This is a genomic window from Idiomarina sp. T82-3 (genome assembly GCF_001577655.1).
In the GTDB taxonomy this organism is placed as follows: domain Bacteria; phylum Pseudomonadota; class Gammaproteobacteria; order Enterobacterales; family Alteromonadaceae; genus Idiomarina; species Idiomarina baltica.
The window spans coordinates 1-53899 of the sequence record NZ_LSBQ01000020.1 but is presented as its reverse complement, the minus strand read 5'-3'; the positions used below and the strand labels follow the sequence as shown (position 1 = coordinate 53899).

At 47.1% G+C, this 53899-nt stretch carries 46 protein-coding genes and 2 rRNA genes; 31 read left to right on the top strand and 17 right to left on the bottom strand.

The features are described 5' to 3' along the window. From AWU56_RS10945 to AWU56_RS10930, 4 genes are all read left to right on the top strand, one after another. Nucleotides 1–375, top strand: a 23S ribosomal RNA gene (locus tag AWU56_RS10945); the annotation flags it as partial. Nucleotides 376–478: 103 nt separating this feature from the next. Further along, a 5S ribosomal RNA gene (rrf, locus tag AWU56_RS10940) occupies nt 479–594 on the top strand. A gap of 488 nt (nt 595–1082) precedes the next feature. Continuing rightward, nucleotides 1083–1619, top strand: coding sequence for a cytochrome b (locus tag AWU56_RS10935; RefSeq protein WP_286682534.1), 537 nt, complete (start codon nt 1083–1085; stop codon nt 1617–1619). A gap of 14 nt (nt 1620–1633) precedes the next feature. Continuing rightward, nucleotides 1634–2215, top strand: coding sequence for a YceI family protein (locus tag AWU56_RS10930; RefSeq protein WP_006954690.1), 582 nt, complete (start codon nt 1634–1636; stop codon nt 2213–2215). Here the strand turns inward: AWU56_RS10930 and AWU56_RS10925 are convergent, their stop codons facing one another. From AWU56_RS10925 to hemC, 4 genes are read right to left on the bottom strand one after another with little or no spacing between them, the layout of a single operon-like run. Then, a complete protein-coding gene (locus AWU56_RS10925) occupies nt 2216–3391 on the bottom strand; it encodes a heme biosynthesis HemY N-terminal domain-containing protein (protein ID WP_006954687.1) in 1176 nt (391 codons plus the stop codon). Next, nucleotides 3388–4542 carry a uroporphyrinogen-III C-methyltransferase gene (locus AWU56_RS10920; protein WP_006954685.1) on the bottom strand — a complete coding sequence of 385 codons (1155 nt, stop codon included), beginning with the start codon at nt 4540–4542 and terminating at the stop codon, nt 3388–3390. The genes AWU56_RS10925 and AWU56_RS10920 overlap by 4 nt, the downstream gene beginning before the upstream one ends. Beyond that, a complete protein-coding gene (locus AWU56_RS10915; protein ID WP_286682533.1) occupies nt 4535–5260 on the bottom strand; it encodes a uroporphyrinogen-III synthase in 726 nt (241 codons plus the stop codon). The genes AWU56_RS10920 and AWU56_RS10915 overlap by 8 nt, the downstream gene beginning before the upstream one ends. Then, nucleotides 5244–6176, bottom strand: coding sequence for a hydroxymethylbilane synthase (gene hemC, locus AWU56_RS10910; RefSeq protein WP_286682532.1), 933 nt, complete (start codon nt 6174–6176; stop codon nt 5244–5246). The genes AWU56_RS10915 and hemC overlap by 17 nt, the downstream gene beginning before the upstream one ends. An 89-nt stretch (nt 6177–6265) precedes the next feature. On the opposite strand from hemC, the gene lptM reads away from it, so the two are divergent. The 8 genes from lptM (at nt 6266) to AWU56_RS10870 (ending at nt 13531) form a co-directional block, all read left to right on the top strand. Then, complete coding sequence (gene lptM, locus AWU56_RS10905) at nt 6266–6445, top strand: LPS translocon maturation chaperone LptM (protein WP_006954679.1); 180 nt, start codon at nt 6266–6268, stop codon at nt 6443–6445. Continuing rightward, nucleotides 6426–7679 carry a diaminopimelate decarboxylase gene (gene lysA / locus AWU56_RS10900; protein ID WP_286682531.1) on the top strand — a complete coding sequence of 418 codons (1254 nt, stop codon included), beginning with the start codon at nt 6426–6428 and terminating at the stop codon, nt 7677–7679. Before lptM ends, lysA begins: the two co-directional genes overlap by 20 nt. Nucleotides 7680–7683: 4 nt before the next feature. Continuing rightward, nucleotides 7684–8511 (top strand): diaminopimelate epimerase, encoded by an 828-nt coding sequence (gene dapF / locus AWU56_RS10895; protein WP_286682536.1) that lies wholly within the window; start codon nt 7684–7686, stop codon nt 8509–8511. Then, on the top strand, nt 8508–9203 hold the full coding sequence (locus AWU56_RS10890) for a DUF484 family protein (protein WP_006954675.1): 696 nt from the start codon (nt 8508–8510) through the stop codon (nt 9201–9203). The genes dapF and AWU56_RS10890 overlap by 4 nt, the downstream gene beginning before the upstream one ends. Continuing rightward, nucleotides 9190–10098, top strand: a complete 909-nt coding sequence (locus AWU56_RS10885) for a tyrosine recombinase XerC (RefSeq protein WP_006954674.1) — start codon at nt 9190–9192, stop codon at nt 10096–10098. Before AWU56_RS10890 ends, AWU56_RS10885 begins: the two co-directional genes overlap by 14 nt. Next, entirely contained in the window at nt 10095–10802 is a 708-nt protein-coding gene (locus AWU56_RS10880; protein WP_286682530.1) for an HAD-IA family hydrolase, read from the top strand. Before AWU56_RS10885 ends, AWU56_RS10880 begins: the two co-directional genes overlap by 4 nt. 69 nt (nt 10803–10871) lie before the next feature. Continuing rightward, a complete protein-coding gene (uvrD, locus tag AWU56_RS10875) occupies nt 10872–13046 on the top strand; it encodes a DNA helicase II (RefSeq protein ID WP_286682529.1) in 2175 nt (724 codons plus the stop codon). Nucleotides 13047–13108: 62 nt separating this feature from the next. After that, on the top strand, nt 13109–13531 hold the full coding sequence (locus tag AWU56_RS10870) for an OsmC family protein (protein ID WP_006954667.1): 423 nt from the start codon (nt 13109–13111) through the stop codon (nt 13529–13531). Here the strand turns inward: AWU56_RS10870 and rarD are convergent. Both rarD and AWU56_RS10860 read right to left on the bottom strand, forming a co-directional pair. After that, the gene (rarD, locus tag AWU56_RS10865) at nt 13524–14453 is read right to left on the bottom strand and encodes an EamA family transporter RarD (protein WP_006954666.1); all 930 of its coding nucleotides are present in this window, start codon (nt 14451–14453) and stop codon (nt 13524–13526) included. The genes AWU56_RS10870 and rarD overlap by 8 nt on opposite strands. Nucleotides 14454–14468: 15 nt before the next feature. Beyond that, the gene (locus AWU56_RS10860) at nt 14469–14924 is read right to left on the bottom strand and encodes a thioesterase family protein (protein WP_006954664.1); all 456 of its coding nucleotides are present in this window, start codon (nt 14922–14924) and stop codon (nt 14469–14471) included. An 84-nt stretch (nt 14925–15008) separates the two neighbouring features. Between AWU56_RS10860 and recQ the strand changes: the two genes are divergently transcribed. From recQ to AWU56_RS10845, 3 genes are read left to right on the top strand one after another with little or no spacing between them, the layout of a single operon-like run. Continuing rightward, the gene (gene recQ / locus AWU56_RS10855; RefSeq protein ID WP_286682528.1) at nt 15009–16850 is read left to right on the top strand and encodes a DNA helicase RecQ; all 1842 of its coding nucleotides are present in this window, start codon (nt 15009–15011) and stop codon (nt 16848–16850) included. Continuing rightward, nucleotides 16843–17100: a DUF3630 family protein gene (locus AWU56_RS10850; RefSeq protein ID WP_006954659.1), complete on the top strand. Its 258-nt coding sequence runs from the start codon at nt 16843–16845 to the stop codon at nt 17098–17100. Before recQ ends, AWU56_RS10850 begins: the two co-directional genes overlap by 8 nt. Before the next feature lie 4 nt (nt 17101–17104). Further along, nucleotides 17105–19939 (top strand): EAL domain-containing protein, encoded by a 2835-nt coding sequence (locus AWU56_RS10845; protein WP_286682527.1) that lies wholly within the window; start codon nt 17105–17107, stop codon nt 19937–19939. Between the two features lie 77 nt (nt 19940–20016). On the opposite strand, the gene AWU56_RS10840 is transcribed toward AWU56_RS10845, so the two are convergent. Further along, entirely contained in the window at nt 20017–20481 is a 465-nt protein-coding gene (locus AWU56_RS10840) for an Hsp20 family protein (protein ID WP_006954656.1), read from the bottom strand. A 210-nt stretch (nt 20482–20691) separates the two neighbouring features. Between AWU56_RS10840 and AWU56_RS10835 the strand changes: the two genes are divergently transcribed. The 3 genes from AWU56_RS10835 to AWU56_RS10825 all read left to right on the top strand — a co-directional run bounded on the left by AWU56_RS10835 (nt 20692) and on the right by AWU56_RS10825 (nt 23837). Next, the gene (locus AWU56_RS10835) at nt 20692–21693 is read left to right on the top strand and encodes a hypothetical protein (protein ID WP_006954654.1); all 1002 of its coding nucleotides are present in this window, start codon (nt 20692–20694) and stop codon (nt 21691–21693) included. A gap of 12 nt (nt 21694–21705) precedes the next feature. After that, the gene (locus tag AWU56_RS10830) at nt 21706–22509 is read left to right on the top strand and encodes a mechanosensitive ion channel family protein (RefSeq protein ID WP_272978248.1); all 804 of its coding nucleotides are present in this window, start codon (nt 21706–21708) and stop codon (nt 22507–22509) included. Nucleotides 22510–22607: 98 nt separating this feature from the next. After that, nucleotides 22608–23837: an EAL domain-containing response regulator gene (locus AWU56_RS10825; protein WP_286682526.1), complete on the top strand. Its 1230-nt coding sequence runs from the start codon at nt 22608–22610 to the stop codon at nt 23835–23837. On the opposite strand, the gene AWU56_RS10820 is transcribed toward AWU56_RS10825, so the two are convergent. Continuing rightward, on the bottom strand, nt 23767–25620 hold the full coding sequence (locus AWU56_RS10820) for an ABC transporter ATP-binding protein (protein WP_286682535.1): 1854 nt from the start codon (nt 25618–25620) through the stop codon (nt 23767–23769). The genes AWU56_RS10825 and AWU56_RS10820 overlap by 71 nt on opposite strands. Nucleotides 25621–25642: 22 nt before the next feature. After that, nucleotides 25643–26719, bottom strand: a complete 1077-nt coding sequence (locus tag AWU56_RS10815) for a transporter substrate-binding domain-containing protein (protein WP_286682525.1) — start codon at nt 26717–26719, stop codon at nt 25643–25645. 116 nt (nt 26720–26835) lie between these two features. On the opposite strand from AWU56_RS10815, the gene AWU56_RS10810 reads away from it, so the two are divergent. After that, the gene (locus AWU56_RS10810) at nt 26836–27219 is read left to right on the top strand and encodes a DUF6746 family protein (protein WP_286682524.1); all 384 of its coding nucleotides are present in this window, start codon (nt 26836–26838) and stop codon (nt 27217–27219) included. A gap of 3 nt (nt 27220–27222) precedes the next feature. On the opposite strand, the gene AWU56_RS10805 is transcribed toward AWU56_RS10810, so the two are convergent. From AWU56_RS10805 to AWU56_RS10790, 4 genes are all read right to left on the bottom strand, one after another. Further along, nucleotides 27223–28314, bottom strand: coding sequence for a threonine aldolase family protein (locus AWU56_RS10805; protein WP_286682523.1), 1092 nt, complete (start codon nt 28312–28314; stop codon nt 27223–27225). A gap of 3 nt (nt 28315–28317) precedes the next feature. After that, entirely contained in the window at nt 28318–28569 is a 252-nt protein-coding gene (locus AWU56_RS10800) for a hypothetical protein (protein ID WP_006954641.1), read from the bottom strand. A 69-nt stretch (nt 28570–28638) separates the two neighbouring features. After that, nucleotides 28639–29277 carry a response regulator transcription factor gene (locus AWU56_RS10795; protein WP_286682522.1) on the bottom strand — a complete coding sequence of 213 codons (639 nt, stop codon included), beginning with the start codon at nt 29275–29277 and terminating at the stop codon, nt 28639–28641. Further along, nucleotides 29274–30428 carry a sensor histidine kinase gene (locus tag AWU56_RS10790; RefSeq protein ID WP_286682521.1) on the bottom strand — a complete coding sequence of 385 codons (1155 nt, stop codon included), beginning with the start codon at nt 30426–30428 and terminating at the stop codon, nt 29274–29276. The genes AWU56_RS10795 and AWU56_RS10790 overlap by 4 nt, the downstream gene beginning before the upstream one ends. A gap of 132 nt (nt 30429–30560) precedes the next feature. Here AWU56_RS10790 and AWU56_RS10785 point away from each other — a divergent pair, with 132 nt between their 5' ends. Further along, nucleotides 30561–31316 carry a DUF2306 domain-containing protein gene (locus AWU56_RS10785; RefSeq protein WP_286682520.1) on the top strand — a complete coding sequence of 252 codons (756 nt, stop codon included), beginning with the start codon at nt 30561–30563 and terminating at the stop codon, nt 31314–31316. A gap of 1 nt (nt 31317) precedes the next feature. Then, complete coding sequence (locus AWU56_RS10780; protein WP_286682519.1) at nt 31318–32094, top strand: tetratricopeptide repeat protein; 777 nt, start codon at nt 31318–31320, stop codon at nt 32092–32094. On the opposite strand, the gene AWU56_RS10775 is transcribed toward AWU56_RS10780, so the two are convergent. Next, complete coding sequence (locus AWU56_RS10775) at nt 32091–33179, bottom strand: sensor domain-containing diguanylate cyclase (protein WP_286682518.1); 1089 nt, start codon at nt 33177–33179, stop codon at nt 32091–32093. The two genes, AWU56_RS10780 and AWU56_RS10775, sit on opposite strands and share 4 nt — an antisense overlap. A gap of 178 nt (nt 33180–33357) precedes the next feature. Here AWU56_RS10775 and recC point away from each other — a divergent pair, with 178 nt between their 5' ends. The 8 genes from recC to yjjG all read left to right on the top strand — a co-directional run bounded on the left by recC (nt 33358) and on the right by yjjG (nt 50226). Continuing rightward, a complete protein-coding gene (recC, locus tag AWU56_RS10770; protein ID WP_286682517.1) occupies nt 33358–36810 on the top strand; it encodes an exodeoxyribonuclease V subunit gamma in 3453 nt (1150 codons plus the stop codon). Beyond that, on the top strand, nt 36807–40499 hold the full coding sequence (gene recB, locus AWU56_RS10765; RefSeq protein ID WP_286682516.1) for an exodeoxyribonuclease V subunit beta: 3693 nt from the start codon (nt 36807–36809) through the stop codon (nt 40497–40499). The genes recC and recB overlap by 4 nt, the downstream gene beginning before the upstream one ends. Further along, on the top strand, nt 40486–42390 hold the full coding sequence (gene recD / locus AWU56_RS10760; RefSeq protein ID WP_286682515.1) for an exodeoxyribonuclease V subunit alpha: 1905 nt from the start codon (nt 40486–40488) through the stop codon (nt 42388–42390). The genes recB and recD overlap by 14 nt, the downstream gene beginning before the upstream one ends. A gap of 93 nt (nt 42391–42483) precedes the next feature. Next, complete coding sequence (locus AWU56_RS10755) at nt 42484–47382, top strand: diguanylate cyclase (protein ID WP_286682514.1); 4899 nt, start codon at nt 42484–42486, stop codon at nt 47380–47382. 195 nt (nt 47383–47577) lie between these two features. Continuing rightward, on the top strand, nt 47578–48360 hold the full coding sequence (locus AWU56_RS10750) for a ferredoxin--NADP reductase (RefSeq protein ID WP_006954623.1): 783 nt from the start codon (nt 47578–47580) through the stop codon (nt 48358–48360). Nucleotides 48361–48424: 64 nt separating this feature from the next. Next, a complete protein-coding gene (locus AWU56_RS10745; RefSeq protein WP_006954621.1) occupies nt 48425–49030 on the top strand; it encodes a uracil-DNA glycosylase family protein in 606 nt (201 codons plus the stop codon). Continuing rightward, nucleotides 49027–49539, top strand: coding sequence for a DUF2937 family protein (locus AWU56_RS10740; protein ID WP_286682513.1), 513 nt, complete (start codon nt 49027–49029; stop codon nt 49537–49539). Before AWU56_RS10745 ends, AWU56_RS10740 begins: the two co-directional genes overlap by 4 nt. 9 nt (nt 49540–49548) lie before the next feature. Next, a complete protein-coding gene (gene yjjG, locus AWU56_RS10735) occupies nt 49549–50226 on the top strand; it encodes a pyrimidine 5'-nucleotidase (RefSeq protein ID WP_006954619.1) in 678 nt (225 codons plus the stop codon). Here yjjG and AWU56_RS10730 read toward each other — a convergent pair whose 3' ends face one another. Beyond that, on the bottom strand, nt 50227–50685 hold the full coding sequence (locus tag AWU56_RS10730) for a methyltransferase family protein (RefSeq protein WP_272978329.1): 459 nt from the start codon (nt 50683–50685) through the stop codon (nt 50227–50229). An 18-nt stretch (nt 50686–50703) separates the two neighbouring features. Here AWU56_RS10730 and AWU56_RS10725 point away from each other — a divergent pair, with 18 nt between their 5' ends. Next, nucleotides 50704–51255, top strand: a complete 552-nt coding sequence (locus AWU56_RS10725) for a DUF1415 domain-containing protein (RefSeq protein WP_286682512.1) — start codon at nt 50704–50706, stop codon at nt 51253–51255. Here the strand turns inward: AWU56_RS10725 and AWU56_RS10720 are convergent. After that, nucleotides 51252–52280 carry a phospholipase A gene (locus tag AWU56_RS10720; protein WP_006954613.1) on the bottom strand — a complete coding sequence of 343 codons (1029 nt, stop codon included), beginning with the start codon at nt 52278–52280 and terminating at the stop codon, nt 51252–51254. The genes AWU56_RS10725 and AWU56_RS10720 overlap by 4 nt on opposite strands. 148 nt (nt 52281–52428) lie before the next feature. Here AWU56_RS10720 and AWU56_RS10715 point away from each other — a divergent pair, with 148 nt between their 5' ends. Beyond that, nucleotides 52429–53073, top strand: coding sequence for an SDR family oxidoreductase (locus AWU56_RS10715; RefSeq protein ID WP_286682511.1), 645 nt, complete (start codon nt 52429–52431; stop codon nt 53071–53073). Nucleotides 53074–53112: 39 nt separating this feature from the next. Here the strand turns inward: AWU56_RS10715 and AWU56_RS10710 are convergent, their stop codons facing one another. Beyond that, the gene (locus AWU56_RS10710) at nt 53113–53577 is read right to left on the bottom strand and encodes a hypothetical protein (RefSeq protein WP_286682510.1); all 465 of its coding nucleotides are present in this window, start codon (nt 53575–53577) and stop codon (nt 53113–53115) included. Between the last annotated feature and the right edge of the window lie 322 nt (nt 53578–53899).

The window sequence follows — 53899 nt, the reverse complement described above, 5'->3', positions numbered from 1 at the left end:
AAGTCGGTCCCAAGGGTATGGCTGTTCGCCATTTAAAGTGGTACGCGAGCTGGGTTTAGAACGTCGTGAGACAGTTCGGTCCCTATCTGCCGTGGGCGTTTGAGAGTTGAGAGGAGCTGCTCCTAGTACGAGAGGACCGGAGTGGACGAACCTCTGGTGTTCCGGTTGTCACGCCAGTGGCACTGCCGGGTAGCTAAGTTCGGAATCGATAACCGCTGAAAGCATCTAAGCGGGAAGCGAGCCTCGAGATAAGCTCTCACTAGCACATTAAGTGCTCTGAAGGGTCGTTGCAGACGACGACGTTGATAGGCGGGGTGTGGAAGCGTTGTAAGGCGTTGAGCTAACCCGTACTAATTGCCCGTGAGACTTAACCATACAACACCCAAGGTGTTTGCTTGTTGAGCACGTAAGACGCTTTATCGAATTGAATAAGAGAGTGGCGAAACAATCAGCCGAATCCATGTTGTGACAGTTTATGTCTGGCGGCCATAGCGGTATGGCACCACCTGGCTCCATTCCGAACCCAGAAGTGAAACATACCAGCGCCGATGGTAGTGTGGGGTCTCCCCATGTGAGAGTAGGACACCGCCAGACTTCAAATAGAATAACCCCAGCCGTTTGGCTGGGGTTTTTTTATGCCTGCTCGCCAGACGCACGTCGCCCTTGCACCGCGTACGTCGCGCATCTTGCGCGACAACCCACACCGCGCCGTGCGCCCAAGGCGCACGCTACGAACGCATGATGTTACCACCGCGTCACGTACGTCGCGCATTGTGCGCGACAACCCATATCGCCCCGTGCGCAGAATGCGCACGCTACGACCGCACCACGTACGTCGCGCATCCTGCGCGACAATCCACACCGCGCCGTGCGCAGAATGCGCACGCTACCACCGCATGATGTTACCACCGCGTCACGTACGTCGCGCATTGTGCGCGACAATCCACACCGAGCCGTGCGCCCAAGGCGCACGATACAAATAAATCGAACGTTATCTCCTAAAATGGCTGCTTTTATTTCTATATATCCATACTATTATTCAGGTGTCATGCAATAACATATCAGCGAAATAGCGAGGAAATATGAGAGAAGTAGGGGTAAAAGGTTATGATGCCCTCATGATCATCATTCACTGGAGCAGTGCTCTGCTTGTATTCGGGCTGTTTGTGCTGGGTTGGTGGATGGTCGATCTTACCTACTACTCTAATTGGTACACAACAGCGCCTTGGTGGCATAAGTCCCTAGGTTTGTTGGTACTCTTCATCACCCTTTTTAGAGTTGTTTGGCGGCTTGTAAAAGGCACCCCGACAATTGATGGTTCTGCATTCGAGAAAAAAGCTGCAAAACTCGGTCACGTACTACTCTATATCAGTCTACTCGCGGTTGTTTTTAGCGGTTATTTAATCTCAACGGGTGAAGGCAAACCTATTAGCTTTTTCGATTGGTTTGACGTCCCTGCGTTGCCTTTTCAGGTAGATCAACAAGCCACATTAGCAGGCGCCATCCACGAATATGCCGCTTATGTCTTAGTGATCCTAGCGCTAGGCCATGGCGTTATGGCATTAAAGCATCACTTTATTGATAAACGTTCAACACTTATTCGAATGATAAAACCTTAAGAGGAAACTAAGTTATGAAAACACAACTTTTAGCATTATCCGCCATCGTAGGTAGCGTATTAGCAGCTCCCGCGGTTGCAGACGATTACGTCATTGATACTGAAGGTCAACACGCCTTTATTCAGTTCAAGATTAAACACTTAGGTTATAGCTGGTTGCTAGGGCGCTTCAATGACTTTGAAGGCAAATTTAGTTACGACGAGGCGAATCCGGGCAATGCCTCAGTTGAAGTGACAATTGATACCGCGAGCGTTGATACCAACCATGCGGAACGCGATAAACATCTCCGTAGCGACGACTTTTTAAACACGGGAGAATACCCTGAGGCAAGCTTTGTCAGTACACGTTACGTCCCAGATAGTGATGATGAAAATGAGGGTACGCTGTACGGCAACTTTACTCTGAATGGTGTAACCAAAGAAATTGCTATCGAAGTAGAACAGGTCGGTGCAGGCGAAGATCCATGGGGTGGCTTCCGCCGTGGTTTTGAAGGTGAAGTCGACCTGACATTGGCCGACTACAACATTGATTACAACTTAGGCCCTGAGGCCAAAGAAGTTGAGCTATACCTTTCCATCGAAGGTGTCCGCCAGTAATTAGCGCGCTTTAGCGGTTAGTGCTTGCTTATAAGCATTAGCCGCTAAGCGGTTATCGCCCAGCGCAGCGTATGCGTCACCCATCCTAATATAATCGTCCTTATTGCACGCATTTAAATCGCTAAGTTTCTTTAACGCTCGCTGAGCCAACGAATAGTCTTTGTTCCCCAAAGCTAACACAGCAAGTGCGCGGATATACTGACTATCGTTAGGTTTGCGCTTCAAGTGAGATTGTACCCAATCAATGATGTTGGGGTCGGTACCGACTAACACGTGTTCATTAACACAATCATTCAAATTAAGCTCACCGCGCTCCAAGCCCTTTTTGACGACTTTAGTGCACGCAGCGTGTTGTCCGTAGTAGTTAAGTGCCTTTGCGTACGCGAGTCGAATAGACGGTGTGCTACGCTGTGTGCGGCTTAGACTCTTCCAGTCCTTAAATAGTGCTTTGGCATCGTTATGGGCGATACGAATAAAGTGCTGCAGGTAAACGGATAATACGAGTTGGTCATAATCCTGTTGGCTGAGCTTTGCTTGTTCTTGGATTTGATTCAAATGAGGTTGCAAGTCATCTAAGCGCTTTTCGGTTTTATATAACTCAATGGTCTGAGCCCATTGACTAGGAGGAAGCTCACCCCGATCGAGCTGACTCTCCACGTGGCGTATTGAAAGCTGCTGATGATCGCCATTATTCTGAGTTTCACTTTGCATAGAAATAAAACCCACCGCCGACTTGAAGTCTGAACCCGCAGTATCGAGCCAATATTTTGCTTTGCCAGGCTCCCCTGCTCTATCTGCGGTGAACGCTAATAGCGCAGCCAAATTCTCAGAACGTTGCTGTTTATAGAGAAGCTCGAAATCGACTAATGCGGACGTGTAGTCGTGCTTCAGCATAGCAAGTATAGCTCGCCTTTCTCGCTGTTTAAGTTTCTTAGCTTTTCGCCGCGAGAACCACTGACTTCCTGCACGCGTCTTACCTAATAAAGCTCTAATGGCAGCAATAACTATGCTGAACGCTAATATCGCGATTACTAGAAATACAACCAAGCCAATAACGGTGCTTTCTATCGTATAGCCCGCAAAATTAATTAACAGATAACCTGCGTTGCCAGCAGAGATCGGACCTAAAATAGCCCCCGCAATTAAAACAACTAGGACGTACACCCACCATTTCATTGTAAACGTCCTCCTAGCTGACTTGCTGCTACGGAAAGAGACGACACTTCGGGCAGCTCAGCGGCTTGTTTAATGCCATCCTCCAATTGCGCTAGCTTCTTCAGTACGCGTTGTTGTGCCGGACTATCCGCTTTTATCTCACTAATTAATGCACTCGCTTCTTTCAGTTTGGTTTTGGCTAGCTCAACTTGACCTTTTAATGCGGCATTTTCTGCAACGCTAAGCGTCAAATCGAGCTGTTGCTGTTTAAGGGTGATGGCTTCGTTTGATATAACGGGCTCTATAGAGTCAGTCGACTTTTGAATACGGAAAAAATTATCCATAAAGGCACGCCAATTATAAGCAAGATGTTCGCGCCAATTGGTCGGTTCTTTGGTTTGTCTATTTTCACTTGCGAAATCATGGGTCGGTGTTTTATTTGCTAGCGAGAGGGCTTGGCGTTTCGCTGCCGCAAGTTCAACGACCCATTGCGTTGCATCGCTCTGTTGGTACTCTAATAAGGCTTGCTTGTCCTCTTCGATTGCCTGGCGAATTTGCAAGGCTCCTGATGATTCAATACCTGCTAATTGCTGACTTGCAATATCAAGAAGTTGAAGTGCGGTTTGTGCGTCGGCATTAAAAATCGCTGAACGAGCCGCTGCCGCTAAGGTTTGCTTGACTTCAAACAAACGCCACTCACGTATACGCTCGGCCTGTTGTTGAGGTAGCTGATCAGCTAATTGTTGCAACGTTTGTTGTTGCCGGTTGAGTTCCTGTTCTATCTGGTTCAGGCGTCGATTGAGCTGAGTTTGTTCACGGTTGTCTGAGTTTTGTTCAATCTGACGCTTCGCCTGTTGCAGTTCGGTCTGCAGCTGTTCAAGTTGCTTCTGAGTGCGGGCGACGGTTGCCTGACGCGCATATTCTATGACGGGCTCTTTTACTTGAGTCTGTGTTTCAGATTCCGGCCAAAATGGTAATTGTTTGTATGGCTGCTTTAAATAAATCCAAACAGCCAGACCTATTACTGAAATAAGCAACAGCCAATAAATAGCACTTTTAAGTCGCGAGCGTGATCGTTTAGGCGACTTGTGTGGGTCTGATGAAGTGGCCTGATTAGACTCTGTTGCTAAATCGGCCGCCGTTTCTGGGGTTTCGTTCTTATCGTTATCCATGTTTTATTATCGCCTCAATCATCTTGCTCTCAGTTGCACTGCCAGTCACGGTGATAGTGTCTGCTGCAACAAAGGGAATTAGGTCTCTCAAGCGTTCACTCGGAACAATCCAATCGCAACGGGATAGCCATCCACCAGCTTCTCGAGGCAGGCTGGATAAAAAATAGCCTAACTGCTCTGCGCTTGTCACTACAATTAGATTAACTGTATTCATCCACTGCGTCACTTGCGTTTCGTCATTTAATGGCCGTTTTACTCGCCGATAGACATCAATGCTACTGACAGTAGCGCCTCGTGCTCGCAACGTATCGAATAGTAAATCCCGACCCTTCTCGCCTTTGATAATAAGCCATTTTTGATTATCGACATTAACTATTTCTGGCAGAGCTAGTAATGACTCACTATCATGTTTATATGTCGGACAGTATGCGGAAATGCCGAACGTATTGGCAGCCAGTCGAGCCGTTGTTGGTCCCACTGCAAACATTGACGTTTGGGGCAGAAAACGAAAGCCGGCGTCTGCCGCAAACTTGACAGCATTTTTGCTTATCCAAATCACACCATCGTAGTCCGGGTTTACAAGCGGCTTTACGCTAATAGGCTCGATATCAATAAAACTGTGTTGTGTGAATTGAATTGCTGACTCCGACAACGCACCGATAATACGCTGTCTAGAGTCATCGGGTTGTAATATCAGCGCCTTAGTCGTGCTGGTCATACACCGCCTTCAAAATTTCTCCTGCACCCCGTGCGAGTAGCTTCTCCGCGAGTTCGATACCCAGCGCCTCGGCTTGTTCGACAGGACCTTGGATTTCTTCTCGGATGACCTCGACACCGTCTGGATCGCCGACCAAGCCTCGTAAACTGAGGCGATCACCATCCACCACTGCAAACGCACCAATAGGTACTTGGCAGCCGCCTTGAAGTCGACGATTCATCGCACGCTCGGCTAATACGCGATAACGTGTCGTAGAGCACTGCAGTGGTTCGAGCAGCGCTTTTATCTCGTCATCATCGCTACGTACTTCAATACCTAATACGCCTTGGCCATTAGCTGGCAATGAATCTTCAACGGGGATAAATGATGTAATACGTTCACCGAGCTCTAATCGGATAAGACCTGAAGCAGCTAGAATAATCGCATCAAACTGACCTTCATCCAGTTTGCGTAAGCGCGTTTGAACATTGCCGCGTAGATCGTTGATTATTAAATGTGGAAAACGCTCTTTAACCTGGCAACGACGGCGCAGACTGCAGGTTCCAACAACAGCGCCTTCTGGCAATTCATTCAATGATTGGTAGTGGTTAGAGACAAAGGCATCGCGAGGGTCTTCGCTCTCGCAGATAGTGTGCAGCTCTAGTCCAGGAGGGAACTCAACTGGAAGATCTTTCATAGAATGTACCGCGAGGTCGGCTCTGCCTTCTAACATCGCTGCTTCAAGTTCCTTTACGAATAAGCCCTTACCGCCGATTTTAGCTAAAGGTGTATCAAGGATAATATCGCCGCGCGTCGACATGGGTACAAGCTCAATTGTGAGCTCTGGATAGAGCGACGCTAAACGAGCTTGTATATGTTCCGCCTGCCACATGGCGAGTTTACTTTTGCGCGTAGCAATTCTTACCGTCTTTGACATGTCTACCCCTTACTACTTAATGACATTTCGCTTTGGTGGTGCGATGATAGGCGCCACGAGCATATTCAATATAAAGATATAGTTTAGCGATGTTTAAGCGAAATGTAACCAAGCCATTGATTCAACTGTGTATCGTTTTCTCCAGTGTATGCGCCCTAGCCGCTTGTGGTCAAAAAGGACCTCTGCAACCAGCGCCAATGCCTGAAAAAAACCAACAGCAACCACAACCACAACAACCAAGTAACGCCGATGAGTCAGTTAAGTTATAAAGCGGGACAGCTTCATATAGAGTCTAACAACCTTTCAGCGTTAGCTGAGCAATTTGGTACGCCACTTTATGTTTACTCAAAAAGCCAAATTTTAGCGAATTGGCAAAAGTTTCGTGCGTTTTGGCCGAGTCAGCATAAGTTGTGCTATGCGGTTAAGGCGAACAGCAACTTGGCTATATTGCAACTACTTGCTCAACAGGGTGCATGGTTTGATATTGTTTCAGGAGGCGAGCTCAAGCGTGTGTTAGCAGCCGGTGGATCCGCTAATCAGGTGGTATTTTCGGGCGTCGCCAAGTCAGAAGCAGAGATTCGTTTCGCACTCGAAAAAGGCATTGCATGTTTTAACGTTGAGTCTGCAGCAGAGCTAGAGCGGATTGAGCAAGTTGCTCGGGCGCTAAAAACACGTGCTCCCGTGTCTCTGCGCGTCAATCCCGATGTTGACGCTAAAACACACCCTTATATCTCGACAGGTTTAAAAGCTAATAAGTTTGGGATAGCCATAAATGATGCTATGGCAGTTTTTCGCAGAGCTCATACGCTTAACCATATCGAGCTGTTAGGTGCAGACTGCCATATTGGTTCACAAATTATGTCTGATGCGCCTTTTTTAGATGCAGCAAAGCGTATGTTTAAGCTCTTAGAAAGACTGCAAGAAGAGGCAATTGAGCTTTCACACCTTGATTTAGGGGGAGGTTTCGGTGTCGATTATGAAGGCCACGCAACCCTCGATTTAGAAAATTATCTTCAAGGTGTTATTGATCTAGCTCACGACTATCCTAAGCTCACGTTAATGTTGGAACCAGGACGTGCAATCGTTGGGGACGCTGGCGTGTTGATTAGTAAAGTTGAATACATAAAGCGCTCAGCTGACAAACAGTTTGTGTTAGTCGATGCGGGAATGAACGACCTGATGCGTCCTTCGCTTTATCAAGCATGGCACGATATTGTGCCTGTACGTGAGTTGACCGGGGTTGCGGATGGCATCGTAGATGTTGTGGGTCCTGTTTGTGAAACAGGTTGCTTTTTGGGCCATGCGCGCCATCTCAATGTAAACGCCGATGACCTTATTGCTATAAAGCACGCGGGGGCTTATGGGTTTACTATGGCGTCAAATTACAATACGCGTGTACGACCTGCTGAAGTCTTGGTTGAAAACGACCGAGCATGGTTAATACGTGAGCGTGAAACATTCGATGATCTGATCCGCGGTGAGCGGCTTATCGCTGAGGAGTAGAATGATGTTACTGCAGTTCTCAAAAATGCACGGATTAGGTAATGACTTTGTTGTCATCGATAATGTCACACAGAACTTTTATGTGAATCCTGAGCAAATCAAGCAGTGGGCAGACAGGCACCGTGGTATCGGGTTCGATCAACTGCTATTGGTCGAGCCGCCATATGACCCTGATCTCGATTTTCACTATCGCATTTTTAATGCTGATGGAAGCGAGGTCGCACAATGCGGTAATGGGGCGCGATGCTTTGCTAAATTTGTTAAAGCGAAAGGTTTATCAAATAAAAATCACCTAAAAGTGAGTACCAAAGCCGGCACGATGGTTTTGCATATAGAAAAGGATGGCCAAGTAACGGTCGAAATGGGTGAGCCCATGTTTGAGCCAGCCAGTGTCCCTTTTAAAGCTCAGAAACCCGAGCATACCTATGTATTGAGAGTCGCCGATGAGACCGTGTTGTGTGGTGTAATGGGGCTTGGAAATCCACACTGCGTTATCGAAACTGACGATGTAAATACCGCTCCGGTCGCGTCATTAGGTGAAAAAATTGCTCAGCATGAGCGCTTCCCTGAAAGCGTCAATGTGGGCTTTATGCAGATTGTCTCGCGTCAGCAGATAAAGCTACGTGTGTTTGAACGTGGTGTCGGTGAGACTCAAGCTTGTGGTAGCGGAGCTTGTGCCGCCGCGGTCATTGGAATGCAGCAAGACAAACTGGAGCGCCAAGTTAAAGTTGCGCTGCCCGGTGGCGAGTTGACTATTCGTTGGCAGGCGGGTCAGTCGGTAAAAATGACAGGACCTGCAACACTTATTTTTGATGGACAAATGGTGATATGAACGATAACAAACAAGCGCTTGATACACCTGTCATTGATGACACCCTTATTCGAGCCTATTTGGAACAAAATCCCGACTTTTTCGAACGACATGATGATTTACTCAGTCGTCTGTCAGTTTCTCACGAACGTAAAGGCTCGGTATCGTTAGTCGAACGTCAACAACAGAAGCTACGTGAGCGCGTTAATCAGTTGGAAGAAGAAATAACCGAATTAATGATTAATGCAAGGCGAAACGAGGCCATTTTTAAAGCCTATAGTAAATTATATGTTCAATTACTAAATTGCCGAACTCTACAGCAGGCGCTCGATGCTTTAAGTGACACATTTGAAGATGATTTAGGTTTATCGGCCCTAACGTTGAAAGTATTCGATAGCCCCATCGAAGTCAGCGATCAATTAGTGTTTGCGGCAGATACTCACCGTCAGTTATTGAGTAAGCGCTTTGAGGAGAGTCCCATCTATCTTGGACGCTTAACTGAACAAGAACGCAAGCTGTTGTTTCAAGATGAAGCGGTTCATTCAGTCGCGCTGATGTCACTCGGTGATCAAGGTGAAGTCGGCATGTTTGCGGTCGGCAGTAGCCAAGCGGACCACTTTGAGCCAGCAATGGATCCTTTGTTAATTAATCAATTACAAGCCTTGTTAAGCGCCTTATTGCCTCGCTTGCTCGTTGATCATGAAGCTGCATGAGATTCAGCATCGTTGGTTGCAACAACTTGAAGGCGAGCGTGGGTTAGCTCAGCTGACGATTAAAAACTATCAACGCCTGACGGGGATCGATATTGAGCAGCTCGACCGACAAGGTGTCGAGCATGCCCATCAATTGACTCGCTCTATTTTTGAACGACTACTTGTGGGGTGGCGCCGAGATGGTCTCGGCGAACGTTCAATTGCGCTTAAACTATCTGCATGGCGAACCTTTGTGCAGTACATGCTTGACTATCAACATTTAAATGATGATCCCCTCAGTGGCCTAAAGGCACCTAAGATCCCTAAAAGGCTACCTAAAAACCTTGATGTCGATAGTATTTCACATTTATTGGAACTTCCCCTCGATGATGAATTAGCGATCCGAGATTCCGCGATGATGGAATTGCTTTACTCGAGCGGCTTACGTTTAGCTGAGTTAGTGAGCTTAGATATGGATAGTATCGACCTTCGCTATGGACAGCTGCGCGTTGTCGGTAAAGGAAGCAAAACACGAATTGTCCCTGTGGGTAAGATCGCTATAAAAGCGATACAGCGTTGGCTGAAAGTACGGGCCAATTGGTTGGCTATGCGTCCCGAGGTCGCGCTATTTATTAGTCAGCGTAACCAACGTATTAGTCAGCGAACCGTGCAGCAACGGCTCAATTTTTGGGGAAAACAGCAAGGCGTGGTGGGTAATTTACATCCACACAAATTGCGCCACTCTTTTGCTTCACACATGTTGGAATCCAGTGGCGACCTAAGAGCCGTACAAGAGTTACTCGGGCACGCGAACCTGTCGACTACGCAAGTCTATACTCACTTGGACTTTAAGCGATTGGCAGAAGTTTACGATTCGGCTCATCCTCGTGCAACTAAAGGTAAGAAGTCCTCATGATACGTTTCCATCGACGCTTTCATCCGCCTAAAGTCATTAGTTTTGATTTAGACGATACTTTATACGACAACGTTCCGATTATTAAACGGACTGAGGAGCGTACCCATTCGCTCATCACTGAACGTGTGCCTAAGACGCGAGAGTGGGATATTGAGCACTGGCGGCAGCGTCGGTTGGACTTAATGCGACGCGATGATGCCCTAGCAGACAATATGACTGCGCTGCGTCGTGCCACTTTGCTACAAGGCTTTCGTGAACTTGAGATCGATGATGCGGACACGGTAACCGATGAGATTATGGATGCATTCCTCGCCTTTCGCAGCGACTTTAGTGTCAGTGAACAAGTGCATGACTTGCTCGATCAATTAGCATCTCGGTATAGCTTAGTGGCTGTAAGTAATGGCAATGCCGATGTTAAGCGCGTGGGCATCGGGCATTACTTTAAACTTGCTTTACAACCGACCCATGACTTCCGTGGCAAACCCAATACTGACATGTTCGAGTACGTAAAGCAGGCAATGAATTGCGCACCCGAGGCTATTTTGCACGTTGGTGACTCGCCGCAGTCGGATGTTTTCGGTGCTCAACGTGCTGGAATGCAAAGTGTTTGGTTAACCAGTGGCTTAGGACGCTCACACCAGTTGCGCGTATTGCCAACGGTGACCATTGATGACTTACAGGAACTTAGCGCATTACTCCTTTAAGATAACTGGTTGCTTATACAGTATTGGATCATTACACTGAGCCTCATTCAGTTAGCCAAGGAGTCATGCATGAGCACGCACCCGTTAATTTCCGGTTTAAATGAGAAGCAAGCCACGGCGGTAAGCGCTGATGATCGGCCTATGCTGGTATTGGCTGGCGCCGGTAGTGGTAAAACTCGGGTATTAGTGCACCGAATTGCTTGGCTGATTCAAGAACGTCGTTATTCTCCTTACAGTATTTTAGCCGTGACCTTTACTAACAAGGCTGCCTCGGAAATGCGAGGTCGTGTTGAGCAACTCCTCGGTTCATCGGTCAGAAATATGTGGATAGGTACGTTCCATGGTCTCGCTCATCGTCTGTTGCGAGCGCACTATATGGATGTAGGCTTACCGCAAAATTTCCAAATATTGGATAGTGACGATCAACAACGTTTGGTTAAGCGCTTAATTAAGTCAATGAATTTGGATGAAAAGCGCTGGCCAGCAAAACAAGCCCAATGGTATATCAATGGTAAAAAAGACGAAGGTTTAAGAGCACAGCATATTGAAACCTTTGATCCTACCGAACAAACCTTAAAACAGATTTACGAGGCATACCAAGAGAGTTGTGACCGTGCCGGTCTAGTTGATTTTGCCGAGCTGCTTTTGCGTGCGCATGAGCTACTGCGTGATAACAAAACCGTGCGGGAACATTACCAAAAACGCTTCCGCCATATCCTCGTAGACGAGTTTCAGGATACTAACTCGATTCAGTATGCTTGGATTCGTTTGCTTTCTGGGCAAGATAATATCGTCACCATTGTCGGCGATGATGACCAGTCAATTTATGGTTGGCGCGGTGCTCGGGTTGAGAATATTCAGCAGTTTTTAGACGATTACCCTGCAGCGATGACTATTCGTCTTGAGCAAAATTATCGTTCGACCGGAAATATATTGCGTGCCGCGAACTCAGTGATCGCAAATAATTCAGACAGACTTGGCAAAGATCTTTGGACAGAAGGCAATGAGGGCGAGCCTATTAGCCTCTATGCTGCGTTTAATGAAATGGACGAGGCACGCTATATTGTGGGTCGCATTGAGGAATGGCGCGATCAAGGTGGTGCCTTACAGGACGTAGCGCTGTTGTATCGCAGCAATGCGCAGTCACGTGTACTTGAAGAAGCGCTACTGCATGCGCGTCTTCCCTACCGAATTTATGGTGGCTTGCGATTCTTCGAACGGCAAGAAATAAAAGATGCACTCGCTTATTTACGTTTAGTTAGTAATCGTGATGATGATGCGGCGATTGAGCGTGTCATTAATACACCGACGCGCGGGATTGGTAATCGCACTTTAGACATCATCCGGCAGACCGCTCGAGAACAGAAGAAGTCTCTCTGGCAGGCGGCGACCCAGCTTGTAGATGAAAAGCAACTGGCGGGTCGAGCGCGCAATGCCGTGGCGAGCTTTATCGAACTTATCAATACCACTGACGATGAAACGGAAGATTTTACTCTGGGTCGTTTAAGCAATGAAGTGATATCACGCTCTGGTTTGCTGGCGATGTACGAGGCCGAAAAAGGTGAGAAAGCGGAAACACGAGTTGAGAACTTGAAAGAGTTAGTTAGTGCCTGCGAAAACTTTACTCAAGACGAGACTGAAGAAGACCTTACACCGCTTAATGCCTTTTTAGCGCACGCGGCGTTGGAAGCGGGTGAAGAGCAAGCCGATGAATACCAAGATGCGGTTCAGCTGATGACGTTACACAGTGCAAAAGGGCTCGAATTTCCGATGGTCTTTATGACTGGCGTCGAGGAAGGCGTATTTCCTTCGCAACAGTCGATGGATGAACCGGGGCGCTTAGAGGAAGAGCGTCGGTTGTGCTATGTCGGTATGACACGAGCGATGCAAAAGTTAGTTATCACATACGCCGAACAGCGGCGTATTTATGGACAAGACTTTTTCCACAAAGTGAGTCGCTTTATTAGCGAGATGCCAGCAGATGCTCTGCATGAAGTGCGCTTGCAAACTCAGGTACAAAAGCCGACAAGTTATGGACGCTTCAATACCGGTGCAAGTCATGAGGCCTTTGAGCAAACTGGATTTTCGTTGGGACAGCGCGTGCGTCATGCGAAGTTCGGTGATGGAACCGTGCTCAATTATGAAGGCACAGGTCCGCAAAGCCGTATCCAAATAAATTTTGATCAAGTAGGGACTAAGTGGCTTGTGGTTGCTTATGCCAAACTTGAACCATCTATCAGTTAGTTGATCGACATTCGCGTTATGCGCGTAAGCCATAATACACTCTCATTAATGAGGAAGTTATTATGAAACGCAGTGCAAATGCAGTTTGGAAAGGAAGTATCAAAGAAGGTTCAGGTGTTGTATCAACTCAAAGTGGCATCTTGGATGAAACACAGTATTCGTTCAAAAGCCGCTTTGAATCAGGCAAAGGTACTAACCCTGAAGAGTTGATCGGCGCTGCTCATTCAGGCTGTTATGCGATGGCTTTTTCGCTGATGCTAGGCGAGGCCGGCTATGAGCCTAACTCGATTGATGCAAAAGCTGAAGTGAGCTTAGTTGAAGCTGACGGTGGTTTCAAAGTGGATAAGATTCACTTAACAGTGCAGGCCGATATTGAAGGTATTGAGCAGGACGAGTTCGAGAAGCTTGCTGAAGAAGCCAAGAAAGGCTGTCCTATCAGCAAACTTCTCAATGCAGAAATCACGATGGAAGCAACGCTTAACTAATCGGCTCCTGTACCGCTGACTTTTTTAGACGGCGGTTTCGCTGGCGCTGTATCACCGAGTCAAAGGTGTATAGCGCCAACGCACTCCAAATAATCACAAAAGTAATGAGCTTACTCTCTGCTAACGGTTCGTCATACAAGTTCACGGCAAGAATAAACATCAGACTCGGTGCGATATATTGGAAAAAACCGAGTGTTGCGTAGCGAATGCGTTGCGCAGCCGCCGTAAAGCAAAGGAGCGGTATCGTCGTAACTAATCCTGCGGCCATCAGCAACACGTTAAGTTGCCATGAGTTTGCTGTCATATCAGCACTGGGTGAATCTGCGAAAAACAATAAATATCCCAACATGACCGGCACAAGCAATGTCGTCTCTAACCATAGGCCCGAAATCGAATCGACAGGCAAACGCTTTCTTATCGCACCATAAATCGCAAAGCTGCTCGCTAAAGCGAGCGCCACCCAAGGCACTGAGCCAAATGTAACGACTTGTATTCCCACACCAACAATGGCTAACCCAATAGCAAATAGTTGTAACCGTCTCATCTTCTCTTGGAAAAAAGCCATGCCAATGGCGACATTGAGCAGTGGGTTAATGTAGTAACCCAAGCTTGCATCTAACATGTGGTTGGCATTAACCGCCCATATAAATAGAAACCAGTTACCTCCTAATAGACAGGTAGCGACGGTAAGACGAAACATCATTTTTGGTGAACGGATAATCGGCTTTAAACGATTCAGTCGTTTTAAGCCTACGATGAGGATAAAAACTAATATAAACGCCCAAATAATTCGATGTGCCAGGATTTCGAACGCCGGCACTTGTTGGACTGATTTAAAATAGATGGGTGCGAAACCCCAAAATGAATAGGCGGCCAGCGCGAAGAAAACGCCCTGACGCGCTCGAACAGCATCTTCGGTCATGATGTTACCTAGTGATTATCCGACGAGATAAGTGCCTGTACCAAAGGCGATATGCGTACCGTCTTCATTATGAAGTTCCATTCGCGCCACGGCAACCTTGTTGCCTGAACGGATTATCGATGCATTTGCAATAAATTCTTTACCCCGACCGGGACGCAGGTAGTCGACGCGAAGATCAATTGTGCCACACCGACTCAACCGTTCCATCAGGTAATGCTCTGAAGGCTCCTGTAAACGTTCAATCATACCAGCGATAGCGACCAATCCACCGGCAGTATCAAGGGCGGTTGCGGTTACACCGCCGTGTAACATGCGTTGTGGAACATTACCCATGAGTGGATCTTGCCAACGAAACTTCACTTGGCCGCGCTCGGGTGTGAACTCGGTAATTTCAAAGCCAAGTAACTTTTGAAAAGGTACTTGTTCGTTCATAAAAGCAGATACGCGTGTGAGAATTTCTTGGGTATTCATTATTTATCATGGTGCAAAGAGGCTAGGACGCTTACAATAGAGTGATGCGAATCATTAAGTCAATAACAGCTAGCCGATTTTATTATGACGTTAAGTGAAGCTCAGCCGACAACATCTAGCTTGCAGCAGACGCTAGCCAACGTTTTTGGGTATACCCAATTTAGAGCGGGTCAAGAAGCTGTCATCCAGCAACTGCTTGAAGGGCGAGACACACTTGTGTTGATGCCAACAGGCGGTGGAAAGTCACTTTGCTATCAGTTACCCGCAATTCATCAACCTGGGCTGACGGTCGTTATTTCACCGTTGTTGTCATTGATGCAAGATCAGGTCGAGGCATTACAGGCAATGGGTGTTGCGGCTGAGGCGTTGCACTCGGGTCTATCTTCTGAACAAGCCTTAAACGTATTAAGACGCTTACAAAATGGCGACGTATCTTTACTCTACGTAAGTCCGGAGAGAGCGTTGCAAGCTGCGTTTATTGAGCGTTTGCAAACATACCAACCTCAGTTTATTGCGATCGACGAAGCGCATTGTATCAGTCAGTGGGGGCATGACTTTCGACCCGAGTACGGTCAACTAGGTCAGCTACGTCACGTATTACCTAATGTTCCTTTTATGGCTTTGACTGCTACGGCGGATGCGGCAACGCAACAAGATATCATCGAACGGTTGGGACTAAGACAACCCTATTGTCACCGTAGCTCCTTTGACCGACCGAATATTCGCTATGTCGTGCAAGATAAGTATAAGCCTTTTAAGCAGGTCAAAGACTACGTACGCAAGCAGAAAGGCGCAGCAGGTATCATTTATTGTGGTAGTCGAAAAAAGACCGAAGACATTGCCGAGAGCCTACAAGATGCAGGCGTTCGAGCAGCACCTTATCACGCAGGTCTCGCGAGTGAACTGAAAGAGACAACATTAAGACAGTTTTTACGCGACGACTTGGATGTGGTGGTCGCGACAGTCGCCTTTGGTATGGGTATCAACAAACCAAACATCCGTTATGTCATTCACTTTGATATTCCGCGTAGCATTGAGTCCTATTATCAGGAAACCGGCCGAGCTGGCCGTGATGGTTTGCCAGCGGAAGCACTATTATTATACGACCCAAGTGATGCGCAATGGATACGGCGCATTCTAGATGAGCATGATAATGAGCATCGGGGGATCGTAGAACGTCAAAAGTTTTCTGCAATGCAAGCGATGGCAGAAGCCCAAACTTGTCGGCGTTTAGTACTGCTCAATTATTTTAATGAGTTTTCTGAAAAAGAATGTGGTAACTGTGACTTGTGTCTCGATCCGCCAACGCGTTTTGACGCGCTTGAAGATGCACAAAAAGCATTAAGTTGCGTTTATCGGGTTGGTCAGCAGTTTGGTATTTCTCATGTAGTCGAAGTGTTGCGCGGCTCAAAAAACCAAAAGGTACTTGAACACCAACACCACGAGCTCAGTACTTATGGGTTGGGTCGTGATCAGGCACATGAATACTGGTATTCGATACTCCGTCAGTTGATTCACCGTGGCTTTTTGGTACAAGATATCCGCCGACATGCAGCCCTGCAGTTAACAGCAGAAGCGCGTCCCATACTGCGCGGCGAAAATACGCTTGAACTGGCTAAGCCTCGTCTTAATTTGACGTCGGGTCAAAGCAAAATCACTGACCGAGGTGACTACAATAAAGTGCTGTTTAGACGTTTAAGGAAATTGCGTAAAGACATCGCCGATCGGGAGGGCGTTCCGCCGTTTGTTGTATTTAATGATAATAGTTTGGTAGAAATGTGTCAGAAATATCCAACTTCAGCTCCAGAAATGTTGGTGATTAGTGGTGTTGGTCAGGTCAAATTGGAGCGTTATGGCGAGGCGTTCATTGATGAGATAGAGTCATTTCTTACACTCAGTTCGGAAAAGGATGTATTGGATGGATGAGACCGTCACACTACCGAGGCTTCCGAAAGATGATACCGACCAGGAAATTAATGCGTGGTTAACCTTGGTAACTCAACGTATAAATGCAACTATTAAGGAACGAGAATGCAGTGCAGACTTATGGAGCTGGCGTCTTGCGATTGACGGCAAACATTGGTTATTGCATTACTCGTCATTGTGCGATGCTGCGTGGTTAGTGCCACTTGAGGGAACAGAGCAATGGATCGAAGCACAAGTCAGGAAATTGTAATATCATGAAATTCGCTAGGCAGAGCGGCTTTTTATTGGTGATATGGGCTCTGATGTTAATAGGTAGCCACGCTTCAGCGAGCGATATCGTTACTGTTTCGGCGCAAACCGACCGTCTGCTTCTTTCGCAGCACATGACATTTCGCGTGTTGCCAGCGAATACGTCTCTACAGCAGCTCGATATTAATCGTGCCCGATACTGGCAGTCTTTCGAAGCGCTAAAACAAAGCGCGCAAGCCAACAACGACACAACGGTATGGGGGTTGGCAACGCTCTACAATCGCAGTGCTATCAATCAGGCTTTTGTCGTTGATCTCGGCGGTTCTTACGTCAAATACGCACAAGTATTTGTGATAAATCGGAATGAAGAAGTTATTGATTCGGCTGATGTTCGCTTTAAAGATGGCCTGATTCAGCGTCCGTACCTTGCACAACAAATGATGTTACCCATAGAAGTGCCGGCTCGCACTACAGTACGTTTGCTCGTCTCTGTCGAAACCCCTCCCGAATATGTCAATCCAATACAGCTTTGGAATCCCGGCTCATTACAGCTCCATCTGCAACAAAAACAAACTGCATTGGGTATTAATGTGGGATTGATGGTATTGATTGCTGTTGCAGCATTTAGTATGACTCGAGGCAATCGGAGACGTCTTCAGCTGAGTATTGCGTGTGTTTGCGTCACTCTCATACTCGTCGTGTTATTGCACAGTGGTCTTTGGATCACCTATTTCTCGCCGTTAAAGCCCAGTATTGCACAACTATTAATGCCCTACTCGCAACAATGGTTATTGGTTGTTCTGGGGTGGGCATGTGTTGAGTTATTTAGTCGGCTAGCGCGTCAATCGCAAATTGTACGCGGCTTAAAGTTGATTACCTTAGTGTTCATCGTTAGTGCGGTATTGCAGCCATGGGCTCCTATGCTAAGGAGCGCTTGGTGGCTGGCGGCGCAAAATTCAGCGTTGATGCTTACCGCCTTATTAGCGATGTTCTTTATTACATCGAGCCGCGCGCGCAACCGCGTCTTTTGGGAAGCCTCCCTACTCACTGTGCTAACCGTTCTCAGCTTACTGATAACATGGCCGCGAATGTCTTCAACCTGGGTTGGTCAGAATACCATTGTCGTATATTGTGCGATGACAGCAACACTCTTGGCGTTATTGATTGCCAACTTCGAGCGTATATCCGAGCAACTTGCCCACAAAGTTCATCGTTTAAAAGCGGCGAATCTAACTATTCGCAGACGTATGCGACTGTTTCAGCAGCGTAGCTCAGAGGGTTGGTTTGAGCTTGATAGAAAGATGCAGTGGATCCGTGCCAACAAGCCTTTTCTTTCTATGCTGGGATGTTCAAATAAAAGCATGTTGGTGCAACATTGGCCCAGTGCTGAAGATCTTTTCGGTGAAGCTGCTTTAAGCTGGCGCGAGCCAGGTCGCAGTGAGCACTGGCAACAGTTGGTGAATATCACGTTAATTAGTGGTCAACGGCGTTGGTTTTCGGTATCCATCTATCCAGATGGTTTGGGCCACGTGATGGATGTATCCAAGCAAATCGATGCAGAAATGCAACTCAACTATTTGGCCAAACATGACTCGTTAACAGGCTTGCTTAATTTCGAAGAGTTTAAGCGAATTTTCCAGGCGAAGCTCGACAAGCAAAAGCCATGTACGGTGATGTTGATCGATATTAAAGGTTTCGACGTGCTCTGTGATCAGGTTGGAGGACAACATCGAGATCAGGCATTATTACAACTTATTCTGCAAATGAAGAAGAAAACTCCGCAAACAATGCGGCTTGCGCGTTACCCAGTGAATGGTATTGCTATTCTTGGACCGGATGACGAGCAAGCGGTCTTCGCGCTTTGCTATCAGCTTGTGCAAATTGTACGGGAGTTTAGGTATAGCACCGAGGGTCGCGTTTTTCAGTTCACTGCAAACGCGGGCATGGCCGTTGCTAAAGATGCGAACTTGAGTATAGCAGAACGGCTCATCCGACAGGCGCACGATGCAGAAAAAATTGCTCAGCAGTTGGGTGATTTTAAAGTGTACAGTGCTACAGCGGATGATCATCGCCGGCTGCAGACAAGTGAAGAGCGGCGTTGGGAAGATCGGCTTCGTAGTGCATTAGTCAACCAAGACTGGCAAGTATTTCGGCAGCCCATATTAAGCGCATCACTTGAGCAGGATAAACACTGTTATGAAATCTTGTTGCGATTACCCAATGACGATGCACTCGAGCCCGATGAAGCAATTGCTCCGCAGCAGTTTCTAAACGCCGCGGTACAAGCGGGGATTATGGGAAAGGCGGATCGTTGGCTGTTTCGAGAGCTTATAGAACGTTTCGAAGAACAACCCTTTGAAGCAACACGTACTTGGCGTTGTCATGTGAATTTATCACAGCAGAGCTTAGAGGATGCAGACTTTATAAACTTCATTGAGTCGATGGTAGCGCACTCGAATATTCAACCCAAGCAGTTGATGTTTGAAGTTGCGGAACCTATCGCAAACGATCGATTTGAGGAAACGTATCGCCTATTCAAGGAGTTAAATCACTTAGGTTTTGGTACGGCTATCGATCAGTTTGGTACTGGCTTCAATAGCTTTCGTTTGCTCAAGTATTTACCTCTGACTCAGATAAAAGTGAATCGATTTTGGGTTCAAAATATGTTGCTAGACCCGACTGATGCTGAGTTGGTAAACAGCTGCATCCGTTTAGCGCAAATTAATAAAATTGAAGTGACCGCAGTCGGAGTAGAAAATGATGAAACGCGAGCGTTGTTAACGAAAGCTCAGGTTGACTACTTACAAGGCTTTGCCTGCGGTAAGCCGACGTGCTGGTAATGATGCAAAGAAAAAGGGCAGCCTTATGCTGCCCTCTGTTCAACTTGTACTATTTTGCCCAGGGAAAACAAAATAGACTAGCTTTCGCTTTTAACTCGATTCTCGAGTAGTTCTTTTGGCGAACTACCAATATCGATACGCTTAGGTTTCATCGCTTCAGGAATGCGTTTTACTAACCCAATAGTTAACAACCCATTCTTAAGTGCTGCACCCGTTACTTCGACGTGTTCTGCAAGGCTGAATTTACGCTCGAATGCTCGGTTTGCGATACCTCGATGCAGATACTCACGTTGTTCGTTTTCTTCTGCTTTCTTGCCAGTAACACGTAGTACACCGTTCTCGACTTCGATTTCTAAATCGTCATCTTCGAAGCCCGCGACTGCGATAGTGATCGCATATTGATTATCTGCCACACGCTCAATGTTGTATGGAGGGTAACCGCTCGCACTGGTGTCAGAACGAAGTGCTGCGTCGAGTAGTGATGCCATACGATCAAAACCTACGCTGCTGCGATACAGAGGACTTAAATCTATAGTAGCCATAGTCATTCTCCTTAGAAGCAATAACATTTTAATTTTCAATAAAAAGGCACAAATCGTTGTCGCCTTTGCTGAGGGTGACTCTCTTTGAGACCTCACCCTTAATTTCTAAATAGGGACAGGCGTAAGCCAATTCAAGTAGAGAAAGAAAAAAATTGCATCTTGGCAACCAACCCTTTTAAATGAAACTAAGATGAACTAACGAGTACAGCTGTGGACAAAAACCTTTGGCGATGGATTGAACTCAACGAATACGAAACGCCCAGTGTGCCGACAACGATGTTGGCAAAGCGTTGGTGGCAGAAGATGCTACAAACACTCAGACCGAGCCGTGTCGAAGTATCCACCGCAAATTCGGCAGAGGAGGAACCGAAAGGCGTCGAATTTAAGTTTGATGAGCAACCTTTACTGGATTCGCTAAACACGCTATTGGACCAGCAAAACCAAGATGATCCACGTGTCACTTGGCTAGTACTCGCACCGGCATCTCCAGCTTGGAGTGTGATACGAAAATGGGCTAATCAAAACGGCTGGCAACCCGTATCAATGCCTCAGCGTGACTCATTACTGACTTCAAGTTCGGTTGATGAGTTAAATATACCGTCTGAACCCTGGGTGGTGGACGATTTATCGCACGGTTTTGTTCGGCATCCTCTTGGTATACGTTGGTTGCAAAACTTTTTGAGAAAAACGCTTCAGACGCCTCAATCACCGGGGCTTGTCATTTGTGGCAGCTGGTTATATTACTACTTAGAGAAGACTCATGGCGGGCTCAATCGCCAGGCGTTAACGTTACGACCTTTCGATACTGAGTCTATGGTGACCAGTCGCATCGCTGTGAGTCGAGCGCATGCTAAACGTCTGGTTGCGGTGAGTGAGGGTCACCCGGGCATTGCGGCGGCTTATCGTAACGCTTTTGCTGTCGCGGCTGAACAAACTGAAATTGTACTTGAAATGCCTCAGGTGCCAACCGCTCATGGTGAAACATCAACGTTTGTCATTTATGCACTACTTTTACACGGTGGGCTTAGCACGTTTTTATTAGGAGAAGTGCTTAACAGTATTGCGCCCAACCTTATTGAGCACAGTCTAAACTTATTGCGTAGTCACGGAATTGTGAGGTATCAGGATGATCAGTGGTCGGTCACTGAACTCGGTTACCCAGCCGCTAAGCAGTTTTTAGCGCAACGCGACTTTAATTGGACATCGTGTTAGGGGTAGGATTTTATGGACACACAAAAAATTTCCGACTTGTTTAAGACGGTTGATTCAAACGCAGCTCTGCAAGTTGTTGCGATCATCCTAATCGCGTGGCTTATTGTATTTTTGAGTCAGCGATTACTGCCTCGTCTAGCCAACTTACTTCATAGTAAACAACGCTTGTACACGTTGGCGCTGATTCCTTTGATTCGCTTAGTTGTCGTAATCGTCGCGTTAGTTATGCTTGTGCCAATTTTTATCGAGCCGACGCTAAAAAATATGGTCGCAGCCTTGGGAGCGCTTGGGTTAGCTATTGGCTTTGCGATTAAAGATTATGTGTCGAGCTTGATAGCGGGAGTCGTTGCGATTCACGAAATGCCTTATCGCCCCGGTGACTGGGTGACCATTGACGGCGTTTATGGTGAGGTGACCCACATAGGATTGCGTACCGTCGAGTTGGTCACGCCCGATGATACGGTCGTTGCGATGCCACACGAGAAAATTTGGCAACATGCGGTGCTCAATGCCAATAACGGCGGTCCATCGTTGATGTGTGTGGCAGAGTTTTTTTTGACGCCAGAATCTGATGGTTTGGTGGTAAAAGAGGCATTGGAGCAAATAGCATTGACAAGTCCCTACCTACAAATTCACAAGCCTGTTGTGGTTACTGTAAACGATGAGCCGTGGGGCACACGATATCGCTTGAAAGCATACCCTGTTGATCCGCGACAGCAATTTAAGTTCATCACTGACTTAAGTCTTCGTGGTAAACAACGTTTGCTCGACTTGAAGATAGAGTTTGCCAAAGTTGAAACCGCAAAAGTGAACTAATTTTTTAAGGGTTTAATCCGTTTTTGAGTGATTAATGTAAAACTAAAGACTCAATTAGTTAGCAGGGCGCACATCGATAAAGCTGCGGAACCTCAATTATGAACTCAAACTACCAGCATGTATTAATTCTTGAGGACGATGCGGTTACCGCGGAACACCTTTCGAGCATTTTAGTTAAACAAGGTATTACATCGGTCACGCGATTTGAAAGCGGGTTTGAGGTGTTGCATGAAGTTGAACACAGTAAACACCCGGACCTAATTTTATGTGACCTCCGTTTGTCGGATATGGATGGTCTTCAATTTGTACGGTTTTTAACAGAAACCCATTATGAAGGCGATATTGGATTTATCAGCGGCAACGATAGTCGAGTGCTAGATGTTGTTCAGCAATTGGCTCGCTCACTTGGCTACTCAGTTCTAGGGGGATTAACCAAGCCCGTTACGCCCAATCAGGTGGTCCGCATGCTGATGGCGCGACCGATTAATGAACCTGCACCACAGCCTCACTCTATATATTCGTTATCAGCAAATCAGATTATCAAAGGCATTCGAAGTGGTGCGTTGGTCCCTTATTATCAACCTAAGGTTGATGTGAAGGATAATCGGGTGGTTGGCTTTGAATCTTTGGCGCGCTGGCGCGATAAAAAAACTGATCAGGTTTTATCGCCAGCTACGTTTATTCCTGTTGCTGAGCGGTTTGGTATTATCAGTGAGCTGAGTTTGACCTTTTTGAAGACTGTCTTGAGCGACTTTAAACAGTTTCACGCCTTTGATGAGCAGGTCAGCGTTTCGGTCAACTTCAGTATCGAGAGCCTTAGCGATCGTCACCTGCCGGACATGCTGATTGACCTGCTGCGTGAATATAATGTCTCTCCGTCTCGTATCGTGATTGAAGTAACAGAGTCTCGCTTAGCTCATGATCGGATTAATGTTTTAGAGGTTTTAGCACGTTTACATCTAGCGGGTTTCCGTCTCTCCATTGATGATTTTGGAACAGGGTACTCATCGCTTTATCGGTTGAAGCACACACCGTTTGAAGAGCTTAAGCTCGATCGTTCCTTTGTTCAGGACGCCGTCAAAGATAACTCTGCGCAAGCGGTTATTCGCTCTTCTATGCAGCTTGCTAAAGAGCTTAATATGGAAGTGGTTGCTGAAGGTGTAGAGACCGTAGAAGAAGAACAGTTAATAACTCAGATGGGCTGCGGTGTCATGCAAGGCTTCCGCTTTGCAAAACCGCAACCCATTGAGAGCGCTTTTAATATTGAGTGGCCTCTTCATCAAGTGTCTCAGGTAGAAACCCTCCGGACTGGTGACGCCAGAGTTTAGCGTAAAGACCGTCCTGCCCCAGGAGCTGTTCGTGACTGCCTTGTTCAATGATCTGACCTTGGTCCATTACGATCAGTTTATCCATCGCGGCGATAGTGGATAAACGATGCGCAATAGCAATGACGGTCTTACCTTGCATCAGTTGATACAAGTTATCTTGAATAGCATTTTCAACCTCAGAGTCGAGCGCTGATGTTGCTTCATCTAAAATAAGTAACGGCGCGTCTTTGAGCATTACCCGCGCTATGGCAATACGTTGACGCTGTCCACCCGAGAGCTTAACGCCGCGTTCACCAACGTGAGCGTCGAGTCCCCGTCGTCCTTTTGAGTCCTCGAGTTGCTCGATAAACTCATTACAATGCGCGCGTTTTACCGCGAGTAACAGCTCTTCTTCGGTGGCGTCGGGGCGGCCGTAGAGGATATTGTCGCGCACGGAGCGATGCAGCAATGAAGTGTCTTGCGTGACCATGCCAATATTAGCGCGCAGAGTGTCTTGCTGTACTTGGCTAATATCTTGACCATCAATAGTAATGGCGCCTTTTTCTACATCGTAAAAACGCAGTAATAAGTTAACCAACGTCGATTTTCCGGCACCCGAGCGACCGACAACGCCAATTTTTTCACCCGGTTTAATGTCTAGATTGAAATCTTCCATTACACCGGAGCCTTTCCCATAGTGAAAGCTGACATGATTAAACCGAATGTTACCGTGCGGTACGTTTAACGGCTTGGCATCGGGCTTATCAACAATACGTTGGGGAACGGCGAGTGAACCAATCCCATCTTGTACGGTGCCGATGCTCTCGAACAGCGTTGATAGTTGCCACATGACCATTTGTGACATACCGAACAAGCGCAGTACTAAACCAATGACAACCGCCACGGCACCTAAGGTGACCCAGTCGCCTCGCCATAGGACGATGGCGGTCGCAGCGGATCCGAATAATAGTCCACAATTGATAAAATATAGAAAGCCATAGAGTTGCGTGACCAAGCGCATTTGCGCGTGGACGGTGGTTAAAAACTCGCTCATACCCTCTTTAGCGAACCGCGCTTCACGTTGTGCATGGGAGAACAATTTGACGGTTTGGATATTGGTGTAGGAATCGACAATACGTCCCGTCATAACCGAGCGTGCATCTGCTTGTAAAGCGGAAACCTGTCCCAGTTTCGGAACATAGTAGCGCAATAAGATCCCGTAGAGCACAAGCCAAATAGCGAGTGGCAACATGAGGCGCCAATCGGCGGAACCAATAATAAAGAACATGCCAATAAAATAGACCACGACATAGTTAATGATCTCAATAAACGACATGATACATTGCCTGACAGCTAACGAGGTTTGCATCAGTTTGGTTGCGACCCGACCAGCAAACTCATCCTGATAATAGCTCATCGATTGTTTCATTAAGTAACGATGCCCCTGCCAACGAATGCGCATAGGAAAGTTACCGAGCAGTGTTTGGTGAGTCAGCATGGAGTGCACCCAAACCAACAGCGGTAGTCCGATAAGTACGAGTGCGCTCATCCACATTAAAGGTATGAACTGATCTTGAAAAATTGTTTCGCGATCTTGCTGTGACAGCCAATCGACAATTTGCCCTAAAAAACCGAAAAGCCAAACTTCTGCGATGGCTATTCCAGCCATAAAGAGCGCAGTCATCAGCAAATAGGGTGTTGAACCTTTAGTAAAATGCCAACAAAACGCAAAGAAGCCTTTCGGCGGCTGCGTTGGCTCTTCCTCGGGAAACGGGTTGATACGATTTTCAAACCATTTAAACAACATCGATTGAACTCCAGAAAAATTATTGACCGAGGTAGCGGCTGCGTTCTTGGCGCCATGCTTCAGTTTGGATGATAGCTAAGAGCTCGCGGTTGATAGACTCGCGGAGCGGACTGCCTTGTGGTAGTACAAAGCCATAGTCTTGCGAAATTACGCGTTCGGGTAATACTCGGACATTATTATACGACTGCGTACGAATTAGGTAGCGAATGATAGGTTCATCATAAACCACAGCATCGAGTTGACCATTGTCGAGTTTCGCTAAGGCTGTGTTGAGATCGGTTACAGATTCAAAGCCGATATTCTTATCTTCTAACCAGCGCGCTGTCGCTGAAGAGCCAATGGTCGCTACACGTGCATTACCTAAATCTGCAACACTGGATACTTTTGACTGAAACTTAGAAACGGTCAACGACGAAGCGATACTTGCGGTGAAGCTCGAAATAATGATGACGCAGGTAAACATCCAGATCAGACTGACTGCTCGTCCCCCCAAGCTGCGGGGGGATTTATCACCGTAACCCACGGTGGTCATGGTCACGGCGGCCCACCAAAAGCCTGATCCCAGGCCTTTTAGTGGCTGGTCAGAGAACTCTTCAGTATTTTCTTTGCGCTCGAAATACCAAACTAATGCACCGGCAACAAAGAGCACCAACGATAGAATCATAATGATGTATAGAAAATCAAAGGACACAAAGCGTTTAGTCATTGCCCACCAAGTTGACTCGTTATTGACGGGTACAGCAATAGCCAGACCGCCATTGATAAACGGTTGACTAAAGTCTAGTCGTGCTTCGCGTTCAGAGGTGATGGTGAGTGCACCGAGGCCGAGATCATAGTCGCCACGCTCCACACCATTGATAACCTCGTCTAAGGGCAGTGGATACAGTTCATAATTGACGTTTAACCGATCTGCGATATCTTGCCATAGTTGAATTGCCAAACCTTGATATTGCTGGTTACTTTGTTCAATGACAAATGGCGCATTCACGCGTACTGCAATTTTTAATGGCTCTTCAGGCTGCGGTGTCGCCTGCTGCTGTGCAAACGCAGATGAGGATATGAGTACGGCGATAAACGCGAAAACAAAATGACGCATGTGAACGTACCTTATTAATTAATACAAATTAAAGATTAGCAGTTATGATTACATAAAATAGTGTCATACCGATTGATTATTTGAATACTTTGGAAAAATAGTAAGAGGAATGTTCTATGCGAAAACTGGTTTACACTTTGGTAGCGTGTAGTGTGCTAATGACTGCCGGCGCGCTAGCGCAACAACAAAGCTATCAGCATTTTAAGCCGAAGCCTTCTGAAAATTTAGCGCAAGCGCTCGCCAATATTGATGAGTATAACGCGAAGCTGAAATCTTTAACCGAAGGCGAGATGACCGCTCAGGATTTAGCCAAAGTGCATGAAATTACCTACACATTAGAAGTTGCGCTGGCGCGCCTGAGTAAAGAGCTGGATGTTGCGGCGAATTCATTGGAGCAGGTCCACTTAGGTTCAGAGGCCATGAACCAAGCGCGCGTGAAAGGCTTTGCGAAAGACTACCTACGCACGCTCGACACAATCACCTCGGCTAAGAAAAACTAGCCTTCATGAGAAACAAGCAGATAGATGTTTAACCCAGAACTCGGGCGCTTGCTCAAGTGCCCGATCGCCAATTGAAACCTCGCAAATAGCCTTGTCATCATGCTCGGCTCGTGGCAAAGGTAATACGATGACTCCCTGTTGTTGAGCATAATCAACAAGTTTTTCAGCCGCTATTGTCGCGTTATACGGGAGACGAATATGAAACATAGCCGCTTTGGGCTGTGGAGGAATGATTTCGAAGCCAGCAGAGCTTAGCAAGTCCGTCAGGGTTTTAGTGAATTCAACGAAATCAGGCATCTTCGGCAGATAACTCTCTAGTCCTTTGCGAGCCGAAAGCGCCTCGGGGTAAAGTGTGATGGGATTTCCACCCGCGCGACGTGACCAGACACGTGCAGGTTTTATTAATTCATCGGTACCAATCAGGGCAGCCCCAAATATCCCACCTAAATCCTTATAAAAGCTAACGTAAATACTGTCGAACAATTCGGCAATTTGAGCCAGTGAGCGTTGGTAATATTCGGTCGCTTGCCAAATACGGGCACCATCTAAGTGCATACGTACGTTGTGCTGGCTACACCATGCGCGCATCGTGAGCAGATCATCCCAAGACGGCATTGCGCCACCTATTTCACGCATCGGCGTCTCGACAATAATCGCAGTCACGTGTTCAGGGTTAAGCGTGGTGATATCGACCGCTGTGAGCGCGCGCTGCGCTTCACCCATAGAGTGTACGGACAGCCCCCACAAGTGCTGTATCGCATCATGCTCATGGAGTCGTAAATGGGACGTCGGATGCAAACCAACGCCGTTTTTGCCACTGGCTTCGCTGTAACACTTCATCGCAACACACTGGGCGAGTGTGCCGGTTGGTAAGAAGAGCGCTGAAGGTTTGTCAAAGAGTTCGCAGATTTGCTCTTCAAACTCGCTGACAATACCGCCCTTTCCATAGCTATCGCGCGAGTCGCGTTCTTGCGCATACTCGCTTAATTGCACCAACTCGTTTTTTAGAGTCGGTTGTGGATGGCGATGAATGACCGCCGAGGCGGTGTCTAATTGTGAGTGAAACTCAGATTTTAAAGCGTCAGGGATGTGCATCTCTTATTTCATATGGACTTTGCCGCCAATCATTTTATACGCTGGAGTGCCTCGAATCATCGTTTCCCGTGCGAACTCTTGCCCACAACCCGGGCAGTGGCATGGGGTTTGTGTGTGATCCTCGACTATCCGTTCGATAAAACATTTTACCAGTGCACCTTTACCACCTTTGCGATATTTAAATAAAGTGGTTTTACATTGCAAACAAGAAATCTGAACGGTGCGAACGGGTCCTTTTTTGTTTGGCTTAGCCATATCTCCGAATAGGTTGCGTAGATTTTATCTAATACTAACAACTGTGGAGGTCGGTTGGCTAACGCAAGTCTATAAAACACCTAAATCAATCGCTTTGAGTACCGCGCGCGTGCGGTCATGAACGCCTAGCTTGGCCATAATCGACGAGACTTGGTTTTTTATAGTACCAGTCGACTTAAACAAGCTATCGGCGATTTCTTGATTACTGAGCCCTGCCGCCATCAGTCTCAGTACAGCGAGTTCTTTATCGGTTAACGGCTCTATCAAGACGGGAGCGGTCTTGTTGGTATCGTGTGTTAGGCTGTTAACGATGCGCTCAGTAATAGCAGGCTGGAGCCAAGTGCCGCCGTCGACGAGCGCGCGAATTGCATCAACCAGCGTTTCTAAAGAGACATCTTTAAGTAGATAGCCTTTCGCACCTGCTGCAATGGCCTTAATAATTAACTCGTGATCATCAAAGGTCGTTAAAATTAATATCGGTAGCTGAGGATGTGTCTGGCGCAGGTGTCTTGTCGCTTCAATACCATCCATACGTGGCATACGAATATCCATCAGCACGACATCCGGTTGTACTGAGTCGATCACGTTAATGGCTTCCTCACCATCGCTCGCCTGCCCACAAATGGTGAGCGCATCGCTCATGGTCAAAAGACTCTCTAACCCTTGTCGAATAAGCGTTTGATCATCGACCAGTAGTACTCTGATCATAACGCTAGCTCCTTTGGTAATATCGCCGTGATGGTTAACGTTGGCTGGTCATGAATGCGTAACTGGCCTTTAAGTTCTGTGACGCGTTCAACCATGCCTCGCAGGCCATTACCGGGCCGCAATGATTGCTTTATTGTGCCCGAATCAGCAATTCGCATTTCGATATCCTCGTTACTCGATAGCTCAATAGTCAGCGTGTTGCCGTTGGAGTGCCGGAAAAAGTTAGTAATGGCCTCTTTTGCAATGAGTAATAGCGTCTCGGCCGTAGCAACGTCAGTCACGGTAAGGTCGTCCGAAATATTAAAAACGACCTGCTTGTCTTGGCTGCTTAGTTGCAAGGCGAGCAAAGCGCTTTTAACATCGATTGCAGCCGTGCTGCGTATATCGTTCACCGCTTCGCGGACATCGGCAAGCAATAGTTTGGCCACCTGCTGACTGCGTTCAATAAGCGTTTTTACCTCACCCTCGGACTTTCGTTCGGCTACTTGCAACTGAATAGTGAGAGCTGTTAGATGATGCCCGACTAAGTCATGGATATTGCGAGCAATACGGGTACGTTCAGATTGTTTACTCGCTTCAGTAAGTAGTGCCTGTGTTGCGCGAAGCTCACGGTTAATTGCCTCCTCTCGCTCACGGGCTTGTTGCTCTTTTAGCTGGGTCATCATCATTACGATGGAAAAAATTTCAAACGTCCAAAACAAAACGGCGCTGAGCCATGCGCCTGACTGTTGCCAATGAACGTGATAAATGACACCAAAAATAGCGGATAACACAGCCATGAGTATGACTGCACCTAGCAGCGACATAAAATAGGTCAATTGTGCGGCCCAGATTACCAACAGAATCGCGACATAATTATGCGGGATAAAAAAGAAGGTGAAGTAAATACACGCTAATTGCAGAAAAATAAGGCCGTAACGAGTATGGGGTTCATGTTTGAATGGCTTTTGTCGTGTGGCGAGACTAAAGCAAACAATAAACCCAATCAATGCGAGGCAAGTTACGTAAGTTGTTATATCACTCCACGGTAGCAAACCTTGTCGATGAGTAAAGTAAACCGAGGTCGCGGAGACGACTAGCCAAGTGAGTAGGCCCGCCCAACGGTCAGCGCCCATTTGCGCGATATGTGAAATATATTTGGCAATGTTCATGTTAGCAGTATGCCGTGAATGTCTCCCTTTAGAAATAGGCCGAAAGTCACCTTTTAAGTCATGACCTTTGTCACTCACAAAGAGGGCTTAAGTTGCTTAAGCTTTCAATCAGTGAACTGACGGAGAACATCCATGTTGCAATTACATTCCTTTCTTTTATACACGCACATTCTGGCAGGTGCGCTGGCTATGGCCTTATTTGTCATCCCTATGGTGGCTCGCAAAGGCAGTCTCAATCATCGTAAGTATGGACGTTTTTACACTTACACGATGTATGTACTGGCCATCTCAGCCTTAGTGATGTCGGTGATGGTACTCGTAGCTCCGACTTACTTTAAGGGGCAATTGATTAATCAATCTACCTCGCCAGAAGATACCTTAGCGACGGTACGCATGTTTTGGACGTTGCTTCTTTTCTTGTCATTACTAACCTTTACATCTATTCATCATGCGAACCGTGTGTTGCAAACGAAGGGCAATAGAGCACCGCTAAGAAAATGGCACTATGTCGCAATGCCGGTGTTATTAATGGTGGTTGCCAGTGTGCTTTTTGTGCAGGGGATATTGATGGCACAACATGCATTGGTAAGTCCTTACTTACACTTTATTTTTGCTGTGCTGGGCATCGTCAACGGCTATCAAATGCTGTCTTACATATTTTCCCAAAATGTCGCGCGCAATCGTTGGTTAATTGAACACTTAAGTTCAATGTGTGGTTCCGGTATCGCGGTCTACACAGCCTTCTTTGCTTTTGGTGCGCGGCATGCGCTAGCACACATCGGACAATGGCAGTTGCTGTTTTGGGTTATGCCTGGTGTGTTGGGTGGTGTTGCGATTTATTTTTACAGCAAAAAGTATGAAGCCTTAAATGTGCGCAAAGGAGTCTAATATGAAAAAAATAATACTCATGATAGTGCTCCTTTGGAGCTGCTGCTCAAACGCACAAAGGAGCGACATCGAGAAACTGCTGAACATGGAGCAATATGACCAAGCTGAGATAATCTCTCAGCAATGGATTCGGGACAAGCCGACGGATGCTAATGCCTGGTTCTGGCATGGACGCGTAATGGCAGTACAGGCAAGTAACAGTTTTTTTAGTGCTTTCAGTTACGCGAATGAATCACTTGAAGCTTTCAAAAAGGCAGTCGAACTGGAACCCAACAACCCGATGATGGTTATGGGGCTGGTCGGTTATTACCGTAATGCGCCCAGTATCGTTGGAGGTGGCGAAGCGCATGCAAGCGCGCTCATCAAGCAAAGTTACACCGGTTACCCAGAACGCTATGAATTTCAGCTTCATTACGGGCTTGTCCTGCAAGAAGAAAAAAGCTGGGCAGATGCGTTTCAGGTTTTTGAAAGGATGATGTCTGCTGAAAGGCTAAATGAGCGATTGATGGGTTATTATCAATTTGCTCGGACGAGTATCTTTTCGGAGTCACGAACTGCTGATGGTGTGACTGCGCTAAATAGGTACCTTAAAGAGATCACAACGCTGCACAAACCTGATACATCTTTACCAAGTGCTGATTGGGCACGCTATCGCTTAGCGCAGTTATATGCTCACCAGGATGCACAGCAGCAATTTAATGAGTTAGTGAAAGCCCGTGATAAACATGAGGAAGAAACATTGAACGAGGCGTGGCAGTCACTGCTGTCAAAGCGTTAATAAAAGCGAATACAGTTGCGACCAGCGAGCTTGGCGCGATATAGAGCCGTATCTGCATTTTTAATCAAACGTTTGCTCGTTTTAACAAGTTCAGAATCTGCAATCGGTGGCTCATAATAGCCACCAATGCTGACAGTCAGTATGTCTGCGCACTGTGATTTTGGATGTGTAATCGCAAGTCGACTGATTTGTTCACTGATGTTATTTGCCATCTTTAATACACTACTGGCATTGGCAGAAGACATCAGAATGGCAAACTCTTCACCGCCATAACGAGCAACGAAGTCGGTACCTCGCTTTACCAGTTGAGCTAAGCTTTGACTAACGGCTTTGAGCGCATCATCACCCGCTAAGTGACCAAAATGATCGTTATAGGCTTTGAAGTCGTCGATATCTAACAGCAACATCGCAATCCCCGTTTGTTGCCTTTTAGCACGTCTAATTTCCGTGGCTAAACGCTCATCGAGCGCGCGACGGTTAGCAACACCGGTTAAGCCGTCGATATTGGCTTGCTGAGTTAATTGTTGGTTGGCTAACTCAAGCGCTCGTTTGGTCTCGAGCAACGCGGCGTGTGTACGTTCACGCTCAATGGTGTTCGCTATCATGTCAGCAATTAAACTCAGGTGTTGAATATCTTCCTCAGTCCAATGGTATTGCCTGCGCACCTTGTCGCACCCGACAAACCCTAATATGCGTCCTTTTGCCACTAGACCAATGCATAACACCGATTTGATCTGTTCACGTTCAAACTCGTCGCGCTCTGCCTTAGCAGAGTCAGGGAGGCGCGATACATCCGGGCATACGAATCGAAAGTCATTTCGCATCGTGGCGAAAAAATAGGGTAGATCGTCGTGTCCGACGTTCTGAAGATCGTCAATATGCCGTGTGAAACCCTCGCGTACCCATTCGAACGTATTCGACATGCTTGTGAGGTCTTCATTAAATTCAAAAATGTAGCATCTGTCCGCTTGGCAATAATCACCATAGGCAGTAATGACCTCAGAAACGCATTGGGATGTTTCTGAACCCTGAGAATTAATTAAGCGAGTTGATAGCTTCGAGAGCAATTGATCAAATGATGACATTTATTTTTGAATTTTTGTATTTCTATAACACTGCCTTAAGATTACAAAAGTTGCACGAAAAATCATCATTTTTTCCACTAAATCAGTGAAGGTCGTGATAAAGCGCTATCGATAAGGCATTAAGTGCCCTAGGATAGGCATAGCGTTGTCTTTAGTGAAAGGGTAAAAGGAGTTGAGTTTGGCTAATCAAGCGCCAGGGTTCATTGTTGCACATAGTCATCGATTGGAAGACTTAACGGATATCGCAGTTAATTTTATTGAGCGGTTTCCTCTTGCACCACTTGAGCAAGAAACCGTATTGGTGCAAAGCAACGGTATTGCACAGTGGTTAAAAATCAACCTTGCACAACATGCCGGCATTGCTTCAATGATTGATGTGACGTTGCCTGCGCGATTTCAGTGGCAAGCTTATCGGGCCGTTTTAGGTGACGATATACCTCGTACCTCGCCTTTTGATAAAGCACGTTTGAGTTGGCGACTATTGCGCTTACTACCCGATGTTCTCGAACAGGACGCGCGTTTTACGCCGTTAAAAAACTATATTGCTAACGATCTCGATAATCGCAAGCTGTATCAATTAAGTGAACGCTTAGCGGACTTATTTGATCAATATGCCATCTACCGTGCCGATTGGCTAGATAACTGGTTGAACGAACGCGATGTACTCGATAACGGCGAACCTGTCTCTAATGAGCACGCTTGGCAACCAGAGTTATGGCGTCGCGTGGCTAGCGACATTGGCGCAGAAAACCTATGGAACAACCGTGCCACCTTACATCAGCAGTTTATTAAATCGGCACGCGCTTTAAACCAACGCCCCGCCGCGATTCCGCCTCGCATTATGGTATTTGGGATATCGTCGTTACCGCAACAAATGCTCGAAGTGCTCGATGCCTTAAAACATCTCAGCCAGATCGTGCTGTGTGTGCATAATCCGTCAAAGTTCTACTGGGCCGATATTGTTGATGGTAAAGAGCAGTTAAAGCAGGTGGTCAAAGCAAAGTCGCGATTAGCTAACAAACCGGGTATGCCGCTGGAGTGGAAAGACGAGGAATTACATCAACTCGCTCACCCTCTACTGGCATCGTGGGGTAAACAGGGTCGCGACTACATTCGCCTGCTCGATTTATATGATGAGTCAATTCAAAAGCAGGCCGAATTGGGTCATATGACACTTGAGCTGTTTGAGCCTCATACAGTTGATCATGTGCTCGGACAGTTGCAAGACGATATTCTAAACCTGAGACCGCTGCATGAAACTCAGCAACATTGGTCACCGCTATCAGCGCAGGATCAATCGATGCAGTTCCATATCTGCCATAGTCCTCAGCGAGAAGTTGAGGTGTTACATGATCGTTTACTCGCGGCATTTGCAGAGGATCCCACGTTGAAGCCGCGAGACGTAATGGTGATGTTGCCTGATGTCGATACCTATGCGCCTTATATTGATGCCGTGTTTGGACGGTATGCGCGAGATGATAACGGACAAGATACGCGCGCTATTCCGTATACGATTGCTGATCAGACGTCGCGTCATCGAGCACCATTGTTGATTGCCTTAGAGCTCCTGCTTTCGAGTGATCAGCTTCGGTTTACCCAAACCGATCTGCTGACGTTATTAGGTACACCTGCGATTCAGCGTCAATTTAATATTGACGATGATGATGTCGAGCAACTTCGAACTTGGATGACGAATGCGGGTGGACGATGGGGATTGAGTGCTGAGCACCGGAAGCTGTTTTTCATGCCCGATGACGATGAAACCAATAGTTGGTGGTTTGCGATCAAACGAATGATGGCAGGCTATAGCATTGGTTACGCAGAAGTAGAGTGTGACTGGCAAGACATCGCTGCGTATACGGATATTGGCGGCCTAGGTGCCGACTTAGTTGGACGCTTCGGTTATTTTATCGAGCAGTTGGAGCGCTGGTGGGATGACTCGCGAGAGGCGCGTACTTATAGCGATTGGCTACCCATAGCGGAGTGGCTCATCGACACCTTTTTTGAGTCGGAAGAGGCGAGTGATGCGCTACTGAAAAACCAAATTGTCGACCAGCTATATCAAGTTGCCGAGCATGTGGATGAGGCCGATAATAAAACGGAACTGAATATTGCATTATTCCGCGAGTCTTGGCTATCCCGAGTTGATGAGCAGAATTTAAATCAACGATTTTTGGCCGGTGCAGTAAACTTTGCAACGCTGATGCCGATGCGCGCTATTCCATTTAAGTTTGTTGCCATATTAGGCATGAACGAGAGTGATTATCCACGAAACACCAGTCAGATTGACTTTGATCTGATGGCATCACGTTATCGACCTGGTGACCGCTCACGTCGAGATGACGACCGCTATCTATTTCTCGAGGCGTTACTCTCTGCTCGTGACGTTTTTTACGTAAGCTGGGTGGGCTTTAGCGCACGAGATAACAGCGCACGCACGCCTTCGGTATTGGTTGCGCAACTACGCGAACATTTACAGCAAGGATGGCACAGCGATCTGAGTGAGCACACGTTAGCGCATAAGTTACAGCCATTTAATCGAGCTTACTTTGATGACAGCTCGCGCGTATTCTCATACGCGAGCGAGTGGGCTCAGGCGCATGATTCCGTCTCTCATCAGTCGTCTTCAAGTTCGGTTGCGCTCACTGATGACCTAGCGGATGAACGGACGGTAAACCTCAACGATATTAAACGTTTTGTTCAAGAGCCAGCGCGTTTGTTTTTTAACAGTCGGTTGGAAACTTATTTTTCGGTTGACGCGGATGAAACGATTGATCGTGAGGCATTTCAACTGGATGCGTTAACAGAGTGGAAACTGTTACAGCGGGTGGTGGATAAAACGCGCGAAGCAGTAAGGAAAGAACTCGAGCCTGAGCAACAGATGCACGAAGAACTGGCGCGTATACGTCGAGAAGGTGCGATTGGTACGTCGATGATAGCGGAGCGTCATCAACAACACATCCAACAGCAAGCTGAAGATATTCTAGAGACCTACGGTGTCGTGGCGCAAGGGTACACGCGTCAAAATATAACGCCTTATTGGGTTGATGTACGACATAATGACGTCACTATTGAGGAGGGTATCGAAGGTTTGCACTGGGATGATAATGGACAGTGTGCTTGGATTATTACTACGGCGAGCCAGGTCGCCGCGAAAAAAGCTGATAATATTACCGATAGTGGATGGAAGCATTTCGTACCTTATTACGTAGGACACTTACTGTTAAATAGTCGACAACCAACAGTGACACATATCGTGTCTCGCGGTGGCTGCCATTTTAAGTTGCCGGCAGTTGCAACTGATGTAGTTAACTTCCAGCTTGATGCGATGACAAAGTTAATTTCACTGGCGTACCGCGAGCCTATAGCAATGCATCTTGATTTAGCCCGTATCTATTTAAAAACGATGAGTAAAGAAGATGATGAAACAGCCGCTGAAGCCGCGTTGCGTGAGTACTATGAGGTTGGCACATCACAACGTAAACCGCTGGTACAGACAGCGCAGTATTGTGCTCGTACAGCAGGTACCTTTAGTGACATACGCGGTCAGCGTCACTTTAAACTTTTCATAAACTCCTTGTACCGCCCCATGTTCGAGTTCGTCGAACAACAGGGAGGGAAAAAGTCATGAGTCAGGTATTACAAAATCCTTTGGACTTCCCTTTAGCGGGTAGTCGGCTGATAGAGGCGAGTGCGGGGACGGGTAAAACTTATACTATCGCAGCGCTGTATGTTCGGCTCGTTATTGGCATGCGGGCTGACAGTGATAGCAACGCTGCATTAGAGACCCCCCTCTTGCCACGTAATATTCTGGTGATGACGTTTACCAAAGCGGCGACTGAAGAGTTAAGCGACCGTATTCGTGCACGTCTCGCTGAGGCAGCGCGTTATTTTCGTGATGTTGATAATATGGCTGCCGATCCGTTTTTAACGCAGTTACGTGCCACGTCTGAAGCACAAGGCGAATCACTCAATTACCTGGCGCGACTGCTTGAGCTTGCGTCCGAGTCCATGGATGAAGCGGCTGTAAAAACAATCCACGGCTGGTGTCAGTCGATGCTTAAAGAACACGCATTCGCCAGTGGAAGCCTGTTTACACAAAATGTTGAAACCGATGACGAAGAGTTGCGTCGGCAAGCGGCCGAGGACTACTTCCGTCGCTTTATTTATCAAAGTGATAGAGCTACGCAAACTGCTCTGCTAGCGGTGTTCGATACTCCCGACAAGATTTTGGCACAGCTGTCGAGCGTGGAGGACAGCGGGTCTTTACAGGTTGACGATGATATCGCGGAGCGATTACAACGCGAAGCTCAGCGCTATCAAAGCGAGCTGAACTCGCTTAAGCAAGATAGCGGTTCTGCATTTGAGCGCGTGTTAGCCGACCTTGAAGGTGTTAAAGGTGTGGCGCAGAAAACCAAGCAGATACAAAAATTTGTTGACTGGTGTGCGAGTGACGCACAAACCGATGTGAAGTTCACAGATGCTAACTGGCGAACGATCAGTGAAACTGATTTAACAAAACTGCATGAGAAGAAATTAGCGGGTGCTGAGTTACCACCTTACTGGCTTCAAGTGGCCCAGTTCAAAGCTAAATTTGAAGGGGTACATCAAATTAAGCGCGGTTTTGACGAGCTAATTAATCGTCATGCAACTCAATGGGTTAAAGCGCGTTTCACCGAGCTGCAAAATCAACGTGCTGAAATGAATCATGACGATATGCTGACAAGACTGCGCGATGCGCTTCGAGGACCGGATGGCGAGCAGTTAGCGACGACAATCAGACAACAGTACCCGATCGCATTGGTTGATGAGTTCCAAGATACCGATCCCGTTCAATATGAGATTTTTAATCGTATTTATCGCCTAAAAGAACCGTTGCCAGACACGGGTATATTTTTAATCGGCGATCCCAAGCAAGCCATCTATAGCTTCCGTAATGCGGATATTTTTACCTATCTAAAAGCGCGTCGTGATACAGAAGGACGGCACTATAGTTTGGCAACTAATTTTCGTTCGTCAACACAGATGGTTGAAGCCGTGAACTATCTTTTTCAGCGTGCCGAGCAGTATGAACGCGGGGCTTTCTTGTTTAAGCAAGAAGAAAAAAATGAGTTACCCTTTGAACCCGTATCCGCGAACGGCGTAAAAACAACATTTAGACATCGGTTGCGAAGTCAACAGCTTGAGCCGGCGCCTGCGCTCTACTGGAGCGTAAGTTCAGAACAAAAGCGAAAAAAGAGTGACGCGTTTAGTCATCTGGCGAATCATCACGCGCAGTTGATCGTGAACTTACTCAATGATCCGCAAGCGGGCTACTATGATGACAACAATGCTTTGCAGCAACGTGTCTGTGCCAAGGATATCGCTATCTTGGTTAATAACTTCGCCGAAGCGGATGCTATTCGTACGGCGCTTTCAGCGAGGGGTGTTAAAAGTGTTTATTTATCCGAGCGAGAATCGGTTTATGCTCAACCCGTTGCGCGGGATTTACTCTATATTTTAAAAGCCTGTGCTGCGCCCCGAAATGCCAGCGCACTGAAAACTGCGGTTGCGGCACCCTTGCTGAACTTATCTTTGTCTGAATTAATTCGGTTACAGGAAGATGAGAACACCTGGGAAAGAACGGTCGATACCTTCATTGATTTTCATGAAGTATGGCGCAGCCAAGGTGTCTTAGCCATGCTACATCGTTTAATGCATCACTTTCAGGTGCCGGCAACTTTGTTACAGGATAAAATCAACGGCGAACGTAAATTGGCGGATGCGCTACATATTGCGGAGCTGCTGCAACAGAACAGCATGGCGTTAGAGGGCATGGCCGCGTTGGTTAATGACTTTGCCGAGAAAGTTTATGAGCGGCAGAGCTTTGGTGCAAGTAGCCGCACGCAGCGCGATGAACAACAACTCAGACTCGAGAGTGATGACGATCTTGTTAAAGTTATTACTATTCATAAATCAAAGGGTTTGCAATACCCGCTGGTGTTTTTGCCCTTTATAACTTACACGCCTCAAGAGCAATATCGTATTAAGCCACCGATGACTTATCATGACGAACAAGGTGACGTCCAAGTGCTCTGGTCAAAGGACGACTCTGCTAAATCGCGTGTGTTAGATGAGTTGTTGGCTGAGGATTTACGCAAGCTTTATGTCGCCGTAACGCGTGCACAACACGCCACTTTTATTACAGTCGAGAATGTCGGGCAATTTGAGCATAACCCGCTTGCTTATTTGCTTGGTGACGACGCACTAACTGACGATCTGTATAAAGCTGCGAGCGAAGCCTGGGGACAGTCAGATGTGAGTGTGGTTTCCAAATTAGAAGACGACGAGCGATTTGAAGCGTTGCAAGAGCAAGTTGCCGAATATACGGCTTTGAAGGCGCGTGAGATGCCCAGAACCCAACTGCTTGAGCGCTGGTGGGTGTCGAGTTATAGCGCATTGCGTTATCGAGCAGCCAATGACTACACACAGTCAGGTCCGCAAACGGCAGTCGAAATGAACCTATTAGAGGAGGCAAACACCGCCACAGGCGAGGGTAATGTTGAGGCAAATGATTTGACTTATTTACCGAGTCATTTACATCAGTTTCCGAAGGGTGCGACTCCAGGAACGCTTTTACACAACGTTCTCGAACACTGCGCGATAGAAGGGTTCTCGACCGTGCTCTCAGATCCACAACGGCTCAGTGATGTTATCGCGCAAGAACTGCGAGGCGAAGTTTGGGATGAGTACCGGGATAATTTGGCACATTGGCTTATGCAGTATTTAGCACTTCCGATGGTATTCAGTGACACTATGCAACCAACGGCACTGAGTGACCTTACAAGCTATAAAGCCGAGCCTGAATTCTGGTTACCTGTAATTGAGCTTGAAGCAGAACAGTTGGATGCGTTAATACAGCGACATCTTCACCCAGGGCAAAGTCGACCTCGTTTAGAGAGCATCGAGTTAAACGGCATGCTCAAGGGGTTTATCGATTTGGTGTTTGAGCATCAAGGTCAGTATTTCGTCGTTGACTATAAATCAAACTGGCTGGGCGACTCGGACGATGATTACAGTGAAGTAGCCATGACCGATAAGATATTAGCGAGTCGCTACGATGTGCAGTATGTACTCTATACCTTAGCTCTGCATCGGCAGTTAAAACAGCGTTTAGGCGATGAGTACGATTACGATACGCACGTTGGTGGTATTGCCTATTTATTTTTAAGGGGTAATCACGCGGAAACGGGTGGTGTTTATCGAGCAAAACCTCCCTATGAACTCATTGCCGAGCTCGATGCTCTGTTTAAAGGAAGGGAGAACCATGATGTCGCATGACCGACTGAGCTATTTGCGTGCTATTGCTGATGAGTGGTTTGAGCACGAATGGATACGTGCGCTGGATCGTGCCATGGTCGACTTTCTATTCCGCAGCGGAGAAACAAATGTCGCTATGCTGGCGCTCGCTATGCTGACGTCTCACCAGGCTGGACGAGGGTTAACCTCATTAAAGCTTGAGGACCTTAAAGCGTCGCCCGAGCGCTGTTTGGCGTTGCCGCCGTCGGGGCGAAGTCATGACGTCACGTTGCCTAGCAAACTACTCAATGAGTTGAGTGTGTTTGAGGGCGATTGGCAAACATCTGTTTCACTCAATAGTGACAGTAGTCCATTGGTTCTGAATAAAAGTAGCGATGGTGAGCGCTTATATTTGCGGCGCTATTGGTATTGTGAACACTACAACAGCCAAAACCTCGAGATGCGGATGGATAATACGCTTGAGGTAAACGATGACCAGCTCAATATGACCTTGGACGCCTTGTTTGGTGATACCAGCAAACAATTAGACTGGCAACGAATGGCCTGTGCTAACGCGGCGAGAAGCGCCTTTAGTGTGATTACTGGCGGGCCTGGAACCGGCAAGACATACACTGTTGTAAGGTTGCTCGTAGTACTGCAGCAACAATTTCAACAAGCCCATGGAAGACCACTGCGTATTAAACTTGCGGCACCTACGGGCAAAGCGGCAGCGCGCTTAAGTGAATCGATCAACGAGGCGTTGTCAGAGCTACAAACAAAGTTACCGGAGACGCTTCAACCGTTGCTGGCGACTATTCAAATAGAAGCTTCCACTGTACATAAATTGTTAGGAGTTATCGCTAACTCTCGCCGTTATCGTCACCATGAAAAGAATCCTGTTCGAGCCGACCTTATAGTGATTGATGAAGCATCAATGTTAGACATCGAAATGATGACAGCACTCCTTCAGGCGACTCCGACACAGGCCCAATTGGTACTGCTAGGTGATAAGGATCAACTGGCTTCGGTAGAGGCGGGTGCTGTTTTAGGTAACTTGTGTGAAGGGGCCGAGAAAGGGGGGTATTGGTCATCGACGATTAACAGTTTGGCCAGTACCGATGCACAACAGGATGCGCTAATCCAGTATCAGGATGAGGCCGGGCCCAAGCGCTTACAGCACGTGGTGATGCTGCGTCAAACACGACGTTTTGAGCAGGCTATTGCGGACGTTGCGAATTCAATTAACGACCAGAATACGCGGGCGATCGAGCGCTTCTTTAGCGCGCCAGTGTCGGAGTATGACTCGAATATTGTCACGTGGTTGATGTTGGAACACGACCGTCAGGATAGTTTTGACCTGTTGATAAAACAGGGTTTTTCGCACTACTTAAGAGCGCTCGAACAATGGCGCGAAGTCCCCGCTGAACAACGCGATACAGCGGCAGTGCTGGATGCATACGCAACATTTCAGCTATTAACAGGTTTACGCAATGGACCCTGGGGCGCTCATGCACTGAATCGATATGTTGCCGATGTTTTGGGCGTTGAAGCCGACCGGTGGTATGAAGGTCGTCCGGTTATGGTCACTAAAAATGATTACGGGCTGAGGTTGAACAATGGAGATATCGGTGTCACGTTTCGGATGCCCGAGACCGGTCGCTTGAGAGTGGCGTTTTTTGACAGTCACGGAAAAGTAAAATGGGTATTACCGAGTCGCCTAAATCATGTTGAAACCGTTTATGTGATGACAGTGCATAAGTCTCAAGGGTCAGAATTTGCGCATACCGTATTAGTAACACCTCAGCATGACTCACCTGTACTAACTAAAGAACTCCTTTATACAGGGGTCACTCGAGCGAAGAAAAAACTGACCTTAGTTGTGAGTAAAAAGTCGGTATTCTTAAACGCGGTTTCAAAACGAATTAATCGCTGACAGCGTTTCGAGCGTAAATGTAAAGATAGTAATGTAAAGACGCCTATCTTTAACTATATTTAGAGAACCATGACAAAAGGATCTCTGTCGCGAATGCCATATTCAACACGAAAGCTCGATGACCGCGTTTTATTTGATTGTATTGAACGGGACAATCAGCGCTCAGTTTGGTTAAAGCGTGTTGAGGCAGGGGCTGAGTCTTTAGCAGGCGAGCGATTAAAAAACGATAACCGTTGGCATCAGATTGTTAATCCTAACTACTTCCTCGATAACGGCGATCAGCATGGGCTTGTTTTGCCTCAAGGAGGCTGGCTCGACGAACTGCGTTGGGATAACTTACTTGAAGCGATTGGTGTTGCCGAGCGTATTGTGGGTGCGGTAAAGCACATTCATCAGACGGGGTTAATTCATCGTGCTTTGAACCCCTCGATTTTCTACGTAACCGACCAACATGCCATAGTGATTGATTTAGCGACCGTCACGCAGATTCGATTTATTCACACACCCTGGCTCCCTCTTCCACAGAACGTATCCTCTTTGAGGTGCGTCGCACCGGAGTTAACCGGTCGTTCACAAGCGATAGGTGACGCTCGCTGTGATCTTTATAGTCTTGGAGTGATTTTATATTATTGGTTTGCTGGAGCCTATCCATTTACCGCTGACTCAAGTGCGCGAATCGTCCACCAGCATCTAGTAGTAACACCCAAACGTTTGAATCACATTAATCCTCAGTTACCTGAGGTTCTGGCAGAGGTCGTCGCGCGATTGTTGGCTAAGCAGCCGTATCAACGCTACCGTGACGTAGATGCATTACTGAACGATCTCGTGACAGTACGCCAAGTGGTATTAGGACAGCGTAAGGATGATATCAGCATCATTTCGCGATTGGGATTCACGAGCGAGATAGAGCGGGTCGGTTCGCTCTATGGACGCGATAACCAACTTCGACAGCTTGAAAAAAAATACAGCATGAGTCGCGAGGGTGGAACGCAAGGCGTATTCATTAATGGTCGCTCAGGTTTAGGAAAAACATCGTTAGTGCGTAATTTGTATCCACAAATGACCGCTGACAATGCTTTTTTTATCTCGGGTAAGTATGAGCACTCGACTAGCGGTGTTCCATACATTGGTTGGCTGTCAGCAATTGAGTCGCTGGCGGGCTATTTTAAGCAGATGTCGAGTGAGCAGCTTACTCAATGGCGAGCTTGGCTCGCTGAAGCAATGTCTGACTACCTGGCTACCTTTTTGAGTTGGGTACCTGATATTAAAAGCAGCCTTGGATTTTCCGACTCGACAATAGCAACGCGACAGACTAATTTGCCCTCGTCGGAGGCAAAGCAACGACTTAATGAAACCGTTCGCCGATTGCTTTCCGTATTTGAGTATGCTGAACGTCCTTTGGTGATCTTTCTAGATGATTTGCAATGGGCGGATCAAGCGTCCGTGGAACTGTTGGAATGGATACTGACTCAACCGAGTCGAGCGCCTGTTTTGTTGATTGGTTCAGTGCGAGAAGATGAGGTGAATAGTGGACATCCGCTCAGTATCGCGGTTCAGGAAATTGAACGTGCTAATGTGATTCCGTTTAAGCATATTCAACTTGACGAGTTATCTGTCGACGATATTTCTTTGTTACTCGCCGAAAAGGTTCAACACGAAACGCGTCAATTTAAACAGTTAGCTGATTGGTTGCATCAACATAGCCACGGCAACCCGTTTATGGTTTGGCAACTATTAAAAGCTCTCAGTCAGAAAGGATTACTTCAGTATCAACTGGAGACTGGCTGGCGGTGGCGAATGGATGCAATTAATGAGTTGGACCAAGTTGACGATATTTTCTCAGTCATACAGTTGCGGTTTCAACTTTTGCAAACTGACGTGCAGTACCTACTCGCTAAAGCCGCGTGCATTGGTGTGCGCTTCGATATGGCGTCTTTAGTTAGACTGACGGGACAGACACCTGAAACGATTTTGGAGCAACTGTTACCTGCAATTAACGACGAGTTTGTTGTCGTAGAGGCTAATATTAAGTCGCCGATATTGGATGAATCCAACATGAGATTTCGTTTCATCCATGATCGAGTACAGGAGGTCGCCCATCGCACGCTTGATACGAGCAGTCGTGCCAAAGTGCATTATCAGTTGGGTACACATTTATTGCAGCAAGCCACGGCTCATCCAGAAGTTTACTCAATCAGAATCGTTAATCACTTGTACCGTGGTAAGCAGTTTATTGACACTCGAGTCGAACAAAGAGAATTTCTTAGGCTAGTTATCAATGCTGCTAAGAAAGCGGCTTCGGCAGGCGCCTTTGCCGAGGCTTTAACGATCGTGCATCAGGGAATGCATGAAAATCCATGCCTTGATGATTTATGGTCGGTAGATCCAGAACTTGCTTACCAAGTGTATTCTGAGCGTGGTGAACTTGAGTACCTCAACTCAAATCTTGAGCGCGCCGAGTATTTTGTACGCCAAGCGATAGGCAATACTGATTCGTTACTTGATAAGGCCAGCTTATATACCCAGTGGGTGCAGCAAGCCACCTTAAATGCTGACTATCAGAAAGCGGTCAATGTAGCGCGTGAAGGGCTTGCATTGTTCGATGTGAGCCTGCCTGAGGAAGCACAACTCAGCACGGCAGCGTTGCGTTGCAACTTATCGGATTCTTTAGACAGCCTCTCTTTTAATGACTTAGCGCATTTGCCAGAGCTCACCGATAAAACACAACAGGCCATTCTCGCCTTATTGATAGCGATGGGGCCGCCGTGTTATCGAGCATTTCCACGTCTATGGTCGAGTGTTGTCATCGCGCAGTTCAAGTTAATCAGCGCTTATGGTGCGAACGGTGCTACCGGTTATACGCTACCAGCGATCGGTGGGCTGATGGTTAATCACCAGTTGGCTGATAGTCAACAAATTAAATTGCTTTACGATGCCACCGAACGGTTAACTCGAAAACGTGGCGATACGAGTGCGCAAAGTATGGGTTTTCTGATGATGGGGAGTTCCTTAAATCATTGGTTTAGAGCCCAACGTCTCGCGAGTGATGATTACATGGCGGCATACCGATGTGGTCAACAGTCGGGAAATTTACAGTATGCAGTATATGGCTTTGGTCATGATACTTACTGTCGGTTTTTTTCCGGGGAAGCGCTTTCCGAGCTCGTTCCGCGTGTAGAGCACTACCTAGAGTACGCCATGCAGCGCGGTAATACTTGGGGCATTGATTTAATGACAGGGGCGTTAGGGGTCATGTACCGGTTGAGTGGCATAGGTCACTTTCGAGGTAGCTTTGAGCAACATGTAGCTCAAGCCGAAGCCAACCATAATCACCAAGTGCTCGCCATCCTCAGTTGCATGCGTTTGATTGAAGGGTTAGTCGGTAACGATAGAATTATTGTGCAAAAGTCGCTCGAACGGTGCGAGCGCTACATTGAACATATATCGGTACAAGGCTTACTGCCGATGGCGCACTGGCCTGGCCTTCGTGCGCTGGCATTGAGCCAGCTTGAACAGTTAGATACAGATTCATTAAACGTAGCAATCACGCGCTATCAAACCTGGGCAGAATGGCAGCCTGATAACTTTAGCCATTGGTTGACGTTAATGCGTGCTGAGCAAGCACGTCGACAAGGTGATATGCCGCAAACATTGGAAGATTATGACGCTGCCTTGCGCCAAGCGCAGAAGCAAGGGCAGTGGCACACAGCAGCTATGATAGCGACGCGCGCGCAGCATTACTGGCAAAGTAAAGGGCACCCTGGATTTGCATCGGAGTATTCCTCCCAACGGCATCATGCGATGGAGCGTTGGGATGCGATCGAATTGATACATGACAGCGAGCGTAAGACCCGGTCGACGGGGTACGCGATGAGTATGGATGTTGTGATTGAAATTGCGCAAGCGCTGTCCGCGTTTACTGAGCATGAGCAACTTGTTTCTGAAGTTTCTCGTATACTGGTTCGACAAACAGGCGCCCAGCGATTGGCACTTTTGCAGTGTGAAGATGACGAGCTAAAGCTAGTAATGGACGTAGAACATCACTTGGAAAAGTATTTTGAGCCAAGCGTTAGGTTGGAGCATGTAAATAATTTACCGAAGGCAATGATTCGACATGTCGCCAGCGTAAAAAAGCTGCAACACATTAATGAAAATACGCTGACCAACCGAAGTTGGCACAACCGTGCCGAAGATATTAAGAGTAACCAATTAGGTGAATTTTCCGGTTCGGCAGTGACTGTACCGTTGGTTTATTTGGGTGACTTGGTCGGTGTGTTGTATTTGGAGCATAGCCGCAACCGATATGCTTTTAACGACAGGCAGATGCCCATTGTGGAATTTATTGCTGCACAGGCGGCAATTTCCATCCGTAATTTAGATCTGATGCGTGCGCTGGCGCGAGAGGGCGAGGCAAGAGCGGAAGCAGAAATGCGCATGCGATTCGCGGATGCTGAGATGGCTTCCCATGACAAAGTAACAAAACAGTTACAGCATCTTGCTAATACCGACGCGTTAACGCAATTACCCAACCGTCGCTTTTTTATGAGTGAACTGCAGCAAAGCCATGATTTATTCAAACGAAAGGGTCATCAAGCCGCTGTCGTTATGATGGATATCGATTCTTTTAAGGTCATCAATGACCGCTACGGCCATAGTGCGGGGGACGAGGTGCTAAAGGCGTTAGCAAAACAGTTTAATCACGCTGTACGCATGAACGATATTGCAGCCCGCATTGGTGGCGAAGAATTCGCTTTGTTAATCCGCGATGCAGATATGCCACAGGTGTTGGCAATTGCAGAACGATTAAGACAAGCGATAGAGCTCGACTCTATTGTGCACAGCGGCGAGGAAGTGGATTATACAGTGAGTATTGGGATTTCATTATTCGAGACTCAAGACGATGAATTTGAATCGATTCTGAATCGTGCTGATAGAGCACTTTACCGTGCCAAGTCTTTAGGTAAGAACAGAGTGTGCCATGGCGCACTCTAGAAATGTGAGCCGTACGGTGCTTCGCGCCTGTAATTCGAATCACCGTACGACAACTGCTCACACAGCTAACTAACGTGAAGTGCAATTTAATTATATGCGATCTATTCTCATTTTCAATACTAAATGAAAAAAATTCTCATTTAGATTTTCGTATGTTAAACTGTTCGAGATTTAAACAGTGATTTAGGAGTCGCTATGCGCAGTACCATTGCAGAAAAAGTCACTCAAGTACGTCATTGGAACGATACCCTCTTTAGTTTTAAAACCACACGACAACGTTCGTTCACATTCGAAAACGGACAATTCGTGATGATTGGCTTAGAGGTCGACGATAAACCTCTGCTGCGCGCTTACAGTATTGCAAGCGCAAACTATGAAGAAGAGCTCGAGTTTTTCAGTATTAAAGTACCGGATGGCGCTCTGACCTCGCGTCTTCAACATATCGAAGTAGGCGATGAAGTGATCATGTCAACACGGCCAACAGGTACCTTGGTACCAGGACACCTCCTACCTGGTAAGCGCTTGTATTTGCTTTCGACGGGGACTGGTCTAGCGCCGTTTATGAGTGTTATTAAAGATCCCGATATCTACGAGCAGTACGAACAAGTAGTGTTGGTGCATGGTGTCCGTTATGTGTCTGAGCTTGCCTATCAAAAAGAAATCGGCGAGGACTTACCAAATAATGAATTTTTCGGTGATTGGGTCAAGGAAAAGCTACGCTACTACCCAACAGTGACGCGTGAGCCCTTCCGTGATGAAGATCATCAGAAACGTATCACCGAGTTGCTCGAGTCGAACACCCTCACGCGTAAGCTGAATTTACCTGATATCGACCCTGAGCACGATCGTTTCATGTTATGTGGCAATGATGCCATGCTACAAGATTTAATGGTTATCTTGAACGAACGCGGCTTTAGTAAAGCGACCTCGCGTAAACAAGGCAGTTACGTTATCGAGCAAGCGTTCATCGAAAAGTAAACCGATTGAATTGAGCGAGTAAGTTTGCCACGCTATTTAAGCGTCTTATATTAAGGAGCTTGTAATGAGCGCGTGGCAAACCACTGTACAACATGTACGTAATTGCTCTCTATGTGAGCCCAAATTACCTTTAGGGGCTCGCCCTGTTATTCAATTTCATCCGCACGCCAGGATACTCATAGCGGGCCAAGCGCCAGGTATTCGCGTACATCGTTCGGGCAAACCGTTTGATGATCCGAGCGGTGAGCGCTTGAGAGCGTGGCTTGGTGTCGATAAGTCAGATTTTTACGACGCACGGCAGTTTGCCATCCTACCGATGGGCTTTTGCTACCCGGGTACTACGAGCTCTGGAGATGCGCCCCCACGACCTGAATGCGCCGACGCTTGGCGCGAGCAATTACTTGAACAACTACCCCACTTACAACTTACGCTCGCAATCGGACAATATGCTCAGCAATGGCATGCTCAGCAACTTACCGGTATCAAGCTCCAGCGAACACTCACAGAGCGCGTAAAGAATTGGCAGGCGTGGTTAGAACAGGGCATACTGCCATTACCCCATCCGAGCCCTCGCAATAACCGCTGGCTTGCTAAAAATCCATGGTTCGAAGATGAGGTGTTACCCGAGTTGAAAGCGCAGATCGCGCGATGGCGAGGCTCTCAAAAATGAAAAGATTAGCAGCGTATGGACGCTTAATATGTTTTTTTGTGGCGGCTATGATAGGTGTTCAAATACCGCAATTTGTCGACCAATACGGTGATGCCGTCTACGCACATCTTAACGAGGCGAAAGCGAGCGTAGCGGAGTTTCAACAGGAAGCCGACCGCTATTTTGATGGCTCTATTGAGCGTCTTATTGACTATTACCGCGCTTCAGATGATCCGGTATTCATTGATGGCGGAGATAGCATCGAGACCATTTATCAGCGCTACCAGATGCTTCAGTCCGCTTGGAACCAATACCAACAGGGCTATTGGCAACGTTACCAAACGACATTTTTGTCTCCGATTACTGATATCCGTAGAGAAGCTTGGACGCGTTATGACTATGCGGTACGCCTGACACCTGAGGCTCTGGTTATGGCTGTCGTAGTTGGCTTATTTATTAGTTTGCTAGCCGATCTGTCGTTGAGCTTGTTATTATGGCCGCTCAGAAAACGCAGGACAGTCGCTAACTAGGAGTATGCAATGGCGTATGATTGGGTTGTATTTGATGCCGATGAAACACTATTTAGGTTCGATGCTAAGCGCGGTCTAACCCAGCTATTACAGTCTTACGACGTTGATTTTACCGAAACGCACTTTAAACGGTTTAAAGAAGTGAATGCCCCCTTATGGGAGGCGTTCCAACGTGGCGAAATTTCTGCCGCAGATATTAAAGCGCGACGCTTTGTGGATTGGGAAGATCGTTTGGGGGTTTCATCTACAGAGCTCAACCGTCAATTTATGGCGCAGATGGGTACTATTTCCTCAACGCTTGATGGGGCAGGGTCAATGCTCACTGCACTCGACGATAAAGTTCGCATGGGCATTATCACCAATGGCTTCGTCGAGCTTCAGCAGGAGCGACTCGCAACGCATCAGTTTGAACAGTTTTTTCAGTTTGTGGTGGTTTCTGAAGCGCTTGGTGTGGCAAAACCACACCCTGAGATTTTCCAGCATACGCATCGTCAGCATATCTCGGAGGAGGTTCCGACCAGTCGCATCTTAATGGTCGGGGATAATCCGTATTCGGATATATTGGGGGGACAACGTGCAGGCTGGCATACTTGCTGGTTGAATGAACACCAAGCCACTTGTCCCGAAGAAGTTAAACCGAATCATACTATCCGTCATTTAAGCGAACTGGTGGAGCTAGTGGTTTAATCACCACCAGCGTCCCACGCGTTTTTTATAGTCACGGTAGGTATCACCAAAGTAGCTTTCGAGCTGGCGCTCTTCTGGTTTGATTTGAAATAGGTTCATGTAGAACATATAGAGGGGTAAGCCCAACAAGGCTGCCATGTTGTGTAGTGATAAACCCCAAGCAAAAAGAATAATTAGAAAGCCTAGATACATTGGGTTACGTGTCCAGCGGTAAATACCGCGCGTCACCAATGTGCTCGACTTATCGGGTATGCGGGGATCAACGGTGGTGTTTGCTTTACGAAACTCAATCCATCCCAATAGAGGTAATAGAATACCCAGTGCTAATAAAATAATGCGTATCCACACCGGCACCCACCCGAAGCGAACAGAAGGGAACAGGACCGCGCAACCATACATAAGTAGGGCGATTAAAAAAATGAGTAATAGCGGTGGAACTTTGAGTTCAAGTGCTTTCATAATTTAGGATGATTAACGATGAGCCAGCAAACCATTATTGACCAAACCCAACGCTGGGTACAAGAGGTTGTGGTTAAGTTCAACTTTTGCCCATTTGCACGACCGGAGGTCGACGCTAAGCGTATCCGGTACTGCGTTGTAGCTGAGCAAGACCGACAGACTCAGCTCGAAGCGCTGAATCATGAGTTGTTAAACTTGCAACAGAACGACGCTATTGCGACTACACTTCTTATTGTTCCTAGAGGCGTGGAGGGGTTTTACGATTTCTTGGATTTGGTAGACCAAGCCAATGAACTCATAGTGATGCAAGGCTTTGATGGCGAATTTCAACTGGCACACTTTCATCCCGACTACTGTTTTGCGGATGCCAAGCAAAGTGACCCAGAGAACTATACCAATCGCTCTCCTTATCCGGTACTGCACCTACTTCGAGAGGCTATGATGGAAGAGGCATTAGAGCAATTCGAGCACCCCGAGAAGATTCCCGAGCGTAATATAGAATATTGCCGCCGCCGAGGTGCTGAGTATTTTGCTCAACAGCTGGCGACGATTACGGCCGGTAAGCGTTAGAGAACATTATTGAGCGCGATCCCCACACCAAAACGTGTTTGTTTGTGGTTGTAGTCAATTAAGCTCTCGCCGTACCCAGTAAACAAACTGGTATAGCCAATGAATTTGCCCCAAAGTGGGAAAGTGAAGTTGAATTCCGCTGAGCCTCGACCTGTTTCGATGGCATGTCGCAAGTTTAATGTATATTCAAAGTCATCGATATTAGCAGCGATGGTGAATTCATAGTCGCCAACGTAGTCGGTAATATCAGGGTTGTCGTCGCCTGAAGACTGCATCGGATCGGACTTTTCATCCTCTTGGAAGCGAATCCATGGTTTTAGGCTGAACACAAAGGGCCCCTTTTCTGCGACTAACTGCACGTAAGCACGGTTCCAGCTGCGCGAAAGTTCTTGGCTACGTCCGTTTGACAAGTGCTCAACACCAACAGCTAAGCCCGTATTAGTACCAAATGGATGCCAGCCTGTCGGTGTTGTATAAAATACCTCAGGTTGGTAATTGGTCTCTCTAAACGGCTTTGAGATATTACTCGCGTATACTTGCCACCAAGACTGCATTGTAAAGCCGAAGAAAAGCTTGTCGCCTTCAACGAGCAAGCTCTCTTTATTGACAGGCACTTTAAAGCTTAGCTGAAGCTTTGCTTCGTACTCTTCAAGATTGTCCTCATAGCCTTGGAAGTTTTGGTAGGGCGCCGTGTTAATGTCGGTTGTTCCCCAAACGGGTAAGATGTAATTACGGCGGTGAGGCGTGAGCACGTATGGATCAAACTCGGTTACTTTTTCGCTTTGTAAGCGTTTGGTCAATGCGCCAGGATCTTCGACTTTATCAATCTTAACCACGTCTTCTGACTCTTCTTGACGTAGCTTCTCCATGCATTGCTGACGCACTTCTGCAATCGTTAACGAGGCCTTTTCCTTATTCATTGCATCAAGGAGGCACTCTTGCATTGCTGATAACTCCTGCGCTTTAAGTGAAGGCATAGCAACAAAGAATAAGCAGAATAAAGGGAGTAAGGTACGATGCGGCATGATAAAAAATTCCATATAATTGAATGTAATAAATCATGACTAATACGTATCTAAATGTCTACTCAGATCCCTCTAGTTCATGAACTCTTAACGATAATTTTTCGTAAGTGAAATATACATAGACAATTTATTAAAATCTGGAGGCGTTATGAAAGTTGCCGTGATTGGTGCAAACGGGAAGATAGGTACGCATGTGGTCGAGCAGTTGCAACATGCAAAGACTCACCCGGTTGTTGCGATGGTGCGGAAGCAAGTGCAAGTCGATGGCTGGAAAGATCAAGGTGTCGACGCGCGTTTGTTAGATCTTGAAGGTCCTGTAAGCGATATTGAGAAAGCGTTTGAAGACATCGATGCGGTGATTTTTACGGCCGGCTCTGGAGGAGCGACAGGTGATGATAAAACGCTCATGGTTGATCTAGACGGAGCCGTTAAAACGATGGAAGCAGCGCATGCGGTAGCTGCGGATCGTTTTATCTTGGTCAGTGCGTTGCAGGCACATAACCGCGAGCATTGGAACGAAGATTTACTGCCCTACTATGTCGCAAAACATTACGCCGACAAAGAGTTAATGCGTAGCGAGCTTGACTGGACTATTGTACGTCCTGGCGGTCTAACAGACGAGCCAGGTACAGAGAAGGTGGAGCTTGCCGAGAACTTAGGGCGTGGCACTATTGCAAGAGAAGATGTGGCACGTATTCTAATCCGTTGTCTTGATGCAGATAATACGATTGGCAAGCACTTCGATGTGCTGACAGGCGATCAAGGTGTAGAGGCTGCTGTTAAGGCGATCTAGACCAATTGCATGGCGTGCGTCCGGCTAAGGCGCACGCAACTATGGGTTCTTGGATTCTTCCGCTGGCACGTATATCGCCACACCTTCGGCGGTTTTATCGGTTAAACCAAACATGCGTCCAAGTTGGACACTCAAGCCTAAATTACCCGAATAGCTGCCCAACCCGGTGCCAACATAGACCGAGCTATCGCGTTTTTCGCCCGTCGCTTGTAACAGAACACCATTGGCGCCTAACTTTGCCGCTTGTTCCTTAAGTCGTTGGACAACAGCATCCATTTGGGCTTGATCACCGAAGCTCCAACTACCGTCACTTGAAACAGATAAGAGCGCGACCGTTTCATATTGCGTGGGTTCTTTTAGGTAGAGTTTGACAGCGTTGACGTTGATTGCAGGACGTGCCTCGCCAACCATAACGGTAGAGGGTTTCGAGGAACAAGCCACCGACCCTAACAGTATAACAGTTGTTGTCAGCAAGGCCGAAATTCGAGAAAAAGTGTTACGCATAATACACTCCAAACAAGTCCCTATTGATTGAGTATACGTAATTTATCGGCTTTTAGTGCGTCCTTTACATGAAAATGATAAAGAGTTGTGACTTCTATAGCATCAGGATTTATCAATGCCCACTTTCGAGCTTTTGTTTTGTTCGATCATTTCAGGGAGTTTGAGTACTTCTCTCGGAAATCCAAAAGCGTCTATTAAAAAATTTGAGCCATTAGTTTCAATAAGGGTTCTACCCAGATTTTACGGACACATCCATAAAGAGGCATAATGTGCCCATAAGGAGTGTTCATGACCAAACGAAGAAAATACAGTACTGAATTTA

Coding starts and splice junctions, on each gene's coding strand:
- AWU56_RS10935 (WP_286682534.1), top strand. CDS start 1,083: ATGAGAGAAGTAGGGGTAAAAGGTTATGATGCCCTCATGATCATCATT.
- AWU56_RS10750 (WP_006954623.1), top strand. CDS start 47,578: ATGCGCAGTACCATTGCAGAAAAAGTCACTCAAGTACGTCATTGGAAC.
- yjjG (WP_006954619.1), top strand. CDS start 49,549: ATGGCGTATGATTGGGTTGTATTTGATGCCGATGAAACACTATTTAGG.
- lptM (WP_006954679.1), top strand. CDS start 6,266: ATGTTTAAGCGAAATGTAACCAAGCCATTGATTCAACTGTGTATCGTT.
- AWU56_RS10775 (WP_286682518.1), bottom strand. CDS start 33,179: ATGTCATCATTTGATCAATTGCTCTCGAAGCTATCAACTCGCTTAATT.
- AWU56_RS10805 (WP_286682523.1), bottom strand. CDS start 28,314: ATGCACATCCCTGACGCTTTAAAATCTGAGTTTCACTCACAATTAGAC.
- AWU56_RS10730 (WP_272978329.1), bottom strand. CDS start 50,685: ATGAAAGCACTTGAACTCAAAGTTCCACCGCTATTACTCATTTTTTTA.
- AWU56_RS10755 (WP_286682514.1), top strand. CDS start 42,484: ATGCCATATTCAACACGAAAGCTCGATGACCGCGTTTTATTTGATTGT.
- AWU56_RS10745 (WP_006954621.1), top strand. CDS start 48,425: ATGAGCGCGTGGCAAACCACTGTACAACATGTACGTAATTGCTCTCTA.
- AWU56_RS10715 (WP_286682511.1), top strand. CDS start 52,429: ATGAAAGTTGCCGTGATTGGTGCAAACGGGAAGATAGGTACGCATGTG.
- AWU56_RS10780 (WP_286682519.1), top strand. CDS start 31,318: ATGAAAAAAATAATACTCATGATAGTGCTCCTTTGGAGCTGCTGCTCA.
- AWU56_RS10785 (WP_286682520.1), top strand. CDS start 30,561: ATGTTGCAATTACATTCCTTTCTTTTATACACGCACATTCTGGCAGGT.
- AWU56_RS10920 (WP_006954685.1), bottom strand. CDS start 4,542: ATGGATAACGATAAGAACGAAACCCCAGAAACGGCGGCCGATTTAGCA.
- AWU56_RS10925 (WP_006954687.1), bottom strand. CDS start 3,391: ATGAAATGGTGGGTGTACGTCCTAGTTGTTTTAATTGCGGGGGCTATT.
- AWU56_RS10915 (WP_286682533.1), bottom strand. CDS start 5,260: ATGACCAGCACGACTAAGGCGCTGATATTACAACCCGATGACTCTAGA.
- AWU56_RS10810 (WP_286682524.1), top strand. CDS start 26,836: ATGCGAAAACTGGTTTACACTTTGGTAGCGTGTAGTGTGCTAATGACT.
- AWU56_RS10800 (WP_006954641.1), bottom strand. CDS start 28,569: ATGGCTAAGCCAAACAAAAAAGGACCCGTTCGCACCGTTCAGATTTCT.
- lysA (WP_286682531.1), top strand. CDS start 6,426: ATGAGTCAGTTAAGTTATAAAGCGGGACAGCTTCATATAGAGTCTAAC.
- AWU56_RS10860 (WP_006954664.1), bottom strand. CDS start 14,924: ATGAATACCCAAGAAATTCTCACACGCGTATCTGCTTTTATGAACGAA.
- AWU56_RS10790 (WP_286682521.1), bottom strand. CDS start 30,428: ATGAACATTGCCAAATATATTTCACATATCGCGCAAATGGGCGCTGAC.
- AWU56_RS10885 (WP_006954674.1), top strand. CDS start 9,190: ATGAAGCTGCATGAGATTCAGCATCGTTGGTTGCAACAACTTGAAGGC.
- AWU56_RS10720 (WP_006954613.1), bottom strand. CDS start 52,280: ATGCCGCATCGTACCTTACTCCCTTTATTCTGCTTATTCTTTGTTGCT.
- hemC (WP_286682532.1), bottom strand. CDS start 6,176: ATGTCAAAGACGGTAAGAATTGCTACGCGCAAAAGTAAACTCGCCATG.
- AWU56_RS10795 (WP_286682522.1), bottom strand. CDS start 29,277: ATGATCAGAGTACTACTGGTCGATGATCAAACGCTTATTCGACAAGGG.
- AWU56_RS10710 (WP_286682510.1), bottom strand. CDS start 53,577: ATGCGTAACACTTTTTCTCGAATTTCGGCCTTGCTGACAACAACTGTT.
- AWU56_RS10830 (WP_272978248.1), top strand. CDS start 21,706: ATGGACACACAAAAAATTTCCGACTTGTTTAAGACGGTTGATTCAAAC.
- recD (WP_286682515.1), top strand. CDS start 40,486: ATGATGTCGCATGACCGACTGAGCTATTTGCGTGCTATTGCTGATGAG.
- uvrD (WP_286682529.1), top strand. CDS start 10,872: ATGAGCACGCACCCGTTAATTTCCGGTTTAAATGAGAAGCAAGCCACG.
- AWU56_RS10825 (WP_286682526.1), top strand. CDS start 22,608: ATGAACTCAAACTACCAGCATGTATTAATTCTTGAGGACGATGCGGTT.
- AWU56_RS10930 (WP_006954690.1), top strand. CDS start 1,634: ATGAAAACACAACTTTTAGCATTATCCGCCATCGTAGGTAGCGTATTA.
- rarD (WP_006954666.1), bottom strand. CDS start 14,453: ATGACCGAAGATGCTGTTCGAGCGCGTCAGGGCGTTTTCTTCGCGCTG.
- AWU56_RS10890 (WP_006954675.1), top strand. CDS start 8,508: ATGAACGATAACAAACAAGCGCTTGATACACCTGTCATTGATGACACC.
- AWU56_RS10850 (WP_006954659.1), top strand. CDS start 16,843: ATGGATGAGACCGTCACACTACCGAGGCTTCCGAAAGATGATACCGAC.
- dapF (WP_286682536.1), top strand. CDS start 7,684: ATGTTACTGCAGTTCTCAAAAATGCACGGATTAGGTAATGACTTTGTT.
- recB (WP_286682516.1), top strand. CDS start 36,807: ATGAGTCAGGTATTACAAAATCCTTTGGACTTCCCTTTAGCGGGTAGT.
- AWU56_RS10880 (WP_286682530.1), top strand. CDS start 10,095: ATGATACGTTTCCATCGACGCTTTCATCCGCCTAAAGTCATTAGTTTT.
- AWU56_RS10725 (WP_286682512.1), top strand. CDS start 50,704: ATGAGCCAGCAAACCATTATTGACCAAACCCAACGCTGGGTACAAGAG.
- AWU56_RS10845 (WP_286682527.1), top strand. CDS start 17,105: ATGAAATTCGCTAGGCAGAGCGGCTTTTTATTGGTGATATGGGCTCTG.
- AWU56_RS10840 (WP_006954656.1), bottom strand. CDS start 20,481: ATGGCTACTATAGATTTAAGTCCTCTGTATCGCAGCAGCGTAGGTTTT.
- recQ (WP_286682528.1), top strand. CDS start 15,009: ATGACGTTAAGTGAAGCTCAGCCGACAACATCTAGCTTGCAGCAGACG.
- AWU56_RS10740 (WP_286682513.1), top strand. CDS start 49,027: ATGAAAAGATTAGCAGCGTATGGACGCTTAATATGTTTTTTTGTGGCG.
- AWU56_RS10870 (WP_006954667.1), top strand. CDS start 13,109: ATGAAACGCAGTGCAAATGCAGTTTGGAAAGGAAGTATCAAAGAAGGT.
- AWU56_RS10815 (WP_286682525.1), bottom strand. CDS start 26,719: ATGCGTCATTTTGTTTTCGCGTTTATCGCCGTACTCATATCCTCATCT.